Here is a 54,043-nt window from a genome sequence, read left to right as displayed (position 1 = left end):
CGTGGCTTCCAGCCGTTCGACGTGCAACTGGATGCCAGCCAGCGGCGTGCGTAACTGGTGCGCCGCGTCGGCGATGAAACGCTCTTGCAGGCCGAGCATGTTGCGCATGCGGGAGAACAGGTCGTCGATGGTGCGGGTGAGCGGCAGGATCTCCACCGGCACGTCTTCCTCGCCGATGGGACCCAGGTCGTGGCCGCGCTTGCCCAGCCGCGCCGTGAGCGGTTCCAGCACGCCCAGGCCATGGCGTACGCCGAACCAGACCAGGGACAGCACGGCGACGATCAACAGCGCCTGCATCGGCAGGGTGAGGAAAAGGATCTCGCGTGCGCGGGTATGGCGATCGCGCAGGTTCTCGGCGACGGTGATGGTGAGGACGTCACCCGGGTCCTGGTGGTTCGGTACGCGCATGATCGCCGCGCGCAGGGGGCGATGGCCGAGCGCCGTGTCGTACAGCTTCGGTGCCGCGTCGGTGGCCACCGCGGCGCCGGGCCCCTCCAGCTCCGCGTTGCCGATCATCCGGCCGTGGCGATCGCTGACCACGGCATAGTAGTTGCGCCCGTCCGGATCGTATTCGAGCAGGAAGCGCGCCTGCGCGGTCAGTTCGCCGCGCAGGGCATCGCTGCCGATCATTTCCGACAAGGTGAGGGCGGAATCGGAGAGGTCGGCGTCGTGCACGCGGTTGGAGTACGCCAGCGCCACGAAATAGCCGATGACGGCATCGAGCACGAGCACGCCGAGCACGGGGACGAGCAGGAAGGTCAGCAGGCGCCGGCGCAGGCTGGGACGCGCGGGGCGACGCGCCGCGGAGCGGCGTTCAGGCATCCGCGGTTTCTTCGAGCAGGTAGCCGAGTCCCCGGATCGTGCGCACGTTGGTACCCGAACCCTGGAGCTTCTTGCGCAAGCGGTGCAAGGCGATGTCCAGGCCGTTGTCGGTCAGGTCCTCGTCCCAGTTGCACAATGCCTCGACGAGCTGCGCGCGGCTGGTGACCTTGTCCGCGCGAGCGGCCAGGGCTTCGATGAGTCCGAATTCGCGGGCGGTCAGGTCGAGCGCGGTTTCGCCGATCCATGCCCGATGCCCGGGAATGTCGAGGCGCAGCCGGCCGATGCGGAATTCCGGCGTGCCGTTGCTGGTGCGCCGGCGGAGCAGGGCACGTACCCGGGCGTCGAATTCGGCCAGTGCGAACGGTTTCACCAGGTAATCGTCGGCGCCGAGGTCGAGCACGCGGACACGCTCCTTCAAACCCTCCCGCGCCGTCACGACCAGCACCGGCAGGCTCGCTCCACGCTTGCGCGCACGTGCCAGCACGTCGCTGCCGTCGAGCAGGGGCAACCCGAGGTCGAGCACGAGCAGGTCGTAATCATGGTCGCGCAGCGCGTGGTCCGCGCTGGACCCGTCGGTCACGTGGTCCACGGCATGGCCGCCCTGTTCGAGGGAGGCACGTACGGCCGCACCGATGGCGGCGTCGTCTTCGGCTAGGAGGATGCGCATGAGGGGCAAGGATACGCTCCGGGAAGGGCTGCGCGCATGCTGTCGCGGCAGGCTTTCGCGGCGCTTTCCCGTCTTTCATACCTTCGGCTTAACCCGTCTAATTGCGAACGATTCGCATTGTGGTTTACCATGGGGCATTCGGGACCATATCCAGGGGCGTTCCAGCACATGCGCGACACCGTCGACCGGCAACGCCGCGCGTTCTGGCTGAAGCACCTGCACCGGTGGCACTGGATCAGCTCCGCGGTTTCGCTGGTCGTATTGCTGTTGTTCTCGATCACCGGGTTCACGCTCAACCATGCCGCGCGGATCGAAGCTTCGCCTCGCGTGGAGCGGCATACGGCGACCCTGCCGGACGCCTTGCTGAAGCAGGTGGCCCGCACGGGCACGACATCCGCGCCGTTGCCGGCCCCCGTGGCGGCGTTCATCGCCGCGAACACCGGCGCGCCGGTCGGCGGTCGCGCGGGGGACTGGAGCGACGACGAAGTGTATGTGTCCCTGCCGCGGCCCGGTGGCGACGGCTGGGTCGGCATCGACCGCGAAACGGGCGAGGTGCAATACGAGACGACCGACCGGGGCTGGCTCGCGTACCTCAACGATCTGCACAAGGGCCGCAACACGGGGCCGGTGTGGAGCTGGTTCATCGACGTGTTCGCGCTGGCCTGCGTCGTCTTCGCGCTCACGGGGTTGCTCTTGCTCAAGATGCACGCGGGACAACGCGGCATGACCTGGCCGATGGTCGCGCTCGGCTTCGTGTTGCCGGTCGTCCTCGCACTCATTTTCATCCACTGACGGAAACCGCCATGCGACGCATCCTGCCGTTCGCCTCGTGTCTCGCGTTCGCCATGCCGACACTGGCTGCCGACATGAACCTCACCGTGGAGATTCCCACGCTCAAGGTGGCCGAATACCACCGGCCCTACGTGGCCGTGTGGATCGAGCGCGAGGACCACAGTGTCGCCGCGAATCTCGCTGTCTGGTACGACGTGAAGAAGGCCGGCGGCGAGGGCACGAAATGGCTGAAGGACATGCGCCAGTGGTGGCGACGTAGCGGCCGCGAGCAAACCATGCCGATCGACGGCGTGTCCGGCGCCACGCGCCCGGCCGGCCAGCACCAGTTGCGTTTCAGCGACGGCAAGCCGCCCCTGGGCACGCTCGCGCCGGGACACTACGAACTCGTGGTGGAGGCGGCGCGCGAGGTGGGCGGGCGTGAAGCACAACGGATTCCCTTCGACTGGCCGGCGAAGGTTCCCGTGCACCTGTCCGCCAGCGGCACGGAAGAACTCGGCCGGATCAGCCTCGACCTCAATCCCTAGAAACGGAGCCACCCGATGAAGCATGCATTCGTTCGCGCCGCGCTCGGCGTCGCCCTGGCCCTGCCGCTGGCCGCACAGGCGCACAAGATGTGGATGGTGCCGTCGGCCACCGTGATCTCCGGCGACGACGCCTGGGTGACGGTCGACGCGGCGATCTCCAACGATCTGTATTACCCGGACCACTTCCCCGCCCAACTCGACCAGCTGGTGGTCACCGCGCCGGACGGCTCCATGGTGAAGCCGGAAAACCCCTCGACGGGCAAGTACCGCAGCACGTTCGACCTCCCCGTTCCGCAGAAGGGAACCTACCGCCTCGCGCTGGTCAACCAGGGCCTGTTCGCGAACTACGAAGTGGACGGCCAGAAGAAGCGCTGGCGCGGCAAGCCGGAGGACGTCAGGACGGCCATACCGGCAAACGCGAAGAACGTGCAGCTGAGTGAGATGGCCTCGCGCGTGGAGACCTTCGTGACCCAGGGATCGCCGAGCGACGGTGCGCTCAAGCCCACGAACAAGGGACTCGAACTGGTGCCGGTCACCGAGCCGAACGATCTCGTGGCCGGCGAGAAGGCGACCTTCCAGCTGATCCTCGACGGCAAGCCCGCGGCGAACCTGAAGGTCGTCGCCATCAACGGCGCCACCCGCTACCGCAACGCGCAGGACGAGATGAACACGACCACCGACAAGGATGGCAAGTTCTCCTTCACCTGGCCGTCGGCGGGCATGTACTGGGTGAATGCCTCCACGGAGGACACGAAGACCTCGGTGAAGGAAGCGAAGCAGCGCCGCCTGGCCTACACGGCGACGCTGGAAGTGCTCCCGCAGTAAGCCGTGCCGACCGATCCTTCAACTGGATGGAAGCCGCTCCAGCGGCCGCTTTCCTCATCCTTGTGGGAGCCGCTTCAGCGGCGATCCCGCGGCAGCGGGCCAGTTCTTCGCAAGCACCCATCGCCGCTGAAGCGGCTCCCACAATGTGTCCGGGGGATAGCGGCGTTGATCTTCGCCTTCGCGGTGTCGGTGGCTTTCGCTGCCTCCGTCAAGGACATACGCCGCTTCGAAGGCGAGACGATGGGCACGACCTGGTCGGTCAATGCCGTGTTGCCGGACGGCGCGGACGGTCGTGCCATCGAACGCGGCATCCAGTCCGAAGTGGACCGCGTCGTCGCCCAGATGAGCACATACGAACCGGACTCCGACCTCAGCCGCTTCAACCGCGCGCCGGCCGGCACGTGGCAGACGCTGCCGCCGGAGTTCTTCACCGTGCTTCGTTACGCACTGTCGCTGGCGAAGGAGTCGAACGGCGCCTACGACCCCACGGTGGGGCCGTTGGTCAACCTCTGGGGTTTCGGTCCGGACAAGCGTCCGCACGACGCGCCGGACGCCGCCGCGATCGCCGCGGCGCGCGCACGGGTGGGTTGGTCGAAGATCGAGCTGGACGAGGCGAACCGGCGCGCGTTCCAACCGGGCGGCGTCTATGTGGACCTTTCATCGGTGGCGAAGGGTTTCGGCGTCGACCAGGTCGCGCGGTTCCTCGATCGCTCGGGGGTGCGGAACTACCTGGTGGAGGTCGGTGGGGAGTTGCGCGCCAGCGGCCGGAAGCCCGACGGTTCGCCCTGGCACGTGGGTATCGAGCGCCCGGGTGCGGCGGCGGGCGCCGTCGACAGTCCGGATGAAGTGCAGCGCATCGTCTCGTTGACCGGCAAGGCCATCGCCACTTCCGGGGACTACCGGCACTTCTTCGAGAGCGGCGGGAAGTTCTTCTCGCACCACATCGATCCGCGTACGGGCTATCCCGTGGCGCATCGCGTGGCATCGGTAAGCATCGTCGCGGACGACTGCATGCACGCGGACCCGCTGGGTACCGCGATGACGGTCCTGGGCCCCGAGGAAGGCATGGCCTATGCGAAGCGCCATGGCATCGCCGCGCTCTTCATCGTGTACGGCGAGGACGGCCGGTTCGAGGAGCGGATGTCGCCGGCCTTCAGGGAAATGTCGAAACCATGAGCGCCATGGCCGCCGCCGCGCTGGTGCTCGCATGGGTGGCGTTCACCATGGCCTTCGTCCGTCGTCGTCCCGTCGCGGGGGAGATCCACGAGGGCGGCGGCGTCCTGATCGTCCATGCCTCGCAAACCGGCTTCGCCACCGAACTGGCTTCGCGCACGGTGGACATGGTCCACGCGGGTGGCCTCGCCGTCGACCTGCGCGCCATGGACGCATTGACGCCGGCCATGCTGGAGCGAACCTCGCGGGCGTTGTTCATCGTCAGCACGACGGGCGAAGGCGACGCGCCCGACGTGGCCGGCCTGTTCCGCGAGCGCAGCATGCGGGCGCCGCTTGCGTTACACGGCTTGAGCTACGGGATACTTGCCCTCGGCGATCGCGACTATGACGATTTCTGCGCCTTCGGCCGCGATCTCGATCAATGGCTACACGCCAGTGGGGCCATGCCGCTATTCGACCGTGTGGAAGTGGACAACTGTGATGAAGGCGCCCTGCGCCACTGGCAACACCATGTGGCGCACCTGTCGGGCGTGACCGCCATGGCGGACTGGAGCCGCCCGGCGTATCGGCGCTGGCGCCTGGCGGAACGGCGCCTGCTGAATCCGGGAAGCGTGGGTGGACGGTGTTACCACATCGCGCTGGTGCCGGAAGATGAAGACGATCCGACATGGGAAGCGGGCGACATCGTCGAGATCGGCCCACGTAGCGCACGTGGGGATGAAACGGTCCTGCCGCATCGCGAGTATTCCATCGCGTCGCTACCGGAGGATGGCGCGCTCCATCTCGTGGTGCGGCAGATGCGTGCGGAGGACGGCACGCTTGGAATCGGCTCCGGTTGGTTGACCGCGCATGCGATGGTGGGCGATCCGATCGACGTGCGTGTACGCCGGAACGCGGGATTCCATGCGCCCGCCGACGACCGGCCGTTGTTGCTGGTCGGTAACGGCACGGGCATCGCCGGCCTGCGCGCCTTGCTCAAGGCGCGCCTGGCAAAGGGTCATCTGCGTAACTGGGTGATCTATGGTGAACGCCACGCACGCGCGGATCGTCTGCACGTGGACGACCTGGAGCGTTGGTACGAGGCCGGTGGCATCGAGCGGCTCGACCTGGTCTGGTCGCGCGAGGCCCGCGGCGCCCGTTACGTGCAGGACCGGCTGCGCATCGCGGCGGACGGTCTGCGACGCTTCGTGGACGAAGGCGCCAGCATCTACGTATGTGGCAGCCTCGCCGGAATGGCGCCCGGCGTGGACGGGGTGTTGCGTGATGTCCTGGGCGATGCGGCGGTGAGCGAACTGGCGGCTGCCGGCCGCTACCGCCGCGACGTGTACTGACCCGTATCAGGTAACGACCAGACGCACCTTGCCGTCGTGCATGCCGTCGAAGCGCAGCGCCGCCAGGTCGGTCACCCATTCGACGTTTTCCGGGATCTCGCCGGGATGGTCGCCCGCGATCGCGATCACCCGCGCGCCGGCGGCGAGGCCTGCGTCGATGCCTGCCTTCGCGTCCTCGAATACGAGGCAATCCTTCGGAGACGCACCCATGCGCATCGCGCCCAGCAGGTAGCCCTCGGGATCGGGCTTGCCGTTGGTGACGATCTCGCCGGTGACCATGAGCGGCGGGGGCACGATGCCCGCGGCGCCGAGCCGGGCCTTCGCCAGCACGGTGTCGGCCGAGGTCACGATCGTCCAGGCTTCGGGCGGCAGGGACGCCAGCAATTCCAGGGCGCCGGCGATAGGCACGATGCCATCCACGTCCTCGACTTCCTCGCGATACAGCCGTTCGTATACCGCGTCGACATCCATGCCCGGCTTCACGAACATGCGCACGGAATCCAGCATGCGCACCCCGTGCAGGCGCGGCAGCACGTAATGCCAGTCGATGCCGTTCTCGTCGCACCAGCGTTTCCAGATCTTCTCGACCACGACACGCGAATCGATCAGCGTTCCATCCATATCGAACAGCAGGGCGCTGGTTTCGATGAGCGTGCCCGTTTCAAGTCGCATGATGCCTCCGGCAGGTGAAAACCCATCACCATACCGGAGCATCGTCGTCGCGTCAGCGCGCCACCTGGGCCGCGTGGTTGCGAATGGCTTCGGCGAGGATGGCATCCACTTCCTTGCTCGCCTTCCGCGACGCTTCGGCTTGCCGGCGGCCCCATTCGGCCTGGACACGGCCTTGTTCCGCGCGGACCCGGCCGATGTCGGCCATCTTCTGTGCGATGGCCGCCTGCTCCTTGCCGATGGCGGCATGGCCGGCCGCATAGGCGGCGCGATCGGTCGGTACCCTCGGATCGCTTTCCTGTACCGCCAGCTCGGCCTGCCGCTGGGCGAGCTTGGCCATCTGTTCGTTCAGCACGGCTTGTTCGCCGTCGAGCTCGGCCTGCTTGTCGGCGCTCATCCTGGCACCTTCGGCCGGCTGCGCACTGCGGGCGTAGGCGTCACGGATGCGCTTCACATAGGCCGGATCCTTCAGCACCCAGGCTTGTTTGCCTTCGCGGTACCAGACGAAGTCGCCGGCGCCGTCGCGTGCCGCCTCGGCACGGCGGAAGTCGCTGCCGCTGCCGTTCATGACATGGACGTCGTCGCTGAAGAAGATGAACGACCGGTCGGGATTGCCGCCCTGCACGGTGATGGTTTCCATCGGTGCCATGGGTGCCGGGGGAGCCGCCGGCGGTACGGGCGCGGGGCTTGCCATGGGTGCTGGCGCCGCAGGTGCCGCCGGAGCTGGCCCGGGCGGTGCGGGCGTAGGGGGCGGGGTCGGCGCCGCCGGACGGTAATCATCTTGCGTGGCCGTACCGGTGTCGGCGGCGACGACGCGCCAGGGGATCACGCCCACGACCGCGATGGCGGCGACGAGGCACCAGGTGAGCGCGCGCGGGGGCGCGTCGGTAGCTTGACCGAGCATGTCGAGTCTCCTTTTCAGCGTGCGGAATGTGGGGGACGCGCCCGGCAGGGCATGGTGCGGATGCGGGGCGACGCCGAGACGGAGCAACAGACGTCCATACGTCCGCGGCGCCTGCCGGCCTCGGGACAGCACCAGCGCATCGCAAGCCGCCTCGCGGCAGAGGGCGTATTCGCGGGTGGCCAGATGGGCCAGCGGATGGAAGAAGAACAGCGTGCGCGCGAGTGCCGGCACGCAGCCCATGACAAGGTCGCCGCGACGCACGTGGGCGAGTTCGTGCATCAAGGCCATTTCCAGCTCCTCGTCGTCGAGCCGGTCGTCGAGGGGTAGCAGGATGGTGGGGCGCCACAGGCCCACCACCTGCGGCGAATCCACTTCCGCGGATACCGCCAGGCGAGGCGAGCGGCGCAAGCCGAGTTCACGGGCGCGGCGGGCGCAAAGCGTCTCGACGCGTACATCCTCGTGCGCCATGGCCCGCCGCAACACCGCGGACAGCCTTGCCCAGCGTACGGCGGCGACGATCAGTTGCAGCGCCACGGCGAGCATCCATGCGCCGAGCAACACCATGCTCAAGGAGAGCGCTCCCGACGGCGGCGCCACGTCGGCGGGCAGCGCCGCGTCGCCGATCGCGATGGGCGCGGTCAGCAGCACGTCGCGCACCGGCGCGGTCGAAGGAAGCAGGGGGAGGGCGAACGGGGCGGGACAGGCGATGCCGATGAGCAACTGCGCGCCCAGCAGCCACCAGAGCGTGCTGCGTGCCGCCGCGGAAAGGGCGGGGAATAAACGACACGCCGCATAGACCACGCCGGCGAGCAACAAGGCCTGCACCGAGGCGAACGCCAGGCGCGAAAGCAGGATATCCAGGAAGGCATCCATGTCAGCGCCCCTTGCGCCGCGACTGCAGCGTACCGACCAGGGCTTCGAGTTCCGCCAGTTCGGCATCGCTGACTTGCCCGCGCTCGGACATCCAGGCGACGAAGGGCGACACCGAACCCTGCAAGGTTCTTTCGACGAAACGGCCGACGGCACCGGTCATCACTTCGCCCGCGCCATTGGTCGCGCTGTAGCGAAAGCTGTTGTCGACCTTGCGGCGGGTGAGGTAACCCTTCGCCCTGAGCCGTTCCATCATGGTCAGGACGGTGGAACGCGCGAGGCCGCGTGCCTCGCCGAAGCCCGCGCAGACCTCGGCCACGGAACTCTTCGGTGCTTCCTCGATGTACTGCAGGAGGGCGAGCTCCTGGTCACCGATGGTCTTCTTGCTCATGCCGCCGCTCCTGACTACAGATGTAGGCAGCGTGCGCCTGACGACAGTTGTAGTCAAGCATGACTTGCGGCAGGGGTGATGTGCGGCAGGGCTGATGTGATGTGGTGCGGAGGGGGCGATGAAGAGGTGTTGTGGGAGCCGACCTTGTCGGCGATGGGTGCTCGCAGTGACCTGGCCCGCTGCCGCGGGATCGCCGACAAGGTCGGCTCCCACCAAAACTATCCCAGCAGGGGTCTTCCACGGTCACCAACAAAAAAGCCCCCGCCATGAGCGGGGGCTTTCGGTTACCTGGTCGGACGCGGTGGACGAACCACCGCGTGGAATCAGGCGGCCGCGTCCTTGAGCTTCTTCAGCGGACGGACCTTGACCTTGACCGAAGCGGGCTTGGCGGCGAACCAGCGCTCTTCACCCGTGAACGGGTCCTTGCCCTTGCGCTTCGGCTTCGCCGGGACGGCAACCGAGGTGATCTTCAGCAGGCCGGGCAGCGTGAACGTGCCAGCGCCCTTCTTGTGGACGGACGCGGAGATCGCGCCTTCCAGCGAGGCCAGAACGGCCTTCACGCTCTTGCTGTCGACACCGCTCTGCTCGACGATGTGCGAGACGAGCGACGACTTCGACAGCGGATCCTTGATCGGCTTGAGGGCGGCCGGCGCCTTCGCAGCCTTGGCGGGAGCCTTGGCAGCGGCCTTCTTCGCCGCCGTTTTGGTGGTCTTGGCCATGGTTATCCTTGTCACTTTGATCGAATGAGGCGGCCGTTCCGGCCGATGCCCAGCGGGCGACTCACTCTAGCGTTGCTTTCGTCCGCTGAAAATAGGGTCCGCGAAGTTTTTTTGCATTTCGACCCCTTTTTTTCAGGGGCCGGTTGATGCAATGCGGAAAAGGCCTCGCTTCATATGCCCGCATACCACTCGTAACCATTGTCTTCCCAGTACCCGCCATTGCCTTCGCCGATGTCCGCGAAGGAGGAGACCAGTTCGATCCGGCGCAGGTACTTGGCGTGCTTGTAACCGAGCTGCCGTTCCACGCGCAGACGCAACGGCGCGCCATTGGCCACGGGCAGGTCGCCGCCGTTGAGGCCATAGGCCAGCAGGGTCTGCGGGTGGCGTGCCTCGTCCAGGTCGATGCTCTCGTAGTAGGGCGTGTCGTCCTCGTAGTTATCGAAGCAATGGAAGACGACGTAGCGGGCGCCTGGTTTCGCGCCGACATGGTCGAGCACGGAAGCCAGCGGCGTGCCGGTCCATTTGCCGATGACGCTCCAGCCCTCGACGCAGTCGTGGCGGGTAATCTGCGTGCGCGTGCCGAGGGCTTTCAGGTCCTCGATGGAGAGGCGTGAAGGACGTTCGACCATGCCGTCCACCTCGAGGCGATAGTCGGCGAAGCCGTTGCGCAGGAGCGCCTGGTATGCCGGCGTGTCGGGCAGGATGCTTCCATTCGGCTTGAATACCGCTGAGATATCGGCCTCCGTGTATTCCCTGGCCAGGGCACGCGAGGGCGAAAGAAAGCGCTGCACGCGGCGGGTCACCGCCTCGGCGGATTCCAGCACCTTCGCGCCGGTGTCGCTTTCCGAAACGCGGTCGCAACCGGTCAGCACGGCGCCCCCCAGGGCGAGCACGGTGTTGCGCAGGAATGCCCGGCGATCAGTCATGATGGGTCTCCCGTCGTTCCTCGCGAATCCGGTACCAACCGGTGATCATCCCGCGCAACTGGTTCAGCGGGCCGCTCACCAGCACTTCGAAGACGTGCACGAGCACGAAGGCCACGAAGGCCGTGGCGATGACGAAATGGATCGTCCGTGCGGATTGTCGACCGCCCACGGCATCGACCAGCCAGTGCAGCACCGCGTCCATGCGCGGCGACATGGCGATGCCCATCAGCACGATGCCCCCGCCGAAGACGAAGATCGCCAGCAGGTAGGCCACCCGCTGGAGCACGTTGTATCGAAGGGCTTCCTCGCCTTGCGGATGGCGGAAGCGCAGGTGGTCCAGGATCGAACGGCCGATGCCGCGCCAGTCGGCCCGCGTGGGGACGAGGTCGCGGGTGAGGTGCCGGCTGGCGAGCGACCAGCCGACATAGGCGATGCCGTTGGCGACGAACAGCCAGGCGAAGAAGAAGTGCCAACGCCGGCCCATCGCGAGCCACGCCGGTCCCGGAATGGTTGCCCAGGCGGGGAAGCCGCGAGCGGTCCATTCACCATCGACCTTCGATGCGCCGAGGACCCCGGTGGTATCGAACGCATGCGTGCCGATGCGGGTGGTTCCGCGCGGGTTTCCCTGCGCATCCTGACCGCCTTCGAGGGCGAGCACGGCCTTGCCGGGATCGGAACGGTCGCCCCAGTAAAGCGCGGGGTGGGCATTGAATATCTGCAGGCCGCTGCCGAGCAGCACGCAGAGGCAGACCACGTTGATCCAGTGCATCACGCGCACCGGCCAGCGGTGGCGGTAGACGAGGCGGGTGGCGGTCATGGCGATTCCCTGGCGGGTGGTCCGGAGTATGACCGGGGAAAGGCCCGTTTTCTTGCAGCCGCTACCTGGATGGGTGCTGCGGGCCGTCCAGCAGACCGGCGGCCACGGCCCGGACCACGGCCGCTTCGTCGTCGAGGTCTTCACCGAGCTCGTCGGCGCGAACGGCATGCGGCGGAACCTGCGCCCAGAGACGCCGGAATCCCGTGTCGCCGGCAAGTGCCGTCGCGCGCGCCAGGGTCGACGCACGGAGGACAGCCGGGACACCCTGAGCATCGCCATAGGCGCTGACGGTGTCGCGGCTGTCGTCGTGCGCCGCGAGCAGCGCGGCGAAGTGCGAGGCCATCAGGGCGGGCTGGTCGACGACCGCCAGCAGGACCGGCCGGTCACGGCCGTGCAACGCGTGCGCCGCCAACTGCAGGGACGATGCCATGCCGGTCGTCCACGCGGGATTGGCGACGATTTCCACATCGTACGGAGCCAGGGCCGCCGTGACGGCGTCCTGGTGGGCACCCACGATCACCAGCGCCCGTGATGGCCGCGTACCCAGCGCGAGCCGCGCCACGCGAGCGACGAGCGGCTCGCCGCCCATCGTCAGCAGTTGTTTGGGACGGCCGAGGCGGCGGCTGCCACCCGCGGCCAGGATCACGGCGTCGTGCGCGACCGTCACGCCTGGCGAGCGCGGTCGCGCTGGCAGACCTGGGCGATGATCGAAAACGCGATGCCGTGGGGCGTCTGCGCGCCGATGGGCAGTCCTGCCGGCAGGTTCAGGCGGTGCAGGTCGTGCTCACCCACCCCATCGTCCTTCAACCGCTGGACACGCGAGGCGATCTTGTTCCGGCTACCCAGCACGCCTACCGCGAAGGCCGGGGAACGAAGCGCGTGGACCGCCACGGCGTGATCCACCTCGGCGTCATGACTGAGGGAGTAGATGGCGGTTCGTTCGTCCACGGCCAGGTCGGCCAGCGCCACCGGCAGCGCGCGGGCGTCGTAACCGGCGAGCGTGACGCCCTCCGGCGGCCGCGCCGGGCCGTGCGGTCGAAGGAGCACGACTTCGATACCGACGAAGGGCGCGAGCGTCGCCACCGCCAGCGTGACCGGATCGCCACCGACGGCGACCAGGCGCAGCGGTGGCCGGTGCACGGTCGCATAGGTACCGGCATCGCCGGCGTGCACACCGTCTTCGACGCGCCAGCCGCCGTCGGTTGCATCGCTCAGGACGGTGACCGTGCGCCGCGCGCGGCGGGCCAGCGCAAGCGAATTAACATACGCGGAGGGCTCGCGCAGTTCACGAACGAAGATGCCGATGCGGCCTCCGCAACTCAGCTGGATGTCGATGACCGGGCTGCCGACGCCGTAATCGAGCAGGCGGGGATGGCCGTCCGCCAGGACCATGGCGGCCTCGCTGGCCACGGCGGCCTCCACGCAGCCACCGGACACGTAGCCGGCGACGCGGCCATCCGCCGTGATCGCCATTTCGCTGCCCAAGGGGCGTGGCGACGGGCCGTCGATGCTTACCAGCGTGGCGAGGACGACCCGCCCGGCGCGCGCGAATTCGCGTAGCGGCGGCAGCAGGTCCTCGACGAGGGCATAGTCGGGCCATTCGGGCCATGCGGCTGCGACGAAGGGATGCAAGGCGCTCATGGGCGAAGTCTGGCACGATTGGGTACGAAGGTCGCGACCGGGCCGGAACACCCGTCTCACGACCACTATGCTCTGCTAAGGCAACCATGTCCCCACTCATCGACCGCCACGGACGTACCAAGCGCAAGCTGCGGATATCCTTGACCGACCGCTGCAACTTCCGCTGCACGTACTGCATGCCGGAACATCCGGACTGGCTGCCCCGTGCCAGCCTGCTCGGACGCGGCGAGATAGTGCGCCTGGCCGGCCTGTTCGTGGACCATGGCATCGACCAGATCCGCCTGACCGGCGGCGAGCCGCTGCTGCGCCGCGACCTCTCCGAATGCGTGCGGGAGATAAGCGCGCTCCGCGCGCGCGGGCTCTCGCGCCTTTCGATGACCACCAATGCCTCGCGCATCGCGCCCAAGGCTCGCGAGCTGGTGGAAGCGGGTATCGACGATTTCAACGTGAGCCTCGACGCGATCGACCCGGACACCTTTCGCCGCCTGACCCGGCGCGAGATCGCGCCTGTGCTGGACGGCATCGACGCACTGGTGGAAGCAGGGGCGAAGGTGAAGCTCAACGCCGTGGTGATTCGCGGCGACAACGAGAAGGACGTGGTGCCCCTGCTCGAGTGGGCGATGGCGCGGGGATTATCGTTGCGCTTCATCGAGTACATGCCGCTGGACGCGCCGGGCCACTGGAAACGCGATGCCGTCGTTTCCGAGGCCGAGATACTCGCGGCCATCGGTGAACGGCACCATGTGGAAAGCGTGCCCCGCGGCCACGATCCGGCCACGCCCTATCTCGTCGATGGGCGGTATCCGCTGGGCATCATTTCCACGGTATCCAATCCGTTCTGTTCCACCTGCGACCGGCTGCGCATCACCGCCACCGGCGAGTTGTTCACCTGCCTGTTCTCGCCCATCGGCACGCCCCTGGGCGCACGCCTGCGTGAAGGCGTGGATGACGCGACGTTGGCCGCGCAGGTCGCCCGGGCCGTATGGCTGAAGGATGCGGGCTACGCCTCGCGGCCCGGACCGGTCGACCGCCCACTGACCATGCATGCCATGGGCGGGTGAACTTCCGTATTCCAGGGATATCCATGAAACCGATCGTCTTCGAACTTTTCGCCAACCTCGAACGGCTGGCCGGGGCCAGCGAATGCCGTGTCGATGCCGGCGAGGAGACCGTCACCGTGGCCGACGCATTGGCCGTGCTGGCCAGGCAGCGGCCGGAGCTCGCCGGTTCGCTCGAACGTTGCGCCTGCGTCTCCGGCGACACCATCGTCCGCCGCGCCGATCCTCTTCCGGCCAGCCGCCGGATCGCCCTGTTGCCGCCCGTGGCCGGAGGTTGAACATGTCTCACGAGGTTCTTTCGCACGCCCCCATCGCCGTCGAGCCCCTGCTGGAACTGGATGCCCATCCGGAATGCGGCGGGCTGGCGCTCTTCGTCGGCACGGTGCGCGACCACCATGAAGGAAGGCAGGTGCGTCACCTGAAGTACACGGCGCACGAGCCGCTGGCCGCGAAGGTGATTCGCGACGTCGAGCACGCAACGCGCGAGCGCTACGGGGTACCGTATGTGCGCATCGTCCATCGGCTGGGCGATCTTTCCATCGGCGACGTCGCGATCGCCTGCGTGGTCCGCGCCCCGCATCGCGCGGAAGCGTTCGATGCCTGCCGTTACGCGGTGGACGCGGTGAAGCATGGCGCGCCGATCTGGAAGGAAGAGTTCTACGCCGATGGAAGCAGTGCCTTCGTGGAGGGCTGCTGCATCCGCGACGACCTCGACGCACCGGCCGTCACGTCGCATCGCCACCATTCGCACACGAGCCACGGATGAAAGACGTCAGCCAGAAGCCCGATTCCCTTCGCGTCGCACGCGCCACCGCCACCCTCCATGCCCCCGCCTCCTGCATCGACCTGTTGCGCAGTGGCGAGACCGAGAAAGGCGACCCGCTGAAGACGGCGCGTGTCGCCGGCATTCTCGCCGCCAAGCGCACCGATGAACTCATTCCGTTGTGCCACCCGTTGCCGATCCACCGGGCGGACGTGCATTACGAACTGGCCGATACCTTCGTACGCGTGATCGCCGAAGTGCAGACCATCGGCCCCACCGGGGTCGAGATGGAAGCGCTCACGGCGGCCAGCCTCGCGGCGCTCACGATCTACGACATGCTCAAGCCCTACGCCGAGCCCGACGAGCTGCATATCGAGGATTGCCGTCTCGAGCGCAAGACCGGCGGCAAATCCCACTACCGGCGCGCGTTGGATACGCCACGCAGTGCCGCGGTGGTCGTGTTGTCCGATACGGTGGCCAGTGGCGCCAAGCCGGATACGGCAGGAGCGTACGTGCGCGACGCGCTGATCGAGGCGAACTTCGCGCCGGTCGAGTACGCCGTGATCGCCGACGACGCGGAGGTGCTTGCCGACCTCCTGCGCTCGTTGGTGGACGGCGGCGTGGCGCTCGTCGTCACCGTCGGCGGGACGGGCCTCGGTCCCCGCGATATCACGGTGGACACGGTCCGGCCGATGCTCGACGTGGAGATCCCCGGGATCATGGAAGCGGCGCGAGCCTTCGGCCAGAAGCGCATGCCGTTCGCCATGCTTTCGCGTGGTGTCGCCGGATACGCGAGCGATACGCTGATCGCCACCTTCCCGGGGAGCCGCGGGGGGGCGAGCGAGTCGCTGGCGGCGACCTTGCCCGGCCTGGTCCACCTGCTGGAAACCGGGCGCGCGGGTGGCAGGCATCCCGGCGGCTACGGCGAAGCCCACTGACATGGCGTTGTTGCCGATCGAACAGGCGCTCGACCATTACCGCGCCGCCGTGCGCGCCTTGCCGACGCACCGGGTTCCCCTGGAGCTGGCGCTCGGCGCGGTATTGGCCGAATCGCCGACGGCGCGTATCGCGCTGCCGCGCTTCACCCAGAGCGCCGTGGATGGTTATGCGGTGCGAGCCGACGATGGCGTCGCGCCCCTGACGCTCATTGGCACGGCAGCGGCCGGCGATCCCGCGAAGGTGTCCGTCGGGCCGGGGCAGGCCGTACGTATCCTTACCGGAGGCATGTTGCCCGACGGCGCGAATGCCGTGGCCCGGCAGGAAATCGTCGAGCGCACGGGTGAAGGCATCGTGCTGCGCGAGCGCGTGCATGTGGGCGAAGCCATTCGCCATGAGGGCGAGGAACTCCGCGCCGGCGCCGTCATCGCCAAGGCGGGACAACGCGTCACCGCGGGCCTGCTCGCGGCCCTGGCGATGGCCGGCATCGATTCCCTGGACGTGTATCGGCGGCCGCGCGTGGTGGTGCTGGTCACCGGCGACGAAGTGGTGCGCGTGGGCGAACCGCTCGGTCCTGGACAGGTCTACGACGCCAACGGGCCGTTGTTGCGCGCGTGGTTCGTCGAACACGGCTACGGCGAGCCCGTGGTGGCCTATGTCCGCGATGACGAGAGCGCGCTCGAAGAGGCCATGAGCGCCGCTCTCGACAGCGCGGACCTCGTCGTCACCAGCGGTGGCGTCTCAGTGGGCGATCGCGATTTCATCCCCGTCGTCGCCGATCGGCTCGGCGTGCGCAACGTGTTCTGGAAGGTGGCGCAAAAGCCCGGTAAACCTCTGTGGTTCGGCATGCGCGACGGCAAGGCGCTGCTCGGCATGCCGGGCAACCCGGCGGCCGTGCTGGTCTGCCTGGCGGTGCATGCGCGCGCCGTGCTGGCCCGCCTGGAGGGCGAGGAAGGCGTGCAACCCGCGTGGCGCAGCGGCGTGCTGAAGACGGACGTCGAGGCGGACTCGGAGCGTGACAGGTTGCTGCGCATGCGCCTGGACATGGTCGACGGCACGGTATTGCTGGAACTGTTGCCGCGACAGGACTCCCACATGCTGAGCAATCTCGCCTCGGCGCATGCGCTGGTCTGGCTGCCGTCGCGATCCACCGCGTTCACCGCGGGTGAGCGAGTGGCCTGGCTGTCCATCTAGCACCGTCGCTGGAAGCTCCGGTGGGAACCAGGCCCTCGGGCCGGAGCGAGGCTCTGGTGGGACAAGCTTCTGGTGGGAGCCGACCTTGTCGGCGATGGGTGCTTGCCGCATTCTGGCCCGCTGCCGCGGGATCGCCGACAAGGTCGGCTCCCACAGAGTCAGACTTGTCTTCCAGGCCTCTCACCAGGGTCAGCCTCGTCTTGCCAGGCCCTCCCACCAGAGCGTGCCTTGTCTTACCAGGCCTTCACGTCGGACACGACCACGGTGTAGTCCTGCATGTCCGGCGAATAGCGGAACAGGCGGCCCAGGTCGAAGTCGACGCTCTTGCCCGGTTCGATGTTGGAGGTGCCGGCCGGCCAACCCTGCTTGCTGGCGACGACCTTGCCGGACGCGTCCTTCGCGTCGATGCGGATCTGCGCGGCGGCGGCTTCGCCGCACTTGTTGACGAGGTTGCCCTTCATGCTGAAACGCGGCTGGCCGGAGCCCTGCTGCAGCTTGACGGCGAAACCGTCGATGGTGAAATCCTTGGCGGCACAGGCGGCGTGGGCGGACAACGGCGCGGCGACGAACAGTGCGACGGCGATGGCGATCTTCTTCATGGGTGGTACCTGTCGATAGGGGATAGGTGCACACCCTCGGGAGAGGGCGTTAGCCCTCGTATCGGCAGGTTTCGGCCTGACTTTAGGATCTTTCCGATGGGGCCGGCGTGGCTCAGGCCGGCTCGAAGAGATCGCCGCTGACCTCGGCCAGCTCCGGATACCAGAGCTTCACCGGCGCGAAGCTGCGCCTGTGCACTTCGCAAGGGCCGAGCCTGTCCAGGGCATCGAGGTGTTCGGGCACGGCATAGCCCTTGTGCCTGGAGAAGCCGTAACCGGGATGCAACGCGTCCAGCGCGTGCATGTGCCGGTCACGGCTCACCTTCGCGAGGATCGACGCGGCGCTGATCGCCGGTTCCGTGGCGTCGCCGCCGATCACGGCGCGGCCTTCGCAGGGCAGTGAGCGCGGCAGGCGGTTGCCATCGATCAGGGCCAGGTGCGGGTTGAGCGAGAGGCCCATGAGCGACCGGGTCATGCCCACCATCGTCGCCTGGAAGATATTGATCCGGTCGATTTCCTGGTGGTCGACGAAGACCACGCAGTAGGCGAGGGCGCGCTCGACGATCCGGCCGTAGAGCTTCTCGCGCACGTCTTCGGTCAATTGCTTGGAGTCGTTGAGACCGCGGATCGGACGGGCGGGGTCGAGGATCACCGCGGCAACCACCACGGGCCCGGCGAGCGGCCCCCGTCCGGCCTCGTCCACCCCGGCGACGATGAGGTCGCTGGCGAGCTGGGAAGTGACGTTGCGCTTGCGTGGCATGGGTGGAAGCCTAGTGCCCGGTGGGCGTGACGGGCAAGCCGGACGCCACCACCAGGTCGGCCACGGCGTCCGCGGCATGGTCGGCCGCACGGCCTTCGAGGCCTCCGCGCAGTTCCTGGTGCAGGTACTCGAAGGCCGCCACGATAGCGCCGCGGCGTTCGCTGTCGCCGAGCAGTTCCAGGGTGGCCTGGGCGAGGTTCCCGGCCGTGCAGTCGTCCTGCATGAATTCGGGCACCAGGAGGCCACGGCCCAGGCCGCAGGCGCGGGCGAGGATGTTGGGCAGGCTGTACACGTCGGTCTTCAGCATGCGCAGCATCCGCGCGATGCGATAGCTGGTCGGCGATACCCGGTAGCCGACCACCATCGGCCGCTTGGCCAGCATGGCTTCCAGCGTGGCGGTGCCCGAGGCGAGCAGTACCGCGTCGGCGGCCACCATGGCGTCGTGGGCATGGCCGTCCGTCAACAGCGGTGGCGTACCTGGAAAATCGCGTAGCAGTTCGGTGAGCCGCGCATGCACGCGCTCGTTGGCTGCCGGAACGACGATGCGCAGCGCCGGCATGGCCGATGCGATGCGCCGCGCGGCTTCGATGAAGATGGCGCCCACGCGCTCGATCTCGCTGGGGCGGCTGCCAGGCAGGACGGCGAGCACGGGTGCGTCGTGGGGAAGGCCTAGCGCGTCGCGTGCGCCGTCACGGTCGGCCACCATCGGAAAGCGGTCGGCGAGGGGATGGCCGACGAAGCGCGCGTCGACGCCATGCTTCGCATAGATCGGCGGCTCCATCGGGAACAGGCAGAGCACGCGCTCCGCCGAGCGGCCGATCTTCTCGGCGCGCTTTTCGCGCCATGCCCATACGGAGGGGCTGACGTAGTGGGCCGTGACCAGGCCGGCGGCCTTGAGCTTGCGCTCCACGCCGAGGGTGAAGTCGGGTGCGTCGATGCCGATGGTGAGGGCGGGCTTCGCCGCGAAGAGCCTGGCCAGCAGTTCCCGACGCAGGCGGAGCAGCCGCGGCAGGTGCTTCACGACTTCGGCGAAACCCATGACCGACAGTTCGCGGATGTCGTACCAGGATTCGAAGCCGCGCGCGAGCATGCGCGGGCCGCCGATACCGGCGAAGCGGGCGCCCGGAAAGCGTGCCCGCAGCGCATCGATGAGATCGGCGCCGAGCTGGTCGCCGGAATCCTCGCCGGCGATGAGGGCGATCAACGGTGTTTCGGCCGAGGGGTTGCTCTTCTGCTGCATGGTGTGTGTTTCCCGCAGCGGATGTCAGCGGGCGAGCGAGCGCTCGCTGCGATCGATGAACTCGAGCATCTGGCGCACGTCCTCGCTGGTCTCGGCCTGGGCGAGCAACTGCTCGCGGGCCTCGGCCAATGGCAGGCCGGCCATGTACAGCGTGCGGTAGGCGCGCTTGATCGCCGCGATGCGCGTGGTGTCGAAGCCGCGGCGCTTGAGCCCTTCGCTGTTGATGCCGCGGGGCCGGCCTCGCGTCTCGTTGGCCATCATCACGAACGGCGGTACGTCCGATCCGACCAGGCAACCCATGCCGATGAACGCATGCGCGCCCACCTTGCAGAACTGGTGCACGCCCGAATAGCCGGAAAGGATCGTCCAGTCGCCGATCTCCGCATGTCCGGCCAGCGCCGAATAGTTGGAAAACACCACATGGTTGCCCACCTGGCAATCGTGCGCGATGTGCACGTAGGCGAGCAGCCAGTTGTCGTTGCCGATCCGGGTGATGCCGCCCCCGTCGCCGGTGCCTCGATTGATCGTGACGAACTCGCGGATGAGGTTACGGTCGCCGATGACGACCTCGGTACGCTCACCCTGCCACTTCTTGTCCTGCGGCGGGCCGCCGATGGATGCGAACTGCGAGATGCGGTTGTCGCGGCCGATGACGGTCGGACCTTCGATCACCACGTGCGGACCGACGGTCGTGCCCTCGCCGATGACGACCTCCGCGCCGACGATGCTGTACGCACCGATGGCGACGTTGTCCGCGATGCGCGCGGACGGATCGATCTGCGCGGTGGGATGGATCATTTGTCGCTCCTTGCGGCGCACATCAGTTCGCAACAGGCGACCACCTTGCCGTCGACCAGGGCCTTGGCCTCGAACAGGCCCATGCCACGGATGAGGCGCTTGAGCGAGACTTCCATCCGCAGCTGGTCGCCTGGCGCCACGACCGCGGAGAAGCGGGCGTTGTCCACCTTGACCAGGTAGAACAGCGGGCTGCCGGCGTTCCCGTCGATCTGGCTGGTGATCTGGGTCAGCAGGCCGGCGGTCTGTGCCATGGCCTCGACGATCAACACGCCCGGCATCACCGGATGACCGGGGAAGTGGCCCTGGAAGAACGGCTCGTTGATGGTGACGTTCTTGATCGCGGTGATGCATTTGCCGGGTTCGATCTCGATCACCCTGTCCACCAGCAGGAACGGGTAGCGGTGCGGCAGGAGCCGCTGGATCTGCTCCACGTCGACAGGGAGCGTCACGGCAGCTTTCAATTCGGTCATTGCCCTTTATCCTTTTCCAGCGCCGCCAGGCGGCGCGCGTACTCGTCGAGATGTTTCATGCGCGCCGCGTTGCGCCGCCACAGGCGGTTTTCCTGCAGCGGGGAGCCGGACGAGTATTCGCCGGGTTCCCTGATCGATGCCGTCACGAGGCTTTTCGCCGTGATGGTAACCCGGTCGGCCAGTTCGAGGTGGCCGAGGACACCCGCGTTGCCGCCGATGAGGCAATAGCGGCCGATCTTCGCGCTGCCCGCCACCGCCGAGCAACCGGCCATGGCGGTGTGCGCACCGATATGCACGTTGTGGGCGATCTGGATCTGGTTGTCCAGGCGCACGTCTTCCTCGAGCACCGTGTCTTCCAGGGCGCCGCGGTCGATGGTGGTGTTGGCGCCGATTTCGCAGTCGTTGCCGATGCGCACGCCGCCGAGTTGCGGCAGTTTCACCCAGTGATCGCGATCGAAGGCGAGGCCGAAGCCATCGGAACCGATCACGGCACCGGGATGGACCAGCACGCGCTCGCCCAGGGTCACGCGGATCACCAGCGTGACACGGGCGACCAGGCGGCTGCCGGCACCGACGACGCAGCCGGGGCCGATCGAGCAGTGCGGGCCCAGGACCGCGCCTTCCTCGATCACCGCGCCGTCCTCGATCACGCAGCAGGGTCCGACGCTGGCGGTGGGATGGACGCGCGCCGAGGGCGAGACCACGGCGCTGACGTGGATGCCGCGCGGTGCCGCCGCATGTTTCTCGAACAGGGCGGCGATCTTCGCATAGGCGACGTAGGGATCTTTCGCCACCAGCGCGGCCCCCTTGCGCAGGGGCAACGCGTCGGCGCCGAGCACCACGATGCCGGCTCGCGATTCGGCCAGCTGCGAGGTGTACTTGGGGTTCGACAGGAAGGTGAACTGGTTCGGGGTCGCCGCCGACAAGGTGCCGACGCCGTCCACGACGGTGGCCGGATCGCCGTGCGCTTCGAGGTCGAAGCGGGCGGCCAGTTCGGCCAGGGTGAATTGCGGATTCCCGCTCACGGAACGCTCCCAAAAGAAAAGGGGTGGCACCTGGCCACCCCCATGATTCTACAGGGTCTTCGCTGGAGACCGCGGTTAGAACGTATTGCCGAAGGTGAACTGGATGCGTTCGACGAAGCGGCTGTCGGCATCCTTCTTACGGAACGGCACGGCGAAGTTGATGATCAGCGGGCCGATCGGCGCCTGCCACTGCAGCGACAGGCCGGTGGAGGCGCGCAGGTCACTGGCGTCGAAGGAACCGTAGTCCTTGTAGACGTTACCGACGTCGACGAACCAGGAGACACGGGCCGTGTTCACGTCCTTCAGGAAGGGCAGGGGCAGGAAGACCTGCGCCGTACCGAGCACCTTGAACGCGCCACCGACGGGCTGGCCGTAGCTGTAGTAGCCGCCCGTGCACTGGCCCTTGCTGTTCGGCACCGAGGTCGTGCTGCCGCCGTCGCACAGGCGTGGGCCCAGGGTGTTGTCCTGGAAGCCGCGCACGTCGCGCACGCCGCCGGCGTAGTAGTTCTCCCAGAACGGGAACTCCACTTTGTCGCCCTTGCTGTAGAGCTTCGCGCCACGGGTACCGTCGGCATTGACGGCGTAACCATCGTTGTCGTAGGTCTGGCCGTAGGTCTTGCCGTAGCCGATCTGGCCGTCGAGGTAGAGCACGAAGCCCTTGCCGACCGGCCAGTAGTGGTTGGCTTCGCCGAACAGCTTGTAGAACTGGACGGTGGAGCCCGGCAACGCGCCCGAGATCGAGGCCGTCAGCTGGCCGCCGCGGGTCGGTGCCCAGTAGCTGTTACGGGTGTCGTGGGTGTAGCCCAGGCTCGAGGTCCACGAATGGATCGTCTTGTTGCCCAGGGCGTTCTGGTACGCCACCAGTTGTTGCGGCGTGTAGAACGAGGTGTTGATCAGGTTGGAACTGACGCCCAGGCTCGTCGACACCGAGTCGAAGTCGGTGATGGGGACCGACAGCGTGGTTTCGAACGACTTCGTGCTGTAGGTGTAGTTCGCCAGATCGGTGTCGCCGTAATCCAGCTTGCTGTAGCCCAGGTTGTAGCCGATCTGCACGCCGGAGTCGGTCAGGTACGGGTTGGTGTAGCTGGCGTTGACACGCTTGTAGTACGTGCTGGTTTCAGCGCCGATCGAGAAGCGGTCGCCGGTACCCAGGAAGTTGTTCTGCGAGACCGAGGCCGACAGGATGATGCCGGAGTACTGCGAGTAGCCGACGCCGAACATCAGCGAGCCCGCCGACTGTTCCTCGACCTTCGCGGTGAGGTCGACCTGGTCGACGGTGCCGGGCACCAGCGCCTTGTCGATGTCCACGGTCTTGAAATAGCCCAGGCGCTGCAGGCGGGTCTTCGAACGGTCGATCGCGCCCTGCGAGTACCAGGCGCCTTCGAGCTGGCGCATTTCACGGCGCAGCACTTCGTCTTCCGTACGGGTGTTGCCCTGGAAGACCACGCGGCGGACATACACGCGCTTGCCCGGCTCGATGAAGAGCGTGAGGTCGGCGGTGCGCTTGTCCTTGTCGAGCTTCGGAATCGGCGTGACCTTGGCGAAGGCGTAGCCGATGTTGGCGAGGATGCCCTTGATCGCGTCGGTGCTGGCCTCGATGGCGCCACGGTTGAAGGTGTCGCCCTTATGGATGAAGACCAGCTTGCGCAGGGTGTCTTCCGGCAGGATGAGTTCGCCGAGCAGCTTCACGTCGGAGACGGTATAGACCTCGCCTTCCTTGACGCTGGCGTCCACGTACATGGCGCGCTTGTCCGGGCTGATGGCCACCTGCGTGGAATCGATGCCGAAGTCGGCGTAGCCGCGGTTCATGTAGTAGTTGCTGAGCTTTTCCAGGTCGCCCGAAAGCTTCTCGCGCGAGTACTGGTCGTCCTTGGAATACCAGGACAGCCAGTTGGAGGTGTTCGATTCGAAGCCCTTGCGGATGTCCTTGTCGGCGAAGGCCTTGTTGCCGATGACGTTGATCTCCTTGATCTTCGCCGCCTTGCCTTCGCGGATCTCGATGTCGATCGCCACGCGGTTGCGGTCGAGGCGGGTGACATGCGGGTCGACCGAGACGTTGTACTTGCCGCGGTTGTAGTACTGGCGGATCAGTTCCTGCTGCACGCGGTCGAGCGACAGGCGGTCGAAGGTCTCGCCTTCGGCCAGGCCGATTTCCTTCAGGCCCTTGCGCAGGTCGTCTTCCTTGATGTCCTTGTTGCCGCGCAACGTGAGCTTGGCGATGGCCGGGCGCTCGACGACCTTGATCACCAGGATGTCGCCCTGGCGGTCGAGTTCGACGTCGCTGAAGAACTTGGTTTGGTAAAGGGCGCGAATGGCGGCTTGCGCCTTGTCGTCGCTCAGGGTTTCACCCTTCTCGATCGGAAGGTAGCTCAGCACCGTGCCCTGCGCGATGCGCGTGAGGCCGTCGATGCGGATGTCGGAAACGACGAACGGCTCGAAGGCAAGCGCATTGGCGGACAGGGAGGCAAGCAAGATCAGGGCGGCGATACGCTTCATCGTCGATTCCGTTGGGTTAATTCCAGCCGACGGCGGACGAGGCCGGCGACCGAAGAGGAGCACGCGCAGGACTCATGCCCTGCGTCGTTCGGCGCAGGACGCGCGAGCGTCCATAGCCTGGGTGATACGGTGAGTGGGTTCCGCGCAACGCGTGGATCCCCGTCACGAGACGAGCATTCGCTGGATGTCGTTGAAGAACGCCAGCCCCATCAACGTGAACAAGAGGACGATACCCACGTACTGGCCGGCGATCATGGTGCGTTCGCTGACCGGGCTGCCTTTGATCAACTCGATAAGGTAATACAGCAGGTGTCCACCGTCCAAGACCGGGATGGGCAGGAGGTTCAAGATCGCGAGGCTCAGGGACACCAGGGCCAGGAAGTTCAGGAACCAGCCGAGGCCACGATTGGCGGAATCGTTGGCGACCTGGGCGATGCCGATGACACCGGAGAGGTTCTTGGTGGAGGCCTCGCCGGACAGCATCTTGCCGATCAGGTTGAAGGTGGACGCGGTGCCCGTCCAGGTGGCGCGCAGCGACTCGCTGAAGGCGCGCACGGGGCCGTAGCGCAGCGTGGCCTCCTCCATGGGACGGGGTGCCACGCCGATCAGCCAGCGGGTGGGCTGGCCCTGCTCTGATTTCATCCGGGCGGTGATCTCGAACGTCTTCGGCTGCCCGTCTCGCTGGACCGTGACGGCGATCTTCGGCGATATCGCGGCCTGTTCCGGAACCAGCTTGGTGAAGTCACCGAAGTCGGACACCGGCTTGCCGTTGACGGACAGGATGCGGTCGCCGATGCGCATGCCGGCGAGGGAGGCGGGATCGCCGGGGACCACCTGGCCCACGATGGCCGGGAGTTGCAGGCCGAGGCCGAGCTGGGTGAACCGCTTGCCGATATCGCCGTTGGTGTCGAGGTTCTGCAAGGGCAGCACGACGTCGCGCTGGGCGCCATCGGTGCCGGTGACCCGCACCGGGAGGGGATCGTTGCCGAGCAGGCCATTGGCCAGCACTTCGGTCGCCTCGCTCCAGTTGCCCACCGGATCGCCGTTCATGGCGACGATGCGGTCGCCCGGGCGGATGCCGGCCACGGCGGCGACACTGCCGGGTTGGGCGGAGATCACGGGGGCCACGTCCGGCTTGCCGACCATGTACATCGCCCAGAACGCGGCGATGGTGAAAATGAGATTGAAGGCCGGGCCGGCCGCCACGATGGCGATGCGCTTCCAGACCGACTTGCCGGTGAATTCCTCGTCGCGCTGGGCGGGCGAGACGTCGCCTTCGCGGGCGTCCAGCATCTTGACGTAGCCGCCGAGCGGAATCGCGGCGATCTGGTATTCCGTGCCGTCCTTGGCCACGCGACGCCACAGCGGGCGACCGAAACCGACCGAAAAGCGCAGCACGCGCACGCCACAGCGGCGCGCGACCCAGTAGTGGCCGAATTCGTGGAAGGTCACCAGTACGCCGAGCGTAACCAGCAGCCAGAACACGGAACCTAGGACAGGACTCATCGGAGAGAGAGGGTCTCGAATAAAAAAACGTTTGGGTGGAGCGAGTTTAGCAGTAAGCGCGGTGAAGCACGTCCCGGGCCACCCTGCGTGCTTCGGCGTCACGTTCCACAAGGGACTGGACATCGACCACGGGTTGGGCTGGCAGTTCCTCAAGTACCCGTTCGACGAGCTCCGCGATGCCGAGGAAGGGGAGGGTTCCCGCCAGGAAGGCCTCGACCGCCACTTCGTTGGCCGCGTTGAGGATGGCCGTGGCGTCGCCGCCCGTCCGCAAGGCCTCGAAGGCCAGGGCGAGGCAGCGGAAGGTATCGGTGTCGGGTGCCTCGAAGTCGAGGCGGGCATGGGCGGCGAGATCCAGCGGGGCCACGCCCGCCTCGATCCGCTCCGGCCAGGCGAGCGCGCAGGCGATGGCCGTGCGCATGTCGGGGTTGCCCAGCTGGGCCAGCACCGAGCCGTCGACGTAGTCGACCATGGAATGGACCAGGCTCTGCGGGTGTACCACCACTTCGATCGCGTCCACCGGCGCGGCGAACAGGTGGTGGGCCTCGATCACTTCCAGGCCCTTGTTCATCAGCGTGGCCGAGTCGACCGAGATCTTCCGGCCCATGGCCCACTTGGGATGGGCGCAGGCCTCGTCCGGCGTGACCGCGCCCAGGTCGGCGCGCGTGCGGCCGCGGAAGGGGCCGCCCGAGGCGGTGAGGACGAGCCGGCGGACGCCCGAGCGTTGCAGGTCGGGCCGCCCGCCCGGCAGGCACTGGAAGATGGCGTTGTGTTCGGAGTCGATGGGAATCAGCTCGCCGCCACCCTGGCGCAACGCCTCGAGCAGCAGCGCCCCGCCCATCACGATGGATTCCTTGTTGGCCAGGAGCAGGCGCTTGCCCGCGCGTGCGGCGGCGAGGGTCGAGTCGAGTCCCGCCGCGCCGACGATGGCGGCGACGACGGTGTCGCACCGTGGCCCCGCGGCGGCCTGGGTGACGGCTTCGTGCCCCGAGGCGATATCGCAGCGCACACCGGCCGCGGCCAGGCGGCGAGCCAGGTCCGCCTCCATCGAAGGGTCGGCCACGATGGCGAGTTCGGGCCGGAAGCGCTCGCACAGCCTGGCCAGCGAGGCGGTATCGCGGTTGGCGGCCAGCACGGCGGCGCGGAAGCGCCCGGGATGGCGGGCGATGACGTCGAGCGTGCTGCCGCCGATGGAACCGGTGGCGCCGAGCACGGCGACCTGGCGGACGGCCATGGCTCAGAGCCCCAGCAACAGCTTGCCGGCGGCGAACACCGGCAGCGCGGCGAAGACGCTGTCGAGGCGATCCAGGAGTCCGCCGTGGCCCGGGAACAGGTCGCCTGAATCCTTCACCTCGGCGTGGCGCTTCATGAGGCTTTCGAAGAGGTCGCCGACCACCGCGATCGCCACGGTGACCACGCCCAATACCGCGAGGCCGGCCAGTTGCCAGCCTTCGCGCACCCCCAGCAGGAACCCGCCAAGCAACGTGACGAGGCCGCCGGCCACGATGGCGCCGTAGACGCCGGCCCAGGTCTTTCCCGGGCTGATCCGCGGGGCGAGCTTGCGCCGGCCGAAATGGCGGCCGCTGAAATAGGCGCCGGTATCGGCGAACCAGACGATCACGAGGGAAAGCAGGGTCCACCAGTTGCCGCGTTCGCCGCTGTGCATGAGGATCGCGGCGGCCAGGGTCGGCACGATCACGAAGGCGCCCACGCCCAGCTTGAGCATGCGGTTCTCGGCGTTAGGCGCGGCGGCGAAGCTGAAGTGGCGCAGCCAGAAGCAACAGCCGATCCACCAGGCCACGCCTGCCAGCGTCACCACGGTGAGCAGGCCCGGCGTGCGCACGACCAGCAAGGCGACGAACATCGCGGCGGCGACGCCGGCGACGATACCGCGGCCGACCGGGGTGCGGCAGCCGGCCAGCAGGCTCCATTCCCACGCGGCGCCGACGAAGACGATGGCGACCAGCGCGGCGAAGAAGCCGGTGGGCGGCAGCAGGATCAGGGCCAGGACCAACGGGATGAGGATCGCGGCGGTGGTGATGCGTTGTTTCAGCATGGGGTTCCGGCGTCAGCCTTTGGCGACCTGTTCGCCGGTGCGCCCGTAACGGCGCTCGCGGCGGGCATAGTCGTCGAGGGCCTCGTCGAGGCAGGCCTGGTCGACGTCGGGCCACAGGGTGTCGGTGAAATAAAGCTCGGCATAGGCGATCTGCCAGAGCAGGAAGTTGCTTACCCGGCGCTCGCCGCCGGTACGGATGAAGAGATCGAGCGGCGGTTGGTCGGCGAGGCAGGTGTAGCCGTGCAGGCGTGTTTCGTCGATGTCTTCGGCGTTGAACTCGCCACGGGCGACGGCTTCCGCCGCGAGCCGGGCCGCTCGTGCGATGTCCCAGCGCCCGCCGTAGTTCACCGCCACGTTCATGTTGAGCGCGGTGTTGGCGGCGGTCCGCTCCATCGCGGCGCGCATGCGTGCGCTCAGCTCGGGCGCGAAGGCGTCGAGGTCACCCACGAAGCGGATGCGCACGCCATTGCCGTGGAGTTCGTCCACTTCCTTGTCGAGCGCCTTCAGGAAGAGCTCCATCAAGGCCGAGACCTCGGTGGGCGGGCGCCGCCAGTTCTCGCTGGAGAAGGCGAACAGGGTCAGCGAGGCGATGCCGCGACGGAGGCAGAACTCCACCGCTTCCCTCACCGCCTTCTGCCCGGCGTGGTGGCCGAACGTGCGCGGGCGCAGGCGCTGCTTGGCCCAGCGGCCGTTGCCATCCATCACGATGGCGAGGTGGCGTGGCACCCCGGCTTCGGGCCTCGCTGCCATGGGTAGGGTCCGATGGCGCGTCAGAGCGCCATCAGCTCCTTTTCCTTTTCCTTCACCACGTCGTCCACTTCCTTGACGAACTTGTCGGTGAGCTTCTGGATATCGTCGTCGGCGCGCTTCTGGTCGTCCTCGGTGATTTCCTTGTCCTTGAAGAGCTTGGCCACGTGTTGCACGGCGTCGCGGCGCACGTTGCGGATGGCCACCTTGGCGGCCTCGCCTTCCTTCGCCACGCTCTTGGCGAGCTCCTTGCGGCGCTCCTCGGTCGGCGGCGGGAAGTTCAGGCGGATGTCCATGCCCATGGTGGTCGGGGTGATGCCGAGGTCGGAAGCCATGATGGCCTTCTCGATCGGGCCGACCATGCTCTTGTCGAAGGGCTTGACCGACAGCGAGCGCGCGTCCGGCGTGGTCACGTTGGCGACCTGGGACAGCGGGGTGGGCGTGCCGTAGTAGGGCACGACGATGTTGTCGAGGATCGAAGGGTTGGCGCGGCCCGTGCGGATGGTCTTCAGGTCGTGCTTGAGCGATTCGATACTCTTGCCCATGCGGGTCTGGGCATCGTTCTTGATGTCGTTGATCATGGACGTAATTCCGGTCGAACAGGTCAGCAAGCGAGTATAGCAGCGCGGGCGGCGCGGCCGTGCCGCACCGCGCCAAGGAGATGCCGGTGACGGCCGGGCGTCAGCCCGCGTCGACGAGGGTGCCGACCGGCTCGCCCCGCATGATCCTCATGAGATTGCCCGGCTGGGTCATGTCGTAGATGCGCAGCGGCAGCTTGTTCTCGCGGCACAGGGCGATGGCGGCGGTGTCCATCACTTCCAGGCGGCGCTCGATCACCTGGTTGTAGGTGAGGTGGTCGTAACGCTGGGCCGTGGGATCGCGCTTGGGATCGGCTGAATAGATGCCGTCGACCTTGGTCGCCTTCAGCAGCAGGTCGGCGCCGACTTCCACGGCGCGCAGGGCGGCGGCGGAGTCGGTGGTGAAGAAGGGGTTGCCGATGCCGGCGGCGAACAGGGCCACGCGGCCTTTCTCGAGGTGGCGGATCGCGCGGCGGCGGATGAAGTCCTCGCACACCTCGTTGATCTTGATCGCGCTCATGGTGCGGGCTTCGCCGCCGAGCTTCTCGATGGCGTCCTGCATGGCCAGCGCATTCATGACGGTGGCGAGCATGCCCATGTGGTCGCCGGTGACACGGTCCATGCCCGAGGCGGCCAGGCCGGCCCCGCGGAAGATGTTGCCGCCGCCGATGACGACGCCGACCTGTACCCCGGCGTCCCGAACTTCGAGGATTTCCTTCGCGAGCCGGCCGATCACCTTGGGATCGATCCCGTAATCCTCGCTACCCATGAGGGCTTCACCGGAGAGCTTGAGCAGGATACGGCGGTGGTTCAGCGGATTGCTCATGGGGATCTCCAGATTGTGTGGGGCAAAACGCTGGCAGTTTAGCGCGCCGGGAGTCATGACAGGAATGTGAAAAACTGTCGCGCATCGCGTTTTTGGGAAGCGGCGGGAAGGTAGGGGTGCGGTGAGGGCGCGGTTGAGTGCCCTGGTGGGAGCCGACCCTGTCGGCGATCCCGCGGCAGCGGGCCAGGTCGAGGCAAGCACCCATCGCCGACAGGGTCGGCTCCCACCAAAGCCGGCTCCCACCGGGGCTGGCTTCCATCCGGGTCACCAAGTCTTCCAACGGGCCCAAAAAAAGGCCGCGATCGCTCGCGGCCTTTTTCTTCCATCAGGCGGGGAGGGCTTACGCCAGGCCGGCCTGCTTCATCACTTCGGCCGCGAAGTCGTCTACGACCTTCTCGATGCCTTCGCCTACGGCGAGGCGCTGCACCGTGATGATCTCGGCGCCGGCCTTCTTCAGGGCCTCGGCGACTGTGATATCACCGTCCAGCACGTACGGCTGGCCGACCAGCGTGGCTTCGGCGAGGATCTTGTTGATCTTGCCGGTCACGATCTTGTCGAGGATGTCGGCCGGCTTGGCCTTTTCCTTCTCCGACATCTGGCTCAGCGCGATTTCCTTTTCCTTCTCGACGTAGTCGGCGGGGACGTCTTCCACCTTGATGAACTTGGGGTTCATCGCGGCGACGTGCATGGCGATGCCCTTGGCCAGCTCTTCCGAGCCGCCCTTGAGGGTCACCAGCACGCCGATGCGGCCGCTGTGCGAGTACGCGCCGATCGGGCCGTCGTTTTCGACCTTCGCCATGCGGCGCACGTCGAACTTCTCGCCGATCACGAGGGTGAGCGCCTTGGCGCCGTCCTCGACCGTGTTGTCACCGAGCTTGGTGGCCTTCAACGCATCGATATCGGCAGCGCCGGACTCGAGGGCGACGTTGGCGACGTCCTTGGTGAACTGGATGAACTGTTCGTTGCGCGAGGAGAAGTCGGTTTCGCTGTTGACTTCGACCAGGACGGCCTTGCCGGCCTTCTGGGCGACGGCGATCAGGCCTTCGGCGGCGACGCGGTCGGCCTTCTTGTCCGCCTTGGCGAGGCCGTTCTTGCGCAGCCATTCCATCGCCGCTTCGATGTCGCCGTTGTTTTCGACGAGTGCCTTCTTGCACTCCATCATGCCTACGCCGGAACGCTCACGCAGTTCCTTGACGAGGCCCGCGGTGATCTCAGCCATGGTAATTCCTCAATGATTTGATGGGCGCCGCGGCGGTGGTGCCGCGGCGCCGGATGAAACGGAAGAGCGTGCTACGGGGTGGGGCGCTTACGCGCGGCCACGACCACCCTCACGGCCGCCTTCGCGACGCGGCGCACCCTTCTTGGCCGGGGCGCCACGACGCTCGCCACGCGGGGCTTCGTCCTTGGCGACCGGGTTGCCTTCCTCGTCCAGCTCGACGAACTCGTTCGCGTCGCCACGGGCGGCGTTCGGCGAAGCGGCCTTGCCTTCCAGGATGGAGTCGGCGGCGGCGCGGGCGTACAGCTGGATGGCGCGGATGGCGTCGTCGTTACCCGGGATGGCGTAGTCGACGAGGGCCGGGTCGTAGTTGGTATCGACGACGGCGACGACCGGGATGCCGAGCTTGCGGGCTTCCTGGACGGCGATGTCTTCGTGGCCGATGTCCACGATGAAGAGGGCGTCCGGCAGGCGATTCATGTCCTTGATGCCGCCCAGCGAGTTCTGCAGCTTGTCGCGCTCGCGACGGCGGGCCAGCACTTCGTGCTTGACCAGGCGCTCGAACGAACCGTCGGTTTCAGCGGCCTCGAGTTCCTTCAGGCGGGCGACCGACTGCTTGACCGTGCGGAAGTTGGTCAGCATGCCGCCGAGCCAGCGGGCGGTGACGAACGGCTGGCCGGCGCGTGCGGCTTCCTCGGCGAGGGCCTCGCGGGCCGAACGCTTGGTGCCGACGAACAGGATGGTGCCGCCCTTCTGGGCCAGGCCCGAGAGGAAGTTCATCGCGTCGGTGAAGAGCGGGAGCGTCTTCTCGAGGTTGATGATGTGGATCTTGCCGCGGGCGCCGAAGATGTACGGAGCCATCTTGGGGTTCCAGTAGCGGGTCTGGTGACCGAAATGGACGCCGGCTTCCAGCATCTCGCGCATGGTGACTTGTGCCATGGAATTACTCCTGGGCGAACCGCTCGGGCGGTTCTATGGGGGTTGGGACCTCCACGCATCCCCGGCTTCGACCCGATCCTGCCGCGGCGCCTTTCGCGACGACGGAGGAGCAGGCACCCCGAAGGCGGTGCCGATGCGTGTGTGGCGTTAAAAGCGACTGCCTTGCGCCGGGCCAAGAATGGCGCCGTGCGGTTACAATCGCGCTTTGATTCGCCGCCGCGGTCACCTGAGAGTGACTTCGCCGGACAGCAAAACTCGCTAATTGTAGCCCCTGGACCCACCCGGCCGCAAGCCAAGGGTGGATTTCCGACAGGGTCGCCGCCACCTCGGGTGGCAGGCCCAATACCCTGAGGGCAAAGGAAAAAGAGAACCCATCATGGCAGTCGTACCGAAGACCCCCGAAGAGATCCAGGCCATGCGCGAGGCCGGCCGCCTGGCCGCCGAAGTGCTGGCCATGCTCGTGCCGCACGTGAAGCCCGGTGTCACCACCGAGGAACTGGACCAGATCGCCCACGACCATATCGTGAACGTGCAGAAGGCCATCCCGGCCAACGTCGGTTACCGGGGCTATCCGAAGACCACCTGCACGTCGGTCAACCACGTGATCTGCCACGGGATTCCCAGCCCGACCAAGGTCCTGAAGGACGGGGACATCGTCAATATCGACGTCACCGTCATCAAGGACGGCTGGCACGGCGACACCAGCCGCATGTACTTCGTGGGCACGCCCAGCGTCCTGGCGAAGCGCCTGGTCGATACCACCTTCGAGGCGATGATGAAGGGTATCGAGGCGGTCAAGCCGGGCGCGACGCTGGGCGACGTCGGCGCCGCGATCCAGAAGCACGCCGAGGCGGCTGGCTTCTCGGTGGTCCGCGAGTACTGCGGCCACGGCATCGGCAAGGTCTACCACGACGAGCCCCAGGTGCTGCACTACGGGCGCGCCGGCACGGGGCTGGAGCTGAAGCCGGGCATGACCTTCACCATCGAGCCGATGGTCAACGCGGGCAAGCCGCAGACGAAGTCGCTGCCGGACGGCTGGACCGTGGTCACCAAGGATCATTCGCTCTCGGCGCAATGGGAGCACACCATCGCGGTCACCGAGGACGGTTTCGAAATCCTCACGCCCTGGCCGGACGTCGCCTGATGCGCTTTCGACGAGGGGGCGCCTGACCCTCGTCCGGTTCCATTCCCACCACCATCGAGGGCTCCCGACGTGACGCTGCCATCGCTTCCACGCCTGCCCGCCGTGGTGCCCCGCTCGGGCGTGTCGCCCGAAGCGCGGCGTTCGCTCAGGCAGTTGCTGGGCGACGTCGATCGTGCGCTCACCGTCGCCTTCCACGACGGTGAGGATGCATCCGCGCTGGCCCGGCGCCGGGCCGAGATCGTCGAGCGCATCGTCGTCCACACCTGGGGCGCCTGCCTGGGCGACATCGCTGCCGCGGCGTTGTTCGCCGTGGGTGGCTTCGGTCGCGGCATGCTTTTCCCTCGGTCGGACGTGGACCTCCTCGCGCTGGTGGGCGAAAGCTCGCCGGCGCTCTACCGCGCGCTGGAAAACTTCTTCGCCTGCCTGTGGGACATCGGCCTGAAGCCGGGGCATGCCGTGCGCACCACGGAGCAATGCCGTGAGCTGGCGGCACGGGACCTGAGCGTCTTCACCAGCCTGCTCGATGCCCGGCGACTGGTCGGCTGGCCCATCCTGGGCAATGAACTCCGAGGCATCCTCGACGATCCCGAGGTGTGGCCGCCACGGGCCTACCTTGCCGCGCGCCTCGCCGAACGCGATGCGCGGCATGCGCGTTACGACGACACCGCGCAGAACCTGGAGCCCAACCTCAAGGACGGCCCGGGTGGACTACGCACGCTCGATGCCATCCGCTGGCTGGGACGGCGCCTGGCCAATGCGCCGGATTTCGACGCGATGGTGGCCGAGGGACTCCTGGAGCCGGTGGAGGCCGCCCGGCTGACCCACGCGGAAGAGACCCTGCGTCGTTACCGTTATGCCTTGCACCTGGAGGCGGGACGCGCCGAGGAGCGCCTGCTGTTCGATTACCAGCGGGCGCTGGCCGCGCGGCTCGGTTTCGAGGACGAGCACGCGAAGAACCTGGGCGTCGAGCAGTTCATGCAGGGCTACTACCGCGCCGCCACCCAGATCGAGCGTTCGGGCACGCAACTGGTCGAGCGTTTCGAGGAGATGCTCGACCCCGTGACGGAGCCATTGCCGGTCGGCAGCGATTACGTACGTTTTGGCGCGCGTATCGCGTTGCGCAATCCGCACCTGTTCATACGCCGTCCTTCGGCGCTCGTCGAAATCTTCATCGCCCGCCTCGACGAACCGGGCATCGCCGGCTTCACCGCCGAGACGATGCGGCGCATCCAGCATGCGGTGTCGGCACACGGCGAGTCGCTCGCCGACGATCCGCAGGTATTGAGCGCCTTCCTCACGCTGCTTCGCCGCGGGGCACCCGCCGTGGAAGCCTTGTGGCGGATGAACCGGCATGGCCTGCTCGCGGCGGTGCTGCCCGCGTTCGGCAAGGTCGTGGGGCGCATGCAGTACGACCTGTTCCACGTCTACACCGTCGACGAGCACACGTTGCGGGTGCTGCGCAACGTCGCCCGTTTCGCCGAGCCCGCCGCCCGGCGCGATTTCCCCATCGCATGCGAAATCTGGCCGCATGTCGAAAGGCCCGAGCTGTTGCTGTTGGCCGCGCTGTTCCACGACATCGCCAAGGGCCGCGGCGGCGATCATTCCATGTTGGGCGAGGAGGACGCCCGCGCCTTCTGCACGCGGCTGGGACTTCCGGACGAACACGTGGAGCTGGTCGCCTGGCTGGTCCGCCATCACCTGCTGATGAGCACCACGGCGCAGCGCCAGGACATCACCGATCCCGACGTCGTGCACCGCTTCGCCGCCGTGGTGGAGGACTGGGAGCACCTGGATCATCTCTACCTGCTGACCATCGCCGACATCATCGGCACGAGCCCCAAGCTGTGGAACGCATGGAAGGATCGCCTCCTGGCCGACCTCTATACCGCCACGCGCTTCGCCCTGCGCAGCGACCTCACGCCGCCCGATCATTCGGGCATGCGCGTGCGCGAGTGCCGCGACCGGGCCCTCGGCATGCTGGTGGCCGAGCACATCGCCGCCGACGACATCGCGAAGGTGTGGGCCGAATTTCCCGATACGAGCTTCCTGCGCCACCGGCCTGAGCAGATCGCCTGGCAGACCGCCGCCATCCTGCGCGCGCACGGCGCCACGCCGCTGGTCGAGGTGCATCCCTTCTCGGTGAGGGGAAGCACGGAACTCTTCATCTATACCCCCGACCGCGACGGCTTGTTCGCCACGGTGACGGCGGTGCTCGACCGCTTGCGTTTCTCGGTGGTGGAAGCGCGCATCCTCGTTTCCAGCACGGGCAAGGCGCTCGACACGTTCCTCCTGCTGGAATCGGATTCGCAGGCCCCCGCGTCGCTGCAGCGGTCCGAGGAATTGCGCACGCGCATGCTGCGCGCGCTCGATCAGCCGGCGGGGCAGGGGCCGCCTAAACGCAGCCTGTCGCGCCACCTGCGTCACTTCCAGATGGCGCCGCGCATCGAGTTCGTCGACGCGGGCGAACGCACGCAGCTCGCGCTGGTGTGCACCGACCGCCCCGGCCTGCTCGCGGCCGTGGCCCAGGCGCTGGCCGAAGCCGAAGTGCGCGTGCATGATGCGCGCATCGCCACGTTCGGCGAGCGTGTCGAAGATTTCTTCCAACTCACCGATCGCAGCAATGCGCCGTTGTCGCCCGAACGCCGGGAGATCCTGCGGGCATGCCTGCTGCGCCATATCGGTTCCGAAAATCCCAGGACTCCGCACCATGCAGATGCAAACGCTTGAATCCCTGATCGACAGCGCCTTCGAGCGCCGCGCCGAGCTGACCCAGAACGAGATCGAGGGCGACCTGCGCGAGGCCGTCGAGCAAGTGCTCAACCTGCTCGAGTCCGGCGAGCGCCGCGTGGCCGAGCCCGATGGCAACGGCGGGTGGAAGGTCAACCAATGGCTGAAGAAGGCCGTCCTCCTTTATTTCCGCATGAACGGCAACCAGGTCGTCGACGGCGGCCCGTCGAGCGCGTTCGACAAGGTGCCGCTGCGCTTTACCGACGGCGATGCCGCCGAATACGCGGCGCTCGGCGCGCGTGTCGTGCCGGGCGCGCTGGTGCGACGTGGCGCGCATATCGCCAGGGACGTGGTGTTGATGCCGAGCTACACGAACATCGGTGCCCATGTCGGCGCGGGGACGATGGTCGATACCTGGGCCACGGTCGGCTCCTGCGCACAGATCGGCGCGAACGTGCACCTGTCCGGTGGCGTCGGCATCGGCGGCGTGCTCGAACCGTTGCAGGCCAATCCGACCATCATCGAGGACAACTGCTTCATCGGCGCCCGTTCCGAGGTGGTCGAGGGCGTGGTGGTGGAAAAGGGTTCGGTGATCGGCATGGGCGTGTTCCTGGGCCAGTCCACCCGTATCTACAACCGGGCCACGGGCGAGATCAGCTACGGGCGCGTGCCCGCGGGCAGCGTCGTCGTCTCCGGCAGCCTTCCGGCGAAGGACGGAAGCCACAGCCTCTATGCGGCGGTCATCGTGAAACAGGTGGACGAGAAGACCCGCTCGAAGACCGGCATCAACGAACTCCTGCGCAGCGGCGACTGACCATGTCCATCACGCTATACGGCCTGCCCAACTGCGATACCTGCAAGAAAGCGCGCAACTGGCTCACCCGCTTCGACGTGGCGCACGACTTCGTCGACTATCGCGCGAACCCGGTGCCCGCCGCCACGCTGAAGGCGTGGGCCGGGAAGCTCGGCGGTTGGGAGAAACTGGTCAACAAGGCATCGACGACCTGGCGCACCCTGTTGCCACAGCGCAAGGACCCGCGCACCGATCCGGAATGGACCCTCTTGTTGAAGGAGTACCCGGCGCTGATCAAGCGCCCGGTGGTGGTCGAGGGCGACGAGGTGACGGTCGGCTTCAGCGACAACGCGTTCAAGAAGCGCTTCGGGAAATAGCGCCCATGTCCGCCGTACTCGAACTCACCCGCGACCTGATTCGCCGCCGATCCGTGACGCCCGAGGACGCAGGCTGCCTGCTGCTGATCGCGGAGCGGCTGGCCGCGCTGGGCTTCCGCATCGAGCATTTGCGCTTCGGCGACGTCGACAACCTTTGGGCCACCCATGGGAGCGACGGTCCCGTGCTGGCCTTCCTCGGACATACGGATGTCGTTCCGACCGGGCCGGAAAGCGCATGGGCCTCGCCGCCGTTCGAGCCGGACGAGCGCGGGGGGCTTCTTTATGGCCGCGGTGCGGCCGACATGAAGGGTTCGGTGGCGGCCATGGTCGTCGCGCTGGAACGCTTCGTCACGGCACATCCGGATCATCCCGGCACCGTGGGCCTGTTGCTTACCAGCGATGAAGAGGGAGTGGCTCTCCATGGCGTGCGCGAGGTGGTCGACCATTTCGCGAAGACGGGGCAGCGCATCGATGCCTGCGTGGTGGGAGAGCCGTCCGCGAAGGCGAAGCTGGGCGACCTCATTCGCGTGGGCCGCCGTGGTTCGCTATCCGGCACGTTGAACGTTCGCGGCGTGCAAGGCCATGTGGCTTATCCCGAGAAGGCGAAGAACCCCATCCATGTCCTTGCACCCGCGCTGGCGGCGCTGGTCGCCGAACGCTGGGACGAAGGCAACGACGACTTCCCACCCACGTCGTTCCAGGTGTCCAACCTCAACGCGGGTACCGGCGCGAACAACGTCATTCCCGGCGAACTGGTGGCGTTGATCAATTTCCGTTTCTCCACGGCGAGCACGGCCGATGCGCTGCGCGAGCGCACCGAAGCCATTCTCCATGCGCACGGCGTGGATTTCGCCATCGACTGGCACCTGTCGGGGCACCCGTTCCTCGCCACGCCGGGAGGGCGCCTGCGCGGCGTGGTGGTAGAGGTCTGTCGCGAGCTGTGCGGCATCGATCCCGAGCAGAGCACGGGTGGCGGTACCTCCGATGGCCGGTTCATCGCTCCCATGGGCGCCGAGGTGATCGAGCTGGGTCCGGTGAACGCGACGATCCACAAGGTGGACGAATGCGTATCGGTGGCCGATCTAGAGCGGTTGCCCGATCTTTACGAAGCGATCTGCGAGCGCATGCTGCGATAACCGCCTAACGTCGTTTCGGAAACACCGCGATCATGCCCGCGTAGGGCTTGGTCATGAACGCAGGCGCGCCCACGTAGCCGTCGTCGGGCGTGTACGCCTGGGAAATCGTCCCGTCCAGAAAGAGCGCATCGCGGCACCCGATCTCGTCGCGGAACAGGCGGGCGAAGCTGTGGAAATTCACGGGCGCCCGGCTGACCACGAAGACGACGTCATGCGAGGTCTTGGCACAGACGCCGCTGCGCCATTTCATGCTGTCCGAACCATTGTCGAACTGCGTGTTGATCTCGCCGTCGATCACCAGCATCGGCCCCGACTGGGTCGCCCAGCGAGGTTTCCGGCCGGCGCCACGGAAGGCCTCGCTCGTGCGCACTTCCGCGCTGCCATCCTCGTACACGGCGAAGACGCCATTGGGCAGCAGCGAGAAATTTCCCGAGCGCGGATTTCCGTGGACGAGGTTGAGCGGGACGATAGTCTTCCCATCCTCGACGTAGAGGCCGAGCGGCTTGAACTCGCGATCGTAGATGCCGGCGTTGGTGGCGAACGCCAGGCGGCGCCCCTTGGCTTCGGTCCAGGTCTTCAGCGTCTCCAGGGTGTTGAAGGGCTGGCCGTTGTCCGGGTTGCGCCAATGGAGCTCGATATCCTCGTCGCGCGTGTCCACGGTGACCACGAAATAGGACTGGCTGTCGAACACGACGTCGCGGCCATCGACCGCATCGGCCGGGTCCGCACAACCCATGGCCAGCCCCGTGAGGGCGGCTAGGGCGAGGATGCGAAGGCCGACATGGTGGAGCATTCGGGGGAAGGAAGGATGGAGCATTCGTCGATGTTCGCCGGGGCGGAGGGGTAGTGCAAGGGCCGAAGGCGCCACTCGTGCGTGGACGGCGTAAACTTCGGCCTTTTACCCCGATTCCACCACCGCCATGCCTTATACGCCTATCGTTGCCACCCTCGGCTATGTGTTGTCGCCGGACGGCAAGCGCGTCCTCATGATCCACCGCAATGCCCGCAAGGACGACCACCACCTGGGCAAGTACAACGGCCTTGGCGGAAAGATGGAGCCGGGCGAGGACATCGCCGCGTGCATGCGCCGGGAGATCAGGGAAGAGGCGGGCATCGAATGCCTGGAGATGCGCCTGCGCGGCACCCTGAACTGGCCCGGCTTCGGCAAGCATGGCGAAGACTGGCTGGGTTTCATCTTCGTCGTGACCCGCTTCGAGGGGACGCCGCTGGAATCGAACCACGAGGGCGCGCTGGAATGGGTGGCGCTGGAAAGCCTGCACGATCTTCCCATGTGGGAAGGCGACCGGCATTTCCTGCCACTGGTGTTCGATGCCGACCCACGGCCGTTCCATGGCGTGATGCCGTACAAGGACGGGCGGATGGTGTCGTGGGATTTCACCCGGTTGTAGAAGCGTCGCCGCTGAAGCGGCTCCCACACAAGGCGCACGCATGCCTGGGTCGCCAGTGTGGGAGCCGCTTCAGCGGCGATGGCCCCCGGGCAGGGGCCCACGGCCTCAGCCCGTCGTCTCGATCCGCTCCACGCGCCGCAGGCCGCGCGGCAGGACGCCGCCACGGGTGGCGCGGTTGCCGCCGTACTCGACGAGATCGGCCCAGCGAAGGGTGAGCTTGCGCTGGCCCGCGTAGAGGGTGACCTCGCCCTTGCCTTCGGCGACCACGGCGACGCCGACCACGCGCTCTTCGCCCGAGGCCAGCTTGGCCTTGGGCACCTCGATGAGCTTGTTGCCCTTGCCCTTGTCCAGTTCCGGTAGCTCGGCCACCGAGAACATCAGCAGGTGGCCTTCGCTGGTGACGACGACGATACGGTCGCGCGAAGGATCGGCGGTGATCGCCGGCGCCAGCACGCGGGCGCCATCGCTGAGCGAGATGATCTGCTTGCCTGCCTTCTGGCGGCCCGTGAGCGCCTCGAAACGGGTGACGAAGCCATAGCCGAAATCGGTGGACAGGATGACGCGGGTATCGTTGTCCGCGGCGACCACGGCATCGAAGCGCGCGCCCGCCGGCGGGCTGAACCGGCCGGTGAGCGGTTCGCCGTTACCGCGTGCGGAAGGCAGCGTATGCGCGGGCGTGGCGTAGGCGCGGCCGGTGGAGTCGATGAAGGCCACCTGTTGAGTGGTGCGCGCGCGCGCCACCGCCAGCAGGCTGTCGCCATCGCGGTAGGAGAGCGCCTCGCCGTCGATGTCGTGACCCTTGCCGGCGCGCACCCACCCCTTCTGCGAGAGCACCACGGTGACCGGCTCGGACACGACCAGGGCGCTTTCGTCCAGTGCCTGCGCGGCGCTGCGCTCGATCAGCGGGGAGCGGCGCTCGTCGCCGTACTTCTCGGCGTCGCTGCGCAATTCGTCCTTGATGAGGCCCTTGAGCTTGGCCGGCGATTTCAGGAACACGTTGATGCGGGCGCGCTCTTCCTCGAGCTTGTCGCGTTCCTCGTTGATCTTGAACTCCTCGAGGCGCGCCAGCTGGCGCAGCTTCGTCTCGAGGATGTAGTCGGCCTGTTCGTCGTCCAGCTTGAAGCGCGCCATCAGGATCGGCTTCGGCTCGTCCTCGGTACGGACGATGCGGATCACCTCGTCGATATTGAGGTAGGCGATGCGCAGCGCTTCCAGCAGGTGGAGGCGCCGTTCCACGCGGCCCAGGCGATGGTTCAGGCGGCGGGTGACCGTGTCGGTGCGGAAACGCAGCCATTCGCTGAGGATGACCTTCAGGTCCTTCACCTGCGGGCGGCCATCCAGGCCGATCATGTTCAGGTTGACGCGGAAGCTCTTCTCCAAGTCGGTCGTGGCGAAGAGGTGTTGCATCATCTCCTCCACGTCCACGCGGTTCGAACGCGGCACGAGCACGAGGCGGATCGGGTTCTCGTGGTCGGACTCGTCGCGGAGGTCCTCGATCATCGGCAGTTTCTTCGCGCGCATCTGCGCGGCGATCTGCTCGAGGATCTTCGAGGGGGAGACCTGGTGCGGAAGGGCGGTGATGACGATATTGCCGTCATCGCGCTCGTACACGGCGCGGGCGCGGATCGAGCCGGTGCCGTTCTGGTACATCGCGAGGATCTCGCGGCGCGGCGTGATGATCTCGGCCGTGGTCGGGTAGTCCGGCCCGTGCACGTGCTCGCAGAGGTCGGTGATCGTCGCGTCCGGGTCGTCGAGCAGGCGGATGCAGGCGCTGGCGACCTCGCGCAGGTTATGAGGCGGAATATCGGTGGCCATGCCCACCGCGATGCCCATGGAGCCGTTCAGCAGCACGTGCGGTACGCGCGCGGGCAGCCAGGAGGGTTCCTCGAGCGTGCCGTCGAAGTTCGGCACCCAGTCGGTCGTGCCGTGGCCGAGCTCGGACAGGAGCACTTCCGCTATCGGCGTGAGGCGCGACTCGGTGTAGCGCATGGCCGCGAAGCTCTTCGGATCGTCCGGCGAGCCGAAGTTGCCGTGGCCATCCACCAACGGGTAGCGGTAGGAGAAGGGCTGGGCCATGAGGACCATGGCCTCGTAGCAGGCCGAATCGCCATGCGGATGGAACTTGCCGATGACGTCGCCGATAGTGCGCGCCGACTTCTTCGGTTTGGCCGTGGCGGCGAGGCTGAGCTCGCTCATGGCATAGATGATGCGGCGCTGCACCGGCTTCAGCCCGTCGCCCACGAAGGGCAGGGCGCGGTCCAGCACCACGTACATGGAGTAATCGAGATAGGCCCGCTCGGCGTAGTCCTTGAGCGGGATCTGTTCGTAATTGGCTTGCAAATTCATGGGCTTGAGCATCCGGCTGGCGCGCCACGGCGCGTCGTTAACCGGACGATGGTGCCAGAAAGGCGTCTCAGGAGCGAAGACCGGGTGCGAGCGTCCATCAGTTCAACGGCTTGCCGGCGTCCACGTCCTTCAGGAACTTGACCAGGCCCGCGAAGTACGTCTTCTGGTCGTCGTACATCGCCATGTGCGAGCCCTGCGGGCAAAGCAGGAAGCGGGCGTCGGGCATCTTCTTCGCCATGGCTTCCATGTAGGCGGGGTCCATGGTGTCGTAGCGGGCGCCGATCACCAGGGTGGGCACCTTGATGGTCTTCAAGGCCTGGCTGCGGTCCCAGTGCAGCAGCTTGCCGCTGGCGCCCAGCTCGCTGGGGCCCTGCATGGCCACGTAGATCTGCTGGTTGAGGCGCGAGAACGCCCGCTCCACCGGGTCGGGCCACTGCGCGGCCGGCATGCGCAGGACATGCTGCTCGTAGTGCATGGGCATGAGCAGGGCCATGTACGCGGGGTCGTCGGTCTTGTGCTCCGCTTCCAGGCGCTTCACCTCGGCGAGCTTCTTCTGGTCCATCGCCGGCATCAGCACCTTGCTGGCGTAGGCGTTGTACGCAGGGATGCTGTCCATCATGTTGGAGATGATCAGCCCCTTGAGGTGCTGCGGGTACTTCAACGCGTACTCGATGGCCAGCACGCCGCCCCAGGAATGACCGAGGAGATAGAAGTTGTCCTTGTCCAGGTGCAAGGCCGTGCGCACCTGCTCCACTTCCTCGACGAAGCGGGGGATCTCCCACAGCGATTCGTCCTTGGGATTGTCGCTGAAGGCCGAGCCGAGCTGGTCGTAGTAGTAATACTCGATGCCTTCGCCGGGGAAATAGCTGTCGAAGGCCTCGAAATATTCATGCGTGGCGCCCGGGCCGCCGTGCAGCAGGAGCACCTTGATGCGGGGATTGTTGCCGACGCGCTTGGTCCACACCCTGAACTTGCCCTTGGGCGTGTCGATGACGATCGTCTTGACGCCGCCGGAGAGGACGTCGTCGCGACCGGTATTGTCGAAATACGAAGACGCCGTGGCGGGAGGCGCCGTGCCCGCGTGCGCGCACAGCGCGACAAGGCAGACCATGAGGGCGGCAAGTAGTCGTCGCATTGAAATACCCCTTCAAGAGTGATGATCGTCGTCGGCACATGGCGATGGCCTCCCCGGCCCTCACGCCACGCTCACCTTCCCGAAGCGTACCCGAACGAAATATCCTGCGTTCACCCGTGAGCCAAGGCCGGCTTGTTCCCATGGTCGTTTTCGACGGGAAGGGCGATGGTCAAGGACCTCTCGGCGGACGGCCTGCGTGGGCTCGCCGCGGCGAACGTATTGTTGTGCCACCTGTTCCTGGCCTTCCTGCCGGGTGGCTTCGCCTATATCTACCCGGATACGACGACGCCCGGGGCCATGCATGGCGTGGTCGACCATGTCATCGCGTTCCCACCCCTGGCCGTGCTGTGGAACGGCCAGTTCGCGGTATGCATCTTCTTCGTGCTCAGTGGCTACGTGCTCACCAAGTCGTTCCTCGAAACCGGCGACCTGGGGATATTCCGCCTGCGCGCGTCACGCCGTTACCTGCGTCTTGGCGTGCCGATCTTCGGCTCCGTGATGTTCGCGTGGCTCGTCATGCGGATGGACTGGAGCCACGCCGCGGAGGCGGGCCGGCTGTCGGGTTCCACCTGGATCGCCGACTTCTGGAAAGAGCCACCCGATCTTGTCGAGGCGCTGCGGGACGGCACGTACCGGACCATCCTGGGCGGCTGGTCGCATTTCAATCCCACGCTGTGGACGATGAAGATCGAGTTGCTGGGCTCGATGTTCGTCTTCGCCTACCGTTCGCTGAACCTGCCCGGGCGGCGGGGCGGACTTGGCTTTGTGCTCGCCGTCGCCGGCCTCGCCTGGTTTTTTCCGCACGACTGGCCGTATTACGCCGCCTTCCTGGCGGGCAGCCACGTGGGCGAAGCGCGCCTGACGATGTCGAAACCGCTGCTCGCGGCAGCGGTGGTGGTGGCGGTGGTTTGTGGAGGATTCGATGTCTCGCCGTGGTACGACTGGACACGCGTCCTGCCGTTGGCCGACAACGAGCGAAAAGCCTTCTTCAACGTGCTGGGCGGCGTGCTCCTGCTCTACGTGGTGAGGTGCGGCGTGCTCGACCGGGTGCTGCAAAGCCGCCCGGCGCAGTTCATGGGGCGTATTTCCTATGCGTTCTATCTGGTGCACCTGCCGATCCTGCTCAGTTTCTCGGCGTGGTTCTTCGTGGTCATGAACGAGCGGTTCGCAGCCGATCCCACCGTCGCCGCGATGCTTACCGTGCCGGCCACCTTCGCGGTGGTGATCGCCGTGGCGGTGGCTTTCGACCGCAGCTTCGATCGCTGGGGCATCCTCCTGGCCCAGCAGGTCTTCCCGGCGCCGCGCATACGGGTGAAAACCGTCGCGGTGCTCGGGTCCGCCGGAGTCCGCAGGCGCGTGCGCTACCTTCGCCGCCGCCCGGCCGGGCGGCAGGCACGCCGGAACGGAGGGTGACGAACGGGCCATGCGCGCGGATCGGTCACGCCGGATGATCCGGCAACATCCCGATGACGAGAGACGCTCATGTCGCCATACAGAACGGCCCTGTTGTCCCTCGCGTTCCTTCCGCTTGCCGGAACGGCCGCCGCCGCCGAGGGCACGCCCGAGGCCGCGGTCGCCCGCTACGTGAAAGCGGAACACGACTTCGATCTTGCCGCGCTGCGCGCGATCCTGCTGCCCGATTTCGTCGAGGTATCGCCGCGCGGGGAAGTGGACGAGCACGATGCCGTGCTTGGTTTCTATGCCCCGGAAAAGAAGGGCGAAATGCCGCCTATGTCGTTCGGCGACGTGAAGGCGCGCGTCCACGGCAACAGCGCCTTCGTCACGGGTACCGTCGTCTTCACGGTGAAAGGCATGCAGCGGCACCTGACCCTCGGCGCCAGCGTCGTCAAGGGTGCCGACGGTTGGCGCATGGCATCGGCGCAATACACGCCCGTGCCGCCGAAGACGCCGCCGTTGCCTCCCGTGGCGCCGCAGCCGCCGGCGGCACCGCAAGCGCCGGTTCCCGGCGGCTGAGCCTTCGCCTTAAAGCGTGAAGTCGGCCTGCACCGGAAAATGATCCGACGGATAGCGCCCATCCTTCGATGAGGTGACGGTCTTGACCGACGTCGCCTCGACACCTCGGTAGAGGATCCAGTCGATCCGTTTCGTCGCCTTGCCGGTGAAGTCGTGGAACGTCTCCGCAGGGCCGTCCTGCTTCGGCGCGGTGTTCCATGCATCCTTCAGCGAAGCGGTGAGCGACTTGTGCGTTTCGCTGTCCGGGCCGGTGTTGAAGTCGCCGGTGAGGATCACCGGCACGTTGGCCGGTAGCTTCGCGATCCACGCGGCGATTTCGCGCGCGCTGCGCGAGCGGGCGTCTTCGTCCTGGTCGCGATAGGGGAAATGTGTGTCCAGCAGGTAGAAGCGCTTGTGGTCGCTGGTTCGTTCGAACAACGCCCAATTCACCATGCGCGGAAAGACGTTGCCCCAGGTGATGCTCGCCACCTTGTCCGGCGTATCCGAGAGCCAGAAGTCGCCGGATTCGATCACCTTCAGGTTGTCCTTCCGGTAGAAGATGCCCATGTGCTCGTCGCCGTGGGCGCCGAAGCGGTCGCGGCCGAACCACGTGTATTCCGGCAGGCGCTCCACCGTGTCGTCGCCCTGTTGCTTGTATAGCTCCTGCGTGCCGATGACGTCGGGATGCAACTGGCGGATGGTGTCGGCGAACAGGTCGCGGCGCTTGTCCCAGCCATTGGGGCCGTCCTTGCCGGTCATCGTGCGGACGTTGAACGTCATCACTTTCAGGTCGGCCGCCGCGGCGGGGAGGACGGCCGCCGCAATGGAAAGGGCGAGGGCGATGCGAGGGAGAAGGGTCATGGCTACCTGCTTCTGCGGGACGATCGCCCGACTATAGCGGTGCGCCCAAGTCGGTGTCGTGACCTGTGTCGATATCGGGCGGGTGAGGCACAATGAGCGGTCCCGGATGATTGGCGGAGGCTTGCATGGCGACACATGGCGACAAGGCATCCGAGAGCGGACGCAATGGCCGCAAGATCGCATTGATCGTGATCGCGATCGCGTTCATCGCCTCGGCGACGACGGCGATGCTCGCGTTCACGGCGTCGCACCGTGCGCGCGAGGCCGATGCCAAGGCATTGGAGGCCGACGGTAGCGACCTGCGTGAAATGATCGCCGATGGGCGATCGATCCGGATCGATGCGGAGAAAGCGGCCCCCGAGGATCGTCAGCCGCGTGTCGATCGCCTCATCATTCGTATCAACGCGCTTTCCGACTGGAAACCGCGCACCCCCTGCGGACAGGAGACACGTGATCGCTTGCGCGGTGTCATGGAAGAGCGTGCGCGGCGATTGATGCGTGACGAGAGCGGGCAAGGTGCGGGCACGCCGCCCGCCGATGAAGCGGACCTGTTCGCGTCGGTATGGCGACAATGCGCGACCGAGCCGGGCAAGGACGTAAAGATCTGACGGGATGAAGAAAGAGATGGTGGCCGAGGACGGAATCGAACCGCCGACACGGGGATTTTCAATCCCCTGCTCTACCAACTGAGCTACTCGGCCACGGGTGCCTGCAACGAGCGTTGCGGCGAGTGGAGCCGCGTATTAAATCCGCTGGGAGCGTCTGCGTCAAGCGTCCCGTTCGGGCGGAACGTAGCCGGCCGGCTGGACCACGTCGCCGCCGAAGAAGTATTTCTCCATCTCGCCACTGAGGAAGCTGCGCGTCTTCGGATCGAGCGGGGAGAGCCGCATCTCGTTGATCAGCATGGTCTGGTGGGCAAGCCACTGAGCCCACGCTTCCTTCGAGACGTTCTCGTAGATGCGCTTGCCGAGTTCGCCGGGCCAGGGGGCGAAATCGAGGCCTTCGGCGTCGCGGCCGAGTTTCACGCAGTGGACCTGGCGCGTCATGGGGATATCTCCGGAAGATTGTCGAGCAGCGTGCGTACCGGGGCCGGCAGGCCGAGCGCCGCGATCTCGTCGCGGCCGCACCAGCGGCGGTCGGTCCGGTCCGCCACGGCGGCGAGTGGGGCCGCATGGTCGAACAGGATGGGCGATACGTCCAGCTTGTAATGGCTGAACACATGGGTGAACGCCGGCAACGGGTCCGCATCGCCGACGCGGGCGAAGGCGGATGCCACGCTGCCGGCCGCATCGGGGTCCGCCGCCTCGGGCAGGCTCCACAAGCCCGACCACACGCCTTGCGGGCCGCGCTTCTCTAGCAGGATGCGGCCGCCCGCGTCGCGCAGGAGCAACATGGCGAGCGAGCGCGTCGGCACCTTCTTGCCGGGCCTGGCGGTGGGCAGCGCGGCGGTGCGACCGTCGCGATGGGCAACGCACGAGGCGGCTTGTGGGCACAGCAGGCACAGCGGCTTGCTACGTGCGCAGACCGTGGCGCCCAGGTCCATGATGGCCTGGGTGTAGTCGGCCGTCCGTTCTTCCGGCGTATGCTCGTCGGCATGCCGCCAGAGCTGTTTCTCGACCGCGCTTTCACCGGGAAAACCGGCGACGCCGTGATATCGCGAGAGCACGCGCTTCACGTTGCCGTCGAGGATGGGAAAGCGTAACCCGTGCGCCTGGGCGAGGATCGCGCCCGCCGTGGAACGGCCGATGCCGGGCAGGGCGATCAACGCGTCGAGGTCGCGTGGCAGTTCGCCACCATGTCGTTCGACGCACAGCTGCGCCGCCCGATGCAGGAACCGCGCACGACGGTAGTAACCGAGGCCGGACCACAGGGCGAGCACCGTGTCTTCGTCGGCCTCGGCCAGGGCCGCGAGGCTCGGCAGGCGTTCCACGAAGCGCTGGAAATAACCGATGACCGTGATCACCTGGGTCTGCTGCAGCATGATCTCCGACAACCACACGCGATACGCATCGCGTGGGTGCTGCCAGGGCAGGTCCTTGCGTCCGTGGTGGTCGTACCAGCGGAGCAGTTCGCGCGCGAAGGTATTCATGGAGACACGCTGGGCCTGGCGTTCGCACTCGACGACGCCGTGGCGGGAACGCTGGGCGTGGCGCGGATGCGCAATCCTTTCATGTGCACCGGGCCGGCATCGACGGCCTTCGCGTCGACGGTCCCGAGCAAGGGCGGCAGCGTGGGCGAGCCACCGGCGTTGATCCCGCTCCACCATTCGGCGAACGCGATCGGTGGAATGCGCAGGTCGGCGTGGTCGTTGTCACCGTCGAGCTTGATCGCGATATAAAGCGGATCCTGCTGGTTGGCCGGCGTGACATCGAGCACGATGTCGTACGGCGTGCCCGATGCGCGCGTCATGCGGCCAGCCAGCGAAGCGCCGACGTCCGCGCCGCCACGCCACGTGGCATCCCCGCGCAACATGGTCGAGAAGGTGGGTTTGCTCGCCACCTCGAGTACGAGGTCGTTGAGCGTGAGGACGCCACGTGCCAGGCTCGGCGTGGTCTCCAGGTCCAGCGTGTACGGCGAATCGCCCGCCGTGCTGGCGGCGAGCGAAAGGTTGAATGGACGTCCATTCGCCAGCCGGCCGGCATCGATGTCCACGTTGGAGAGGAAGAGCTGGTTGCCGCGGGTGAGCGTGCCGCGGCTGACGCGGAAGCCCGCGTCGATGGTCGGCAGGATCGCTCCCGCCGTGGACGGGCGCGAGGGCAGGGTGTCGAGGTAGGCGGATACCGCATTCAGGTCGATGCGCGCGCCCTCGACCTCCAGCCGGGAGATCCGCGTGCCTCCGCCCGTCAAGGTGCGCCAGGGAAGAACGAGCTTTCCGCGCGAGGCGACGATCATCGGCGTGCCGGCACCTTCGGCGCGCAATGTGAGTCCTTCCAGTTCCAGCGCTGGTTTCGGCCAGAGGGTGGGGCTGGCGGGACTGGCCAGGGTGAGATCGAGGCCGGCGGCGCTGGCGCGGGATTGCAGCAAGGCGGTGAAACGCTCGGGTTGGAGCACCACGTACGTGGCGATGAACGCGGCCAGCACGAGCACGACGATCGTGCCGCCGGCCGCGTAGAGCCCGATCCGCAGTCGACGGTTCATCGCCGCGTATCCTGCGCCATCGCCTTCACTCAGCCGCCGAGGCTCGCCGGGAGCAGGCCATCCACGAACGCCTCCGCATCGAACACGCGCAGGTCGGTAGCCGTTTCGCCGAGGCCCACGTAGCGGATCGGCAGGCCGAATTCTCGGGCGAGCGCGAACATCACGCCGCCCTTGGCGGTGCCGTCGAGCTTGGTGACGACAAGGCCGGTGACACCGGCGGTGTCGCGGAACTGGCGCAACTGGCTGATGGCGTTTTGCCCGGTGGTGCCGTCGATCACCATCAACACTTCGTGTGGTGCCGCCGTGTCCAGCTTCTTCATGACGCGGGCGATCTTGCCCAGTTCATCCATCAGCCCGCCCTGGGTGTGCAGGCGGCCGGCGGTGTCCGCGATCAACACCTGCGTTCCGCGCGACCGCGCCGCTTGCAAGGCGTCGAAGATCACGCTGGCCGAATCGGCATCCTGGCCTTGCGAGACCACGGGCACCTTGTTGCGCTCGCCCCAGGTCTTCAGTTGCTCGACCGCGGCGGCGCGGAAGGTATCGCCGGCGGCGAGCATCACGCCGCGGCCTTCGTCGGTGTAGCGCCGCGCGAGCTTGCCGATGGTGGTGGTCTTGCCCACGCCGTTGATGCCGACGGTGAGGATCACGAAGGGCGAGGCTGTGGAGACGTCGAGCGGTTTCTCGACGGGCTTCAGCAGGGAGACCAGTTCGTTGCGCAGCGCCTTGAGCAGCTCGCCGGAATCGGCGAACTCGCGTTTGTGCATGCGCTTGCGCAGATCCTCCACCAGGCGGGTGCTGGCTTCGACGCCGACGTCCGCGGTGATCAGCGAGGTTTCCAGCTCGTCGAGGAGGTCGTCGTCGAGCTTGGGATGACGCACGAAGAGCGAGGTCAGGCTCTTGGCGAAACCGCTTCCGGAGAGGCGCTCGCGCCAGCTGCGCCGGGCCGGCTGCGCATCGTGCTGTTCGGCTTCGCGTGCGGCCTCGACGACGGCGGTTTCCTCCGCCTCCGGTTCGATCTCGGGAGCCTGGGGTTCCGGCGCGGCGGTCTCGGCCAGCGTCTCGGCGATGGCGGAGCCGACCTCGGCCGACGCGGGGTCGGCGGTCCGGTCGACGCGCTCCTCTGCGGCCGGAGACTCGGCGGTCTCGGGTTCGGCGGGCTTCTTCTTCCAGAACTTGAGCATTGCGCGAAGGATTCAAAGACAATAGGCGAATGCTATCACCCCCGCCCTCACTGGCCGCTGAGCGATGAGCGCTCCCGGCCGCATCCGCGTCATCGGCGGAACCCTGCGCAATTCACGGATCGAAGTCCCCGACCTGCCGGGGCTGAGGCCCACGTCGGAGCGCGTTCGCGAGACCTTGTTCAACTGGCTCCAACCCGTGGTGGGTGGAGCGCGCTGCCTCGATCTGTTCGCCGGCACCGGTGCGCTGGGCATCGAGGCGCTGTCGCGGGGTGCCGCGGCGGTCACCTTCGTGGAGCGCGAGCCACGTCTGGCGACCGCGTTGAAGGCTAACCTGGCGCGCTTCAAGGTATCCGGGGAAGTGGTGGGCGACGATGCCAGCCGATGGCTGGGCGGAGCGGCGCGGCCGTTCGACCTCGTCTTGCTCGATCCACCGTTCGCCCTGGACACGTGGGCGGATACGGCACGTGCGCTGGAACGAGGCGGCTGGCTGGCGGCGCACGCGTGGATCTACGTGGAGTCGCCCCGTGGCGCCGTCTTCGCCTTGCCTGACAACTGGCTGCCGCACCGCCAGGGTCAGGCAGGGGAGGTGACCTACGCCCTCTATCGCCGCACACCTGCCGATCCGTTAAGCTAGCCCGCGTTTTCTCCCGACCCGCCATCCATGACCCCTCTGCCGGCCAATCCGCGTCTCGCCGTTTATCCCGGCACGTTCGATCCCATCACGAACGGCCATGCCGACCTCGTGTCGCGGGCGGCGCCGCTGTTCGATCGCATCGTGGTCGCCGTCGCGGAAAGCCGGAACAAGGGCCCGGGCTTCAGCCTGGGCGAGCGCATAGCGCTGGCCCGCCTGGCCCTGGCCGACCTGCCGAACGTGGAAGTGCGTGGCTTCGACTGCCTGCTCGCCCACTTCGTCACGGAGATCGGCGCGGGCGTGATCCTGCGCGGCCTGCGCGCCGTGTCGGATTTCGAATACGAGTTCCAGCTCGCCAGCATGAACCGTCACCTGATTCCCCAGGCCGAGACGCTGTTCCTGACCCCGGCGGAGCAATACAGCTTCATCTCCTCCTCGCTCGTGCGTGAAATCGGTCGCCTGGGTGGCGATATTTCCGGCTTCGTGCATCCGGCGGTGCAGCAGGCCATGCGCCAGCGCTGGCGCAACTCTTGAAACCAAAGGTGATCATCATGCGTAAGTTCGTCCTCGCCGCGTCCGTGGCCCTGACCGCCGCCCTGGCCCTCTCGGCCTGCAACAAGTCCGAAGACACCGACCAGGCTGCCACGCAGCAGGAAGCCGCTGTCGCGAAGCCGACCAATCCGACCGATACCAAGGCCTGGAGCCAGTATTTCGGCCAGATCGTGCGGAAGAACATGCAGGGCATGACGGCCGATCGTCCGTTCCCGTACTTCGTGCCGGCCGGCGACGACCAGGCCGGCCAGGACGGCCGTGCCCGCCAGCTCGAGAACGTGCAGGGCACCGTCGCCCGTGGCGTCACCCCGGGCAACATGCTCGTGTTCGGCGGCCCGGAGTCGGCCAAGACGGCCGACCTGATGGTCGAGGCCTTCAAGGGCGCGAACCCGGGCTCGTTCAAGAACGTGATCGTGCTGTTCATCGGTGACCAGGCCGACCAGCAGCGCGTCGCCGACGCCGTGGGCCCGAGCGGCGCGACGTTCCGCTTCGTCGCGATGTAATCGAGCCGGGTTGCCGGTTCGCATGAAGGGCGCCGCTCGCGGCGCCCTTTTTTGCGCGCCCGCCGGGCGAGCGGTGCTCCGTGGCGCCGCGTCCCTGGTGGCAGCCGAGCCTGGTGGGAGCCGAGCCTGTGGGAGCCGACTTTGTCGGCGATCCCGCGGCAGCGGGCCAGTTCGAGGCAAGCACCCATCGCCGACAAGGTCGGCTCCCACAGGGAGCTGGGGCAAGCACCCAATCGCCGACAGGGTCGGCTCCCACCAGGGCGCGGCTCCTGCCTGCCGGCGCGGCTCCTGCCAGGCGGGCTTTCCAGCCAGGTGGGCTTCCATCGCGGCCGGGCGGACGCAGGTAGGGTAAAATGCGGAAATGTCCCTGCTTATCCTCGATACCTGCGTCAACTGCGACGTCTGCGAGCCCGTGTGCCCGAACAAGGCCATCTCGCTGGGCGAGCAGTACTACGTGATCGATCCGAACCTGTGCACCGAGTGCGTCGGCCACTTCGACAATCCGCAATGCGTCGAGGTGTGCCCGGTGGAGTGCATCCCGCACGATCCCGACCATGTGGAAACGCGCGAACAACTCATGCTCAAGTACGAACACCTGATGGCGAAGGCCGCTTCGTAAACGCTTCACGGGCGTCATGGGTTAATCTCAGGGATAGCGATATCCCTCCCGGAGAGAATTCCCCATGGTCCATGCTCCGTCGTGGCGCGTACTTGCCACGAGCCTGTTCCTCGTCGTCGGTGCCGGCCACGCTGCCGCCAAGGATGCTCCCGCATCACGGGGTCCCGGGCAGGCCGCGATCGCCAGCGCCAATTTCCTGGCCACGAATGCCGGATTCGAAGTACTCGCCAAGGGCGGCAACGCGTTCGACGCGGCCGTCGCGGTGTCGTCGACACTGGCCGTGGTGGAGCAGCAGAGTTCCGGCATCGGCGGTGGTTTCATGGCCCTGCTGCACAAGGCGTCCGATGGGCGCGACGTTTTCATCGATGCCCGCGAAACGGCGCCGAAGGCCGTGGACATGAAGGCCTACGTCGGCACGGACGGCAAACCGAACCGCGACGTGTCGACCAACGGTCCGCTGTCGGCGGGCATTCCGGGTGAGCCCGCGGGCCTGGCCTGGATGGCCGGGCATTACGGCAAGCTGCCCTTGTCCGCCTCGCTGGCCCCGGCGATCCGGATCGCGAAGGAGGGCTTCCAGCCCGACGCGCGTTTCATCGGAACCATCGAAGACCGCAAGGACGTCCTGGCGCGCTACCCCGCATCGGCGGCGATCTACCTGCCTGATGGCAAGGTGCCCGCGCAGGGCTGGACCTTGCGCCAGCCCGACCTCGCGAAGACGCTGGAACGCCTTGCCGCCAAGGGCGCCGACGGTTTCTACAAAGGCGAGACCGCGAAGCTGCTGGTCTCCGCCTCGCGCGGTGCCGGTGGCAACTGGACGGCCGCCGACCTGGAGGCCTACCGCGTTAAGGAGCGCGAGCCGCTGAGCGTCGACTACAAGGGCTATCGCATCGTCACCGCGCCGCCGCCATCGTCGGGTGGCGTGGCGATTGCCGAAGTGCTCAACATCCTCGCCGGTTTCGACCTCGGCAAGCTCGACGTGGCCCACGCCACGCACCTGACCATCGAGGCGATGCGACGGGCCTTCCGCGATCACAACGAATACCTCGGCGACCCGGACTTCGTGAAGATGCCGCTCGACATGCTGCTGTCGAAGTACTACGCGGACGGCCTGCGCGCGACCATCTCGCCGGACAAGGCGACGCCGTCCGATTTGCTGCCTACGGCCATGTCGGCCGACCCGGGCATGCACACCACGCATTTTTCCGTGATCGACGCCGACGGCAACATGGTGGCGTCCACGCTCACGGTGAACCTGGAATTCGGCTC

The 54,043-nt window shown here is 67.0% G+C and carries 57 protein-coding genes and 1 tRNA gene (2 of these 58 only partly in view); 24 read left to right on the top strand and 34 right to left on the bottom strand.

Annotated elements, in window-relative coordinates; all coding sequences use genetic code 11:
• Positions 1-822, bottom strand: the 5' portion of a protein-coding gene (locus ACR9Y6_RS10570) for a sensor histidine kinase (RefSeq protein WP_481281238.1). 609 nt of this gene lie to the left of the window's left edge; only the first 822 of its 1,431 coding nucleotides appear in the window; its start codon is at positions 820-822; its stop codon lies beyond the left edge, outside the window.
• On the bottom strand, positions 815-1,489 hold the full coding sequence (locus ACR9Y6_RS10565) for a response regulator (protein ID WP_481281237.1): 675 nt from the start codon (positions 1,487-1,489) through the stop codon (positions 815-817). Before ACR9Y6_RS10565 ends, ACR9Y6_RS10570 begins: the two co-directional genes overlap by 8 nt.
• A 168-nt stretch (positions 1,490-1,657) precedes the next feature.
• On the opposite strand from ACR9Y6_RS10565, the gene ACR9Y6_RS10560 reads away from it, so the two are divergent.
• From ACR9Y6_RS10560 to ACR9Y6_RS10540, 5 genes are all read left to right on the top strand, one after another.
• A complete protein-coding gene (locus ACR9Y6_RS10560) occupies positions 1,658-2,281 on the top strand; it encodes a PepSY-associated TM helix domain-containing protein (protein ID WP_481281236.1) in 624 nt (207 codons plus the stop codon).
• Positions 2,282-2,292: 11 nt separating this feature from the next.
• Complete coding sequence (locus ACR9Y6_RS10555) at positions 2,293-2,805, top strand: DUF2271 domain-containing protein (RefSeq protein WP_481281235.1); 513 nt, start codon at positions 2,293-2,295, stop codon at positions 2,803-2,805.
• Between the two features lie 15 nt (positions 2,806-2,820).
• On the top strand, positions 2,821-3,630 hold the full coding sequence (locus ACR9Y6_RS10550; protein ID WP_481281234.1) for a DUF4198 domain-containing protein: 810 nt from the start codon (positions 2,821-2,823) through the stop codon (positions 3,628-3,630).
• Positions 3,631-3,819: 189 nt separating this feature from the next.
• Positions 3,820-4,806, top strand: a complete 987-nt coding sequence (locus ACR9Y6_RS10545; protein WP_481282717.1) for an FAD:protein FMN transferase — start codon at positions 3,820-3,822, stop codon at positions 4,804-4,806.
• On the top strand, positions 4,803-6,134 hold the full coding sequence (locus tag ACR9Y6_RS10540) for a sulfite reductase subunit alpha (RefSeq protein WP_481281233.1): 1,332 nt from the start codon (positions 4,803-4,805) through the stop codon (positions 6,132-6,134). The genes ACR9Y6_RS10545 and ACR9Y6_RS10540 overlap by 4 nt, the downstream gene beginning before the upstream one ends.
• Before the next feature lie 6 nt (positions 6,135-6,140).
• On the opposite strand, the gene ACR9Y6_RS10535 is transcribed toward ACR9Y6_RS10540, so the two are convergent.
• From ACR9Y6_RS10535 to ACR9Y6_RS10500, 8 genes are all read right to left on the bottom strand, one after another.
• The gene (locus ACR9Y6_RS10535; protein WP_481281232.1) at positions 6,141-6,806 is read right to left on the bottom strand and encodes an HAD-IA family hydrolase; all 666 of its coding nucleotides are present in this window, start codon (positions 6,804-6,806) and stop codon (positions 6,141-6,143) included.
• A 52-nt stretch (positions 6,807-6,858) separates the two neighbouring features.
• Positions 6,859-8,580, bottom strand: coding sequence for a M56 family metallopeptidase (locus tag ACR9Y6_RS10530; RefSeq protein WP_481281231.1), 1,722 nt, complete (start codon positions 8,578-8,580; stop codon positions 6,859-6,861).
• A 1-nt stretch (position 8,581) separates the two neighbouring features.
• Entirely contained in the window at positions 8,582-8,968 is a 387-nt protein-coding gene (locus ACR9Y6_RS10525; RefSeq protein ID WP_481281230.1) for a BlaI/MecI/CopY family transcriptional regulator, read from the bottom strand.
• 323 nt (positions 8,969-9,291) lie between these two features.
• Positions 9,292-9,687 (bottom strand): HU family DNA-binding protein, encoded by a 396-nt coding sequence (locus tag ACR9Y6_RS10520; protein ID WP_481281229.1) that lies wholly within the window; start codon positions 9,685-9,687, stop codon positions 9,292-9,294.
• Between the two features lie 170 nt (positions 9,688-9,857).
• On the bottom strand, positions 9,858-10,613 hold the full coding sequence (locus ACR9Y6_RS10515; protein ID WP_481281228.1) for a molybdopterin-binding protein: 756 nt from the start codon (positions 10,611-10,613) through the stop codon (positions 9,858-9,860).
• Positions 10,606-11,430 carry a cytochrome b/b6 domain-containing protein gene (locus tag ACR9Y6_RS10510; RefSeq protein ID WP_481281227.1) on the bottom strand — a complete coding sequence of 275 codons (825 nt, stop codon included), beginning with the start codon at positions 11,428-11,430 and terminating at the stop codon, positions 10,606-10,608. Before ACR9Y6_RS10510 ends, ACR9Y6_RS10515 begins: the two co-directional genes overlap by 8 nt.
• A 61-nt stretch (positions 11,431-11,491) precedes the next feature.
• On the bottom strand, positions 11,492-12,097 hold the full coding sequence (locus tag ACR9Y6_RS10505; RefSeq protein WP_481281226.1) for a nucleotidyltransferase family protein: 606 nt from the start codon (positions 12,095-12,097) through the stop codon (positions 11,492-11,494).
• Positions 12,094-13,071 carry an XdhC family protein gene (locus ACR9Y6_RS10500; RefSeq protein WP_481281225.1) on the bottom strand — a complete coding sequence of 326 codons (978 nt, stop codon included), beginning with the start codon at positions 13,069-13,071 and terminating at the stop codon, positions 12,094-12,096. The genes ACR9Y6_RS10505 and ACR9Y6_RS10500 overlap by 4 nt, the downstream gene beginning before the upstream one ends.
• A gap of 86 nt (positions 13,072-13,157) precedes the next feature.
• Between ACR9Y6_RS10500 and moaA the strand changes: the two genes are divergently transcribed.
• From moaA to ACR9Y6_RS10475, 5 genes are read left to right on the top strand one after another with little or no spacing between them, the layout of a single operon-like run.
• Positions 13,158-14,132: a GTP 3',8-cyclase MoaA gene (gene moaA, locus ACR9Y6_RS10495; protein WP_481281224.1), complete on the top strand. Its 975-nt coding sequence runs from the start codon at positions 13,158-13,160 to the stop codon at positions 14,130-14,132.
• A 23-nt stretch (positions 14,133-14,155) separates the two neighbouring features.
• Positions 14,156-14,407 (top strand): MoaD/ThiS family protein, encoded by a 252-nt coding sequence (locus tag ACR9Y6_RS10490; protein WP_481281223.1) that lies wholly within the window; start codon positions 14,156-14,158, stop codon positions 14,405-14,407.
• A gap of 2 nt (positions 14,408-14,409) precedes the next feature.
• The gene (locus tag ACR9Y6_RS10485; RefSeq protein WP_481281222.1) at positions 14,410-14,895 is read left to right on the top strand and encodes a molybdenum cofactor biosynthesis protein MoaE; all 486 of its coding nucleotides are present in this window, start codon (positions 14,410-14,412) and stop codon (positions 14,893-14,895) included.
• Positions 14,892-15,830: a bifunctional molybdenum cofactor biosynthesis protein MoaC/MoaB gene (gene moaCB, locus ACR9Y6_RS10480; RefSeq protein WP_481281221.1), complete on the top strand. Its 939-nt coding sequence runs from the start codon at positions 14,892-14,894 to the stop codon at positions 15,828-15,830. Before ACR9Y6_RS10485 ends, moaCB begins: the two co-directional genes overlap by 4 nt.
• 1 nt (position 15,831) lies before the next feature.
• Complete coding sequence (locus tag ACR9Y6_RS10475; RefSeq protein WP_481281220.1) at positions 15,832-17,022, top strand: molybdopterin molybdotransferase MoeA; 1,191 nt, start codon at positions 15,832-15,834, stop codon at positions 17,020-17,022.
• Between the two features lie 233 nt (positions 17,023-17,255).
• On the opposite strand, the gene ACR9Y6_RS10470 is transcribed toward ACR9Y6_RS10475, so the two are convergent.
• The 15 genes from ACR9Y6_RS10470 to rpsB form a co-directional block, all read right to left on the bottom strand.
• Positions 17,256-17,621, bottom strand: a complete 366-nt coding sequence (locus ACR9Y6_RS10470; RefSeq protein WP_481281219.1) for a hypothetical protein — start codon at positions 17,619-17,621, stop codon at positions 17,256-17,258.
• A gap of 112 nt (positions 17,622-17,733) precedes the next feature.
• The gene (gene rnhB / locus ACR9Y6_RS10465) at positions 17,734-18,378 is read right to left on the bottom strand and encodes a ribonuclease HII (RefSeq protein ID WP_481281218.1); all 645 of its coding nucleotides are present in this window, start codon (positions 18,376-18,378) and stop codon (positions 17,734-17,736) included.
• A gap of 10 nt (positions 18,379-18,388) precedes the next feature.
• Entirely contained in the window at positions 18,389-19,618 is a 1,230-nt protein-coding gene (gene lpxB / locus ACR9Y6_RS10460) for a lipid-A-disaccharide synthase (protein WP_481281217.1), read from the bottom strand.
• A 24-nt stretch (positions 19,619-19,642) separates the two neighbouring features.
• Positions 19,643-20,416, bottom strand: coding sequence for an acyl-ACP--UDP-N-acetylglucosamine O-acyltransferase (gene lpxA / locus ACR9Y6_RS10455; protein ID WP_481281216.1), 774 nt, complete (start codon positions 20,414-20,416; stop codon positions 19,643-19,645).
• A complete protein-coding gene (fabZ, locus tag ACR9Y6_RS10450; RefSeq protein WP_429197761.1) occupies positions 20,413-20,886 on the bottom strand; it encodes a 3-hydroxyacyl-ACP dehydratase FabZ in 474 nt (157 codons plus the stop codon). The genes lpxA and fabZ overlap by 4 nt, the downstream gene beginning before the upstream one ends.
• Positions 20,883-21,911 carry a UDP-3-O-(3-hydroxymyristoyl)glucosamine N-acyltransferase gene (lpxD, locus tag ACR9Y6_RS10445; protein ID WP_481281215.1) on the bottom strand — a complete coding sequence of 343 codons (1,029 nt, stop codon included), beginning with the start codon at positions 21,909-21,911 and terminating at the stop codon, positions 20,883-20,885. The genes fabZ and lpxD overlap by 4 nt, the downstream gene beginning before the upstream one ends.
• 75 nt (positions 21,912-21,986) lie before the next feature.
• A complete protein-coding gene (gene bamA, locus ACR9Y6_RS10440) occupies positions 21,987-24,407 on the bottom strand; it encodes an outer membrane protein assembly factor BamA (protein WP_481281214.1) in 2,421 nt (806 codons plus the stop codon).
• Between the two features lie 162 nt (positions 24,408-24,569).
• Positions 24,570-25,913 (bottom strand): RIP metalloprotease RseP, encoded by a 1,344-nt coding sequence (gene rseP / locus ACR9Y6_RS10435; RefSeq protein WP_481281213.1) that lies wholly within the window; start codon positions 25,911-25,913, stop codon positions 24,570-24,572.
• A gap of 46 nt (positions 25,914-25,959) precedes the next feature.
• Positions 25,960-27,144, bottom strand: coding sequence for a 1-deoxy-D-xylulose-5-phosphate reductoisomerase (locus ACR9Y6_RS10430; RefSeq protein ID WP_481281212.1), 1,185 nt, complete (start codon positions 27,142-27,144; stop codon positions 25,960-25,962).
• Between the two features lie 3 nt (positions 27,145-27,147).
• Entirely contained in the window at positions 27,148-27,966 is an 819-nt protein-coding gene (locus ACR9Y6_RS10425; protein ID WP_481281211.1) for a phosphatidate cytidylyltransferase, read from the bottom strand.
• Positions 27,967-27,978: 12 nt separating this feature from the next.
• Positions 27,979-28,716, bottom strand: a complete 738-nt coding sequence (uppS, locus tag ACR9Y6_RS10420) for a polyprenyl diphosphate synthase (protein ID WP_481281210.1) — start codon at positions 28,714-28,716, stop codon at positions 27,979-27,981.
• Positions 28,717-28,736: 20 nt separating this feature from the next.
• On the bottom strand, positions 28,737-29,294 hold the full coding sequence (frr, locus tag ACR9Y6_RS10415) for a ribosome recycling factor (RefSeq protein WP_426287010.1): 558 nt from the start codon (positions 29,292-29,294) through the stop codon (positions 28,737-28,739).
• A gap of 100 nt (positions 29,295-29,394) precedes the next feature.
• Entirely contained in the window at positions 29,395-30,117 is a 723-nt protein-coding gene (pyrH, locus tag ACR9Y6_RS10410; RefSeq protein WP_426287011.1) for a UMP kinase, read from the bottom strand.
• 340 nt (positions 30,118-30,457) lie between these two features.
• Positions 30,458-31,336 carry a translation elongation factor Ts gene (gene tsf / locus ACR9Y6_RS10405; protein ID WP_481281209.1) on the bottom strand — a complete coding sequence of 293 codons (879 nt, stop codon included), beginning with the start codon at positions 31,334-31,336 and terminating at the stop codon, positions 30,458-30,460.
• Between the two features lie 87 nt (positions 31,337-31,423).
• Positions 31,424-32,272: a 30S ribosomal protein S2 gene (gene rpsB, locus ACR9Y6_RS10400; protein ID WP_481281208.1), complete on the bottom strand. Its 849-nt coding sequence runs from the start codon at positions 32,270-32,272 to the stop codon at positions 31,424-31,426.
• A gap of 376 nt (positions 32,273-32,648) precedes the next feature.
• Here rpsB and map point away from each other — a divergent pair, with 376 nt between their 5' ends.
• The 5 genes from map (at position 32,649) to dapE (ending at position 38,449) form a co-directional block, all read left to right on the top strand.
• Positions 32,649-33,416 (top strand): type I methionyl aminopeptidase, encoded by a 768-nt coding sequence (gene map / locus ACR9Y6_RS10395; RefSeq protein ID WP_481281207.1) that lies wholly within the window; start codon positions 32,649-32,651, stop codon positions 33,414-33,416.
• Positions 33,417-33,485: 69 nt separating this feature from the next.
• A complete protein-coding gene (gene glnD / locus ACR9Y6_RS10390) occupies positions 33,486-36,143 on the top strand; it encodes a [protein-PII] uridylyltransferase (protein WP_481281206.1) in 2,658 nt (885 codons plus the stop codon).
• Positions 36,037-36,957, top strand: a complete 921-nt coding sequence (gene dapD / locus ACR9Y6_RS10385) for a 2,3,4,5-tetrahydropyridine-2,6-dicarboxylate N-succinyltransferase (protein ID WP_481281205.1) — start codon at positions 36,037-36,039, stop codon at positions 36,955-36,957. The genes glnD and dapD overlap by 107 nt, the downstream gene beginning before the upstream one ends.
• A 2-nt stretch (positions 36,958-36,959) precedes the next feature.
• Positions 36,960-37,313 carry an arsenate reductase gene (locus ACR9Y6_RS10380; protein WP_481281204.1) on the top strand — a complete coding sequence of 118 codons (354 nt, stop codon included), beginning with the start codon at positions 36,960-36,962 and terminating at the stop codon, positions 37,311-37,313.
• Between the two features lie 5 nt (positions 37,314-37,318).
• Complete coding sequence (gene dapE, locus ACR9Y6_RS10375) at positions 37,319-38,449, top strand: succinyl-diaminopimelate desuccinylase (protein WP_481281203.1); 1,131 nt, start codon at positions 37,319-37,321, stop codon at positions 38,447-38,449.
• Positions 38,450-38,453: 4 nt separating this feature from the next.
• Here the strand turns inward: dapE and ACR9Y6_RS10370 are convergent, their stop codons facing one another.
• A complete protein-coding gene (locus ACR9Y6_RS10370) occupies positions 38,454-39,266 on the bottom strand; it encodes a phosphodiester glycosidase family protein (protein ID WP_481281202.1) in 813 nt (270 codons plus the stop codon).
• 103 nt (positions 39,267-39,369) lie between these two features.
• Here ACR9Y6_RS10370 and ACR9Y6_RS10365 point away from each other — a divergent pair, with 103 nt between their 5' ends.
• On the top strand, positions 39,370-39,858 hold the full coding sequence (locus ACR9Y6_RS10365; RefSeq protein ID WP_481281201.1) for an NUDIX hydrolase: 489 nt from the start codon (positions 39,370-39,372) through the stop codon (positions 39,856-39,858).
• 105 nt (positions 39,859-39,963) lie between these two features.
• Here the strand turns inward: ACR9Y6_RS10365 and parC are convergent, their stop codons facing one another.
• Positions 39,964-42,204 carry a DNA topoisomerase IV subunit A gene (parC, locus tag ACR9Y6_RS10360; RefSeq protein WP_481281200.1) on the bottom strand — a complete coding sequence of 747 codons (2,241 nt, stop codon included), beginning with the start codon at positions 42,202-42,204 and terminating at the stop codon, positions 39,964-39,966.
• A 97-nt stretch (positions 42,205-42,301) separates the two neighbouring features.
• Positions 42,302-43,339, bottom strand: a complete 1,038-nt coding sequence (locus tag ACR9Y6_RS10355) for a proline iminopeptidase-family hydrolase (RefSeq protein ID WP_481281199.1) — start codon at positions 43,337-43,339, stop codon at positions 42,302-42,304.
• A gap of 165 nt (positions 43,340-43,504) precedes the next feature.
• On the opposite strand from ACR9Y6_RS10355, the gene ACR9Y6_RS10350 reads away from it, so the two are divergent.
• Positions 43,505-44,752: an acyltransferase family protein gene (locus ACR9Y6_RS10350; RefSeq protein WP_481281198.1), complete on the top strand. Its 1,248-nt coding sequence runs from the start codon at positions 43,505-43,507 to the stop codon at positions 44,750-44,752.
• Between the two features lie 69 nt (positions 44,753-44,821).
• Complete coding sequence (locus tag ACR9Y6_RS10345; RefSeq protein ID WP_481281197.1) at positions 44,822-45,313, top strand: nuclear transport factor 2 family protein; 492 nt, start codon at positions 44,822-44,824, stop codon at positions 45,311-45,313.
• Positions 45,314-45,322: 9 nt separating this feature from the next.
• Here ACR9Y6_RS10345 and ACR9Y6_RS10340 read toward each other — a convergent pair whose 3' ends face one another.
• Positions 45,323-46,153 (bottom strand): endonuclease/exonuclease/phosphatase family protein, encoded by an 831-nt coding sequence (locus tag ACR9Y6_RS10340; protein ID WP_481281196.1) that lies wholly within the window; start codon positions 46,151-46,153, stop codon positions 45,323-45,325.
• Between the two features lie 125 nt (positions 46,154-46,278).
• On the opposite strand from ACR9Y6_RS10340, the gene ACR9Y6_RS10335 reads away from it, so the two are divergent.
• A complete protein-coding gene (locus ACR9Y6_RS10335) occupies positions 46,279-46,761 on the top strand; it encodes a hypothetical protein (RefSeq protein ID WP_481281195.1) in 483 nt (160 codons plus the stop codon).
• A gap of 17 nt (positions 46,762-46,778) precedes the next feature.
• Here ACR9Y6_RS10335 and ACR9Y6_RS10330 read toward each other — a convergent pair.
• From ACR9Y6_RS10330 to ftsY, 5 genes are all read right to left on the bottom strand, one after another.
• Positions 46,779-46,854: transfer RNA gene (locus ACR9Y6_RS10330), tRNA-Phe, on the bottom strand.
• 66 nt (positions 46,855-46,920) lie between these two features.
• Positions 46,921-47,199 (bottom strand): oxidative damage protection protein, encoded by a 279-nt coding sequence (locus ACR9Y6_RS10325; protein WP_481281194.1) that lies wholly within the window; start codon positions 47,197-47,199, stop codon positions 46,921-46,923.
• Positions 47,196-48,242 carry an A/G-specific adenine glycosylase gene (mutY, locus tag ACR9Y6_RS10320; protein WP_481281193.1) on the bottom strand — a complete coding sequence of 349 codons (1,047 nt, stop codon included), beginning with the start codon at positions 48,240-48,242 and terminating at the stop codon, positions 47,196-47,198. Before mutY ends, ACR9Y6_RS10325 begins: the two co-directional genes overlap by 4 nt.
• The gene (locus ACR9Y6_RS10315) at positions 48,239-49,291 is read right to left on the bottom strand and encodes an AsmA family protein (protein ID WP_481281192.1); all 1,053 of its coding nucleotides are present in this window, start codon (positions 49,289-49,291) and stop codon (positions 48,239-48,241) included. The genes mutY and ACR9Y6_RS10315 overlap by 4 nt, the downstream gene beginning before the upstream one ends.
• Positions 49,292-49,320: 29 nt before the next feature.
• On the bottom strand, positions 49,321-50,472 hold the full coding sequence (gene ftsY, locus ACR9Y6_RS10310; RefSeq protein ID WP_481281191.1) for a signal recognition particle-docking protein FtsY: 1,152 nt from the start codon (positions 50,470-50,472) through the stop codon (positions 49,321-49,323).
• Between the two features lie 64 nt (positions 50,473-50,536).
• Between ftsY and rsmD the strand changes: the two genes are divergently transcribed.
• The 5 genes from rsmD to ggt form a co-directional block, all read left to right on the top strand.
• Positions 50,537-51,106 carry a 16S rRNA (guanine(966)-N(2))-methyltransferase RsmD gene (rsmD, locus tag ACR9Y6_RS10305; protein ID WP_481281190.1) on the top strand — a complete coding sequence of 190 codons (570 nt, stop codon included), beginning with the start codon at positions 50,537-50,539 and terminating at the stop codon, positions 51,104-51,106.
• A gap of 27 nt (positions 51,107-51,133) precedes the next feature.
• Entirely contained in the window at positions 51,134-51,637 is a 504-nt protein-coding gene (coaD, locus tag ACR9Y6_RS10300) for a pantetheine-phosphate adenylyltransferase (protein ID WP_306851747.1), read from the top strand.
• 17 nt (positions 51,638-51,654) lie between these two features.
• Positions 51,655-52,158, top strand: a complete 504-nt coding sequence (locus tag ACR9Y6_RS10295; protein WP_429197731.1) for a hypothetical protein — start codon at positions 51,655-51,657, stop codon at positions 52,156-52,158.
• 361 nt (positions 52,159-52,519) lie between these two features.
• A complete protein-coding gene (locus tag ACR9Y6_RS10290) occupies positions 52,520-52,777 on the top strand; it encodes a YfhL family 4Fe-4S dicluster ferredoxin (protein WP_448096789.1) in 258 nt (85 codons plus the stop codon).
• A gap of 64 nt (positions 52,778-52,841) precedes the next feature.
• Positions 52,842-54,043, top strand: the 5' portion of a protein-coding gene (ggt, locus tag ACR9Y6_RS10285) for a gamma-glutamyltransferase (protein WP_481281189.1). The gene runs 514 nt beyond the window's last position; 1,202 of the gene's 1,716 nt are visible here — the first part of the coding sequence; the start codon lies at positions 52,842-52,844; its stop codon lies beyond the right edge, outside the window.

Source organism: Luteibacter sp. TLI7-4A (assembly GCF_056754745.1).
This window is presented reverse-complemented; position numbering and strand designations above follow the sequence as displayed.

What these genes read in the sequence shown, in the direction of transcription:
- ACR9Y6_RS10565 (WP_481281237.1), bottom strand. Translation starts at nt 1,489, where the DNA reads ATGCGCATCCTCCTAGCCGAAGACGACGCCGCCATCGGTGCGGCCGTA.
- ACR9Y6_RS10560 (WP_481281236.1), top strand. Translation starts at nt 1,658, where the DNA reads ATGCGCGACACCGTCGACCGGCAACGCCGCGCGTTCTGGCTGAAGCAC.
- ACR9Y6_RS10555 (WP_481281235.1), top strand. Translation starts at nt 2,293, where the DNA reads ATGCGACGCATCCTGCCGTTCGCCTCGTGTCTCGCGTTCGCCATGCCG.
- ACR9Y6_RS10550 (WP_481281234.1), top strand. Translation starts at nt 2,821, where the DNA reads ATGAAGCATGCATTCGTTCGCGCCGCGCTCGGCGTCGCCCTGGCCCTG.
- ACR9Y6_RS10540 (WP_481281233.1), top strand. Translation starts at nt 4,803, where the DNA reads ATGAGCGCCATGGCCGCCGCCGCGCTGGTGCTCGCATGGGTGGCGTTC.
- ACR9Y6_RS10535 (WP_481281232.1), bottom strand. Translation starts at nt 6,806, where the DNA reads ATGCGACTTGAAACGGGCACGCTCATCGAAACCAGCGCCCTGCTGTTC.
- ACR9Y6_RS10530 (WP_481281231.1), bottom strand. Translation starts at nt 8,580, where the DNA reads ATGGATGCCTTCCTGGATATCCTGCTTTCGCGCCTGGCGTTCGCCTCG.
- ACR9Y6_RS10525 (WP_481281230.1), bottom strand. Translation starts at nt 8,968, where the DNA reads ATGAGCAAGAAGACCATCGGTGACCAGGAGCTCGCCCTCCTGCAGTAC.
- ACR9Y6_RS10520 (WP_481281229.1), bottom strand. Translation starts at nt 9,687, where the DNA reads ATGGCCAAGACCACCAAAACGGCGGCGAAGAAGGCCGCTGCCAAGGCT.
- ACR9Y6_RS10515 (WP_481281228.1), bottom strand. Translation starts at nt 10,613, where the DNA reads ATGACTGATCGCCGGGCATTCCTGCGCAACACCGTGCTCGCCCTGGGG.
- ACR9Y6_RS10510 (WP_481281227.1), bottom strand. Translation starts at nt 11,430, where the DNA reads ATGACCGCCACCCGCCTCGTCTACCGCCACCGCTGGCCGGTGCGCGTG.
- ACR9Y6_RS10500 (WP_481281225.1), bottom strand. Translation starts at nt 13,071, where the DNA reads ATGAGCGCCTTGCATCCCTTCGTCGCAGCCGCATGGCCCGAATGGCCC.
- moaA (WP_481281224.1), top strand. Translation starts at nt 13,158, where the DNA reads ATGTCCCCACTCATCGACCGCCACGGACGTACCAAGCGCAAGCTGCGG.
- ACR9Y6_RS10490 (WP_481281223.1), top strand. Translation starts at nt 14,156, where the DNA reads ATGAAACCGATCGTCTTCGAACTTTTCGCCAACCTCGAACGGCTGGCC.
- ACR9Y6_RS10485 (WP_481281222.1), top strand. Translation starts at nt 14,410, where the DNA reads ATGTCTCACGAGGTTCTTTCGCACGCCCCCATCGCCGTCGAGCCCCTG.
- moaCB (WP_481281221.1), top strand. Translation starts at nt 14,892, where the DNA reads ATGAAAGACGTCAGCCAGAAGCCCGATTCCCTTCGCGTCGCACGCGCC.
- ACR9Y6_RS10475 (WP_481281220.1), top strand. Translation starts at nt 15,832, where the DNA reads ATGGCGTTGTTGCCGATCGAACAGGCGCTCGACCATTACCGCGCCGCC.
- ACR9Y6_RS10470 (WP_481281219.1), bottom strand. Translation starts at nt 17,621, where the DNA reads ATGAAGAAGATCGCCATCGCCGTCGCACTGTTCGTCGCCGCGCCGTTG.
- rnhB (WP_481281218.1), bottom strand. Translation starts at nt 18,378, where the DNA reads ATGCCACGCAAGCGCAACGTCACTTCCCAGCTCGCCAGCGACCTCATC.
- lpxB (WP_481281217.1), bottom strand. Translation starts at nt 19,618, where the DNA reads ATGCAGCAGAAGAGCAACCCCTCGGCCGAAACACCGTTGATCGCCCTC.
- lpxA (WP_481281216.1), bottom strand. Translation starts at nt 20,416, where the DNA reads ATGATCCATCCCACCGCGCAGATCGATCCGTCCGCGCGCATCGCGGAC.
- fabZ (WP_429197761.1), bottom strand. Translation starts at nt 20,886, where the DNA reads ATGACCGAATTGAAAGCTGCCGTGACGCTCCCTGTCGACGTGGAGCAG.
- bamA (WP_481281214.1), bottom strand. Translation starts at nt 24,407, where the DNA reads ATGAAGCGTATCGCCGCCCTGATCTTGCTTGCCTCCCTGTCCGCCAAT.
- rseP (WP_481281213.1), bottom strand. Translation starts at nt 25,913, where the DNA reads ATGAGTCCTGTCCTAGGTTCCGTGTTCTGGCTGCTGGTTACGCTCGGC.
- ACR9Y6_RS10430 (WP_481281212.1), bottom strand. Translation starts at nt 27,144, where the DNA reads ATGGCCGTCCGCCAGGTCGCCGTGCTCGGCGCCACCGGTTCCATCGGC.
- ACR9Y6_RS10425 (WP_481281211.1), bottom strand. Translation starts at nt 27,966, where the DNA reads ATGCTGAAACAACGCATCACCACCGCCGCGATCCTCATCCCGTTGGTC.
- uppS (WP_481281210.1), bottom strand. Translation starts at nt 28,716, where the DNA reads ATGGCAGCGAGGCCCGAAGCCGGGGTGCCACGCCACCTCGCCATCGTG.
- frr (WP_426287010.1), bottom strand. Translation starts at nt 29,294, where the DNA reads ATGATCAACGACATCAAGAACGATGCCCAGACCCGCATGGGCAAGAGT.
- pyrH (WP_426287011.1), bottom strand. Translation starts at nt 30,117, where the DNA reads ATGAGCAATCCGCTGAACCACCGCCGTATCCTGCTCAAGCTCTCCGGT.
- tsf (WP_481281209.1), bottom strand. Translation starts at nt 31,336, where the DNA reads ATGGCTGAGATCACCGCGGGCCTCGTCAAGGAACTGCGTGAGCGTTCC.
- rpsB (WP_481281208.1), bottom strand. Translation starts at nt 32,272, where the DNA reads ATGGCACAAGTCACCATGCGCGAGATGCTGGAAGCCGGCGTCCATTTC.
- map (WP_481281207.1), top strand. Translation starts at nt 32,649, where the DNA reads ATGGCAGTCGTACCGAAGACCCCCGAAGAGATCCAGGCCATGCGCGAG.
- dapD (WP_481281205.1), top strand. Translation starts at nt 36,037, where the DNA reads ATGCGCCGTTGTCGCCCGAACGCCGGGAGATCCTGCGGGCATGCCTGC.
- ACR9Y6_RS10380 (WP_481281204.1), top strand. Translation starts at nt 36,960, where the DNA reads ATGTCCATCACGCTATACGGCCTGCCCAACTGCGATACCTGCAAGAAA.
- dapE (WP_481281203.1), top strand. Translation starts at nt 37,319, where the DNA reads ATGTCCGCCGTACTCGAACTCACCCGCGACCTGATTCGCCGCCGATCC.
- ACR9Y6_RS10370 (WP_481281202.1), bottom strand. Translation starts at nt 39,266, where the DNA reads ATGCTCCATCCTTCCTTCCCCCGAATGCTCCACCATGTCGGCCTTCGC.
- ACR9Y6_RS10365 (WP_481281201.1), top strand. Translation starts at nt 39,370, where the DNA reads ATGCCTTATACGCCTATCGTTGCCACCCTCGGCTATGTGTTGTCGCCG.
- parC (WP_481281200.1), bottom strand. Translation starts at nt 42,204, where the DNA reads ATGAATTTGCAAGCCAATTACGAACAGATCCCGCTCAAGGACTACGCC.
- ACR9Y6_RS10355 (WP_481281199.1), bottom strand. Translation starts at nt 43,339, where the DNA reads ATGCGACGACTACTTGCCGCCCTCATGGTCTGCCTTGTCGCGCTGTGC.
- ACR9Y6_RS10350 (WP_481281198.1), top strand. Translation starts at nt 43,505, where the DNA reads ATGGTCAAGGACCTCTCGGCGGACGGCCTGCGTGGGCTCGCCGCGGCG.
- ACR9Y6_RS10345 (WP_481281197.1), top strand. Translation starts at nt 44,822, where the DNA reads ATGTCGCCATACAGAACGGCCCTGTTGTCCCTCGCGTTCCTTCCGCTT.
- ACR9Y6_RS10340 (WP_481281196.1), bottom strand. Translation starts at nt 46,153, where the DNA reads ATGACCCTTCTCCCTCGCATCGCCCTCGCCCTTTCCATTGCGGCGGCC.
- ACR9Y6_RS10335 (WP_481281195.1), top strand. Translation starts at nt 46,279, where the DNA reads ATGGCGACACATGGCGACAAGGCATCCGAGAGCGGACGCAATGGCCGC.
- ACR9Y6_RS10325 (WP_481281194.1), bottom strand. Translation starts at nt 47,199, where the DNA reads ATGACGCGCCAGGTCCACTGCGTGAAACTCGGCCGCGACGCCGAAGGC.
- mutY (WP_481281193.1), bottom strand. Translation starts at nt 48,242, where the DNA reads ATGAATACCTTCGCGCGCGAACTGCTCCGCTGGTACGACCACCACGGA.
- ACR9Y6_RS10315 (WP_481281192.1), bottom strand. Translation starts at nt 49,291, where the DNA reads ATGAACCGTCGACTGCGGATCGGGCTCTACGCGGCCGGCGGCACGATC.
- ftsY (WP_481281191.1), bottom strand. Translation starts at nt 50,472, where the DNA reads ATGCTCAAGTTCTGGAAGAAGAAGCCCGCCGAACCCGAGACCGCCGAG.
- rsmD (WP_481281190.1), top strand. Translation starts at nt 50,537, where the DNA reads ATGAGCGCTCCCGGCCGCATCCGCGTCATCGGCGGAACCCTGCGCAAT.
- coaD (WP_306851747.1), top strand. Translation starts at nt 51,134, where the DNA reads ATGACCCCTCTGCCGGCCAATCCGCGTCTCGCCGTTTATCCCGGCACG.
- ACR9Y6_RS10295 (WP_429197731.1), top strand. Translation starts at nt 51,655, where the DNA reads ATGCGTAAGTTCGTCCTCGCCGCGTCCGTGGCCCTGACCGCCGCCCTG.
- ACR9Y6_RS10290 (WP_448096789.1), top strand. Translation starts at nt 52,520, where the DNA reads ATGTCCCTGCTTATCCTCGATACCTGCGTCAACTGCGACGTCTGCGAG.